The organism is Streptomyces sp. NPDC056144, from assembly GCF_042264145.1.
In the GTDB taxonomy this organism is placed as follows: Bacteria; Actinomycetota; Actinomycetes; order Streptomycetales; family Streptomycetaceae; genus Streptomyces.
Genome location: NZ_JBHJVF010000008.1, coordinates 1 through 57,671, shown reverse-complemented (window position 1 = coordinate 57,671; position 57,671 = coordinate 1). Strand labels below are relative to the sequence as shown.

The window sequence follows — 57,671 nt, the reverse complement described above, 5'->3', positions numbered from 1 at the left end:
GCACATGGGGGCGAGGCCGTAGGCGGTGCGGTCGTAGCAGAGGTTGCACTTCATCTGGAGCTTCGCCTGGAGGTCGATCTTGGGGACGCCGAAGGGGCAGGCGTTGACGCAGTTGGCGCAGCCGATGCAGCGGGTGGTGTCGGCCTGCTGCACGACGCCGTCGGCGGTCACGAGGATCGCGTCGGCGGGGCAGACCTCGGCGCAGGGGGCGACCGGGTCCTCGCAGTGCATGCAGACGGTGGGGAGGGAGGCGACGGAGTGGCCCTCGTCGGGGTAGTCGAGGTGGATCATCGACTTGCCGCGGTGGGAGTCGCATTCGCGGCAGGCGGAGACGCAGGCCTGGCAGCCGATGCAGCGGCCCGGGTCGATGAAGATCGTGCGGCCCATCATGTGCGGGTCAGCTCCTCTCCGCGGTGCCGCGGCCCTGGGGGGAGGTCGGGGGCAGCGGGTCGAGTCGGGAGACCTGGGTCTCGGGGTAGGCCTGCTGTCCGGGGGCGGTGGGCGGGGCGGGGACCTCGTCGACGCGTTCGGCGGCCTCGATGCGGGCGGCGCAGACCTTGTACTCCGGGATCTTGGAGCGGGGGTCGAGGGCGTCGATGGTGAGGGCGTTGGCCGAGGTGGGGACGGGCCAGTGGTAGGGGATGAAGACGGTGTCGGGGCGGATGGCCTCGGTGACGAGGGCGGGGAAGACCTCGCTGCCGCGGCGGGTGACGACCCGGACGGGGTCGCCGTTGCGGAAGCCGTGGGAGGGGTGGACCTCGACCCAGGGACGGGGGGTCTGTTCGACGAGGGCGCCCAGGCGGCGGGTCTGATTGCCGGAGAGGAAGTGGGCGACGGTGCGGCCGGTGGTGAGCGAGAGGGGGTACTCCTCGCTGTACGGGTCCATCGGCGGGTGCCATTCGACGACCTGCATGTGGATCTTGCCGTCGGGGTGGTAGGTCCTGCCGTCCTCGAAGAGGCGGGGGGTGCCGGGGTGTTCGGTGGAGGGGCAGGGCCAGGAGATGCCGCCGGTCTCCTCCAGCCGCTCGTAGGTGATGCCGTAGTAGTCGTTGACCGTGCCGGCGGAGGCGACGCGGAGTTCCTCGAAGACGGCGCGGGAGTCCGCGAAGGCGAACTTGTCGGCGACGCCGAGCCGTTTGGCGAGTTCGCACATGACCCAGGTGTCGGTGCGGACGCCGGCCGGGGGTTCCTGCGCCTTGTTGTGCTTGACGACGCGGGCCTCGGCGTTGGCCATGACGCCCTCGTCCTCGGCCCAGACGGTGACGGGGAAGACGACGTGGGCGTTGGCGGCGGTCTCGGAGAGGAAGAAGTCGAACTGGGCGTGGAATTCGAGGGTGTCGTAGCCGTCCTTGACGGTGGCGTAGTTCGGGAGGGAGACGAAGGGGTTGTTGCAGATGCCGATGAGGCCGCGGATCTCCTGGCGTTGCATCTGCCAGACCATCTCCATCATGGAGGTGCCGGCGAGGGGGAGTTCGGCCTCGTCGATGCCCCAGATCTCGCAGATCTGGCGGCGGTGCTCCGGGTTGGAGATGGCCCGGCCGCCGGGGAGCATGTCGGACTTCTGGCCGTGTTCGCGGCCGCCCTGACCGTTGCCCTGGCCGGTGATGGTGCCGTAGCCGGCGCCGGGCTTGCCGATGTTCCCGGTGGCGACGCAGAGGTTGATGATCGTGAGGCAGTTCTCGACGCCCTGGGAGTGGTGCTCGACTCCTCGGGCGTGCCAGGCCATGGCCTTGCCGGCGCCGGCGAACATGCGGGCGACCTGCACGATCTGTTCCTCGGGGACGCCGCAGATGGCGGCGGAGCGGGACGGCGGGTAGTCGGCGACGGTCCTCTTGACCTCCTCCCAGCCGGTGGTGTGGGCGGCGAGGTAGGCCTCGTCGGTGAGGCCCTCGGCGACGACGACGTGCAGGACGGCGTTGAAGAAGGCGGAGTCGGTGCCGGGCTTGAGGGCGACGTGGACGTCGGCGGTGCGCGCGATGGCGGTCTCGCGGGGGTCGACGACGATGAGGGTGGCGCCCCGGTCGCGGGCTCCCCAGAGGTACTGGGTCATGACGGGGAAGCACTCGCCGACGTTGGATCCGGCGATGAGGAGGCAGTCGGTGAGGAGGATGTCGGAGAAGGGGTTGCCGGCGCGGTCGATGCCGAAGGAGAGCTTGTTGGCTCCGGCGGCGGAGACCATGCAGAGACGGCCGTTGTAGTCGACGTGCTTCGACTTGAGGGCGACGCGGGCGAACTTGCCGACGAGGTAGGTCTTCTCGGAGAAGAGGCTGGCCCCGCCGAGGAGCCCGAAGGCGTCGTTGCCGTTCTCGGCCTGGATGCGGCGGATCTCGGCGACGGTGTGGTCGAGGGCCTCCTCCCAGCTGACCTCGCGGAACTCCTCGTCGCGGTTCCGGCGCATGAGGGGGGCGGTGAGCCGGTCGGGGTGGTTGACCTGCTGGTAGGCGTTGATGCCCTTGGGGCAGAGCCGCATGCGGTTGATGTCGTGGTTGCGGGGCTCGACGCCGAAGACCTTGCCGCCGCGGTCGACGCGGAGGTACATGCCGCACTGGACGCCGCAGAAGCAGCAGTGGGTGGGGACGAGCGTCTCGCCGTTCTGGTCGGCGTGCCAGCGGTCGGCGGGGATGCCGCCGGCGTCGCGGAACTGGCGGGTGCCGGGCGGGGCGAGCGAGGGGTCGAGCGGCAGCGGCCGGCCGGAGGTGGTCGCGGGGTCGGTCGCGGTCACTTGAAGCCCTTCTTCACGTGGTCGAGGTAGGCGTTGCCACGCAGGACGCGCTTGCAGCGGGGGCAGTACTCGGCCCACTCGTCGAAGCCGAGGTCGAGGTCGCGCATGGTGCCCTGGAGGTTCTCGACGTAGGCGGGGGTGTCGATGGGCTCGTGGCAGCGGCGGCAGGCGAGCACCTCGTCCTCCTCGCCCTTGCGGCGGGAGGTGTACTTGAAGAGCTGCATGCCGACGGCGGCGGGCCGCTGGACGATGTGGAAGAACTTCCCGAAGGGGATGTAGATGAGGGTGAAGACCACGGAGACCATGTGCAGGACGGCGAGGAACTCGTATCCGCCGCCGTGCAGGAAGATCGACGAGAAGGTCAGCAGCAGACCCGTCACGGAGATGACGATCAGGCAGATCAGCGGCATCAGGTCGTAGGCGAAGCGCTGGCCGGTGATGGCGCCGCGGTCCTTCATGCGGCGCCACAGGAAGTAGCAGGCGCCGGCGATGACGAGGACGGCGGCGATGTCCAGGCCGTGGAACATGATCCAGCCGAAGACGCTGAGCGAGTCGAAGCCGAGGACCTTGAAGCCCCAGATCCGCATCTCGTAGCCGGGGCCCGAGCCGGTGGAGGAGGTGAAGGTGAACCAGCCCCAGGTGAGGGGGAAGGTGATCGCGGCGGCGAGCAGACAGCCCCAGAAGACGAGCTGGTGGGCGGCCCAGCGGGCGTGCGAGCGGGCGCCGAGGAACTTCTGGAAGCCGAGGTAGGTGGCGATCATCTTCGGCAGGGCGGTGGGGGCCTTGCGGAAGTTCGCGGCGGAGAAGAAGGAGCGCCAGCCCTGCTTGAAGAGGCGCCGGGCGCCGGGGGCGGAGATCCAGACGGTGTAGCGGTAGGCGACGCCGAAGGCGAGGAAGACCGTGGCCACGGCGTACGGGAGGAGGGCCGAGTCGAAGTCGCGGAGCAGGCGGCTTCCGAAGACGATCGCGAGGATCAGGAGGAGGGAGACGAGGGCGCCGACCGCCGTGGCGCGTCGGCGCACGGCGGCGGGGCTCTGCGGCGCGCGGCCGGTGGGTTCTGCTGGTGCCGCGTCTCCCGGGGTGGGGCTCGGCTCGGCTGTCTTCGGTGGCTCGGTCACGCGGCCACGGTAAGGCGGTACACCCTACTTCGTCCCGTTTTGCAGGGCGTCGGGGTGAGCGCGTCGCCGGCGGGGCCGTCAGATCGCGTTCAGGCCGTGGGAGCGGAAGAGCTCACGGGCCTCGGCGACCTGCTCGGGCGTCGGGGAGGGGGTGTCGTGCAGCGTGAACGGCTTGTCGAGGGCCTGCCACTTCGCCTCGCCGAGCTTGTGGAAGGGGAGGATGTCCACGCGGGAGACGTTGCCGAGCCCGGCGGCGAAGGCGGCGACGCCCTCGACGTTGGCGGGGTCGTCGGTGAGGCCGGGGACGAGCACGAAGCGGACGTGGACCTCCTGGCCGAGGTCGGCCAGACGCCGGGCGAAGTCCAGGGTCGGTTGGAGCGGGCGGCCGGTCACCTTCTTGTACGTCTCCGGGTCCCAGGACTTGATGTCGAGGAGGACCAGGTCGGTGTCGCGCAGCAGGGCGTCGGTGGCGCGGGCGCCCAGGAAGCCCGAGGTGTCGAGGGCCGTGTGGAGGCCGAGCTCGTGCTTCATGCGGTGCAGCAGCTCGCCGGTGAAGACGGGCTGGAGGAGGGGCTCGCCGCCGGAGACGGTGGCGCCGCCGCCCGAGGCGGAGATGAACCGGACGTACTTGCGGGCCTCGGCGATGACGTCGTCGGCGGAGGTGCGCTTGCCGTTCCGCATCTTCATCGTGTCGGGGTTGTGGCAGTACAGGCAGGTCAGCGGGCAGCCGGAGAGGAAGGTGACGAAGCGGGTGCCGGGGCCGTCGACGCCGGTCGACAGGTCCCAGGAGTGGACCGAGCCCTCGGAGGGGCGCTGGGTCGCCGCTGCGGCCGGGGTGACGGGCCGGACCGGGATGTCGGGGCCGAGGAGTGTCGTCATGGCGGTGCCTCGTTGGAGGAGGGGGGTGGGGGCTGAAGGGGGTGGGGCTGAAGGGGGTCGCGCGGCCCCGGGGCCCGGTGAGGGTGAAGAGGCAGAGCCCCGGGGTCGCGCGGGTCAGTGGCTCAGAGCGAGCCGTGGAAGGTGCGGTTCAGGACGTCGAGCTGCTGCTCGCGGGTCAGCCGGACGAAGTTCACCGCGTATCCGGAGACCCGGATGGTCAGCTGCGGGTAGTTCTCCGGGTGCTCCATGGCGTCCATCAGCACGTCGCGGTTGAGGACGTTGACGTTCATGTGGAAGCCGTCGCTGGCCATGTAGCCGTCGAGGACGCCCGCCAGGTTCTTGATCCGCTCCTCGGGGGTGCGGCCCAGGCCGTCGGGGGTGACGGTGTTGGTCAGCGAGATGCCGTCCTCCGCGTCCTCGTACGGGAGCTTGGCGACCGACATCGCCGAGGCGACGTAGCCGTGGCTGTCGCGGCCGTTCATCGGGTTGGCGCCCGGGGAGAAGGGCTCGCCGGCGCGGCGGCCGTCGGGGGTGTTGCCGGTCTTCTTGCCGTAGACGACGTTGGAGGTGATCGTCAGGACGGACTGGGTGTGCTCGGCGTTGCGGTACGTGGGGTGCTTGCGGACCTTCCGCATGAACTCCTCGACCAGCCAGACCGCGATCTCGTCGACGCGCTCGTCGTTGTTGCCGTACGCGGGGTACTCGCCGTCGATGAGGTAGTCGGTCGCGAGACCGGTCTCGTCACGGACGGGGCTGACCTTGGCGTACTTGATGGCGGCGAGGGAGTCGGCGGCGACCGAGAGGCCGGCGATGCCGCAGGCCATGGTGCGGCGCACGTCGCGGTCGTGGAGCGCCATCTCGATGCGCTCGTACGCGTACCGGTCGTGCATGTAGTGGATGACGTTCAGCGCGTGGACGTAGACGTCGGCGAGCCACTCCATCTGCTCGTCGAACTTCGCCATGACCTCGTCGTAGTCGAGGACCTCGGCGGTGAGGGCGCCGGTGGACGGGCCGACCTGGGCGCCGGACTTCTCGTCGCGGCCGCCGTTGATCGCGTACAGGAGCGTCTTGGCGAGGTTCACGCGGGCGCCGAAGAACTGCATCTGCTTGCCGACCGGCATCGCGGAGACGCAGCAGGCGATGGCGGTGTCGTCGCCGAAGCGCGGGCGCATCAGCTCGTCCGACTCGTACTGCACGGAGGAGGTGTCGATGGAGACCTTGGCGCAGAACTCCTTGAAGCCCTGGGGCAGCTGCGGCGACCAGAAGACCGTCATGTTCGGCTCGGGGGCCGGGCCGAGGTTGTAGAGGGTCTGGAGGTAGCGGAAGGAGGTCTTGGTGACCAGCGGACGGCCGTCCTCGCCCATGCCGGCGATGGACTCGGTGACCCAGGTCGGGTCGCCGGAGAACAGCTCGTCGTACTCGGGGGTGCGCAGGAAGCGGACGATGCGGAGCTTGATGATGAAGTCGTCGACGAGCTCCTGGGCCTGGGTCTCGTCGAGCAGACCGGCCTCGATGTCGCGCTGGAGGAAGACGTCGATGAAGGTGGACGTCCGGCCGAGGGACATCGCGGCGCCGTTCTGCTCCTTCACGGCGGCCAGGTAGGCGAAGTACAGCCACTGGATGGCCTCGCGGCCGGTGGTGGCCGGGCCGGAGATGTCGTAGCCGTAGGACTGCGCCATCGCCTTGAGCTCGCCGAGCGCGCGGATCTGCTCCGAGAGCTCCTCGCGGAGGCGGATCGTCTCTTCGAGGGAGCGGTTGCCGGCGGGGAGGGAGTTGAGCTCCTCCTTCTCCTCCTTCTTCACCTCGATGAGGCGGTCGACGCCGTAGAGCGCGACGCGGCGGTAGTCGCCGATGATGCGGCCTCGGCCGTAGGCGTCCGGGAGACCGGTGACGATGCCGGCCTTGCGGGCGGCGCGGATCTCGGGGGTGTACGCGTCGAAGACACCGGCGTTGTGGGTCTTGCGGTACTCGGTGAAGACCTTCTCCAGCTCCTCGGAGACCGGGTAGCCGTAGGTCTCCAGGGCGCCGGCGACCATGCGCCAGCCGCCGTACGGCATGATCGCGCGCTTCAGCGGGGCGTCGGTCTGGAGGCCGACGACGAGGTCCTTGTCGCGGTCGATGTAGCCGGGGGCGTGGGCGGTGATCGTCGAGGGGATGTCGTACGAGACGTCGTAGACGCCCTTCGCGCGCTCCTCGGGGAACTTGTCCGTGATGGCCTTCCACACGGCGGTGGTCCGCTCGGTGGGGCCGGCGAGGAACGTGTCGTCGCCCTCGTACGGGGTGTAGTTCTGCTGGATGAAGTCGCGGACGTCGATGGCGTCGCGCCACAGGCCGCCCTTGAAGTTCTTCCAGGCCCGCTCGTTCACGGTGGCCTCAGCCGGGGTAGCAGTCACGTCCCGCACCGCCTTCTTCGAATCATTCGATCGCGTCGTTGCTTATCTCCATTTCACCCCCTTTGATCGATCATCTGGGTCGGCATTGGTCACCGGTCGACGGCCTTTGGTCCCTTTACGGGAACGCCGGAAGACCCCGCCGTGGCGGGGCCTTCCGGGAGCGCGGTGGTACAGGGATCAGCGGGGGATCAGCTGGGCGCCTCGGCGCTCTTGCGGGCGTAGAACCACCAGGTCACGACCATGCAGCTGACGTAGAAGGCGACGAATCCCCACATCGCGCTGGTCACGGCCACCGAGCCGAAGAGGGCCGGGATGAAGAAGAAGCCGTAGGCCGCGATGGCCGAGGTGAAGCCGGTGACGGCACCGGACTCCATTTCCGCCTGCTTCAGCGCCTTGGCGTATTCCGGGGTGCCTTCCTCCAGGCCCTTGAGGTGGGTCCCGCGGAAGATGACCGGGATCTGCCGGAAGGTCGAGCCGTTGCCGATTCCGGAGAAGAAGAACGCGGCGAGGAAGCAGAAGAAGAAGCCGTAGAACGAGCCGCCGTCACCGCCCGAGGGCAGGAAGTTGATCACGCCGATGATGGAGACGGCCATGCCCACGAAGGACAGGATCGTGACCCGGGCGCCGCCCCACTTGTCCGCGATCCAGCCGCCGCCCCAGCGGGCGAGGGCGCCGACGGCCGGGCCCATCCAGGCGTAGGTGGCGACGGAGTAGTCCGGGAACGTGGTCTTGATGAGCATCGGCAGCGCGGCGGCGAAGCCGATGAAGGAGCCGAAGGTGCCGACGTAGAGCCAGGTCATCAGCCAGTTGTGCTTGCGCTTGAAGATGATCTTCTGCTGGCTGAAGGGGGTCGAGGCGACCTTCAGGTCGTTCTGGCCGAACCAGGCGAGGGCCGCGAGGACGAGCAGGACCGGCACCCAGAGGAAGGCCGCGTTCTGCAGGTAGACCGGGGTGCCGTCGGCCTTGTGCTGGGCCGAGCCGATCGCGATGGTCGACCAGGTGATGACGATCGGGGTCAGCAGCTGGACGACCGAGACGCCGAGGTTGCCGAGACCGCCGTTGATGCCGGTCGCGCTGCCCTTCTTCGCCTTCGGGAAGAAGAAGCCGATGTTGGCGAGGGAGGAGGCGAAGTTCGCGCCGCCGATGCCGCAGAGGGCCGCGATGGCGACCATCACGCCGTACGGGGTGGTCGGGTCCTGGATCGCGATGCCGAGCCAGATCAGCGGCACGATCAGGACGACCGTCGACAGCGCGGTGAAGCGGCGCTGGCCGACCATCGGGCCGAGGAAGGTGTAGAAGATCCGGGCCGTGCCGCCGGTCAGACCGGGAATGGCCGTCAGCCAGAACAGCTGCGAGGTGGAGAAGCCGAAGCCGACGTCCTTCAGGTTGGTCGCGGTGACCGACCAGACCTGCCAGACGACGAACGCCACGAGCAGCGCGGGGACCGCGATCCACAGGTTGCGGGTGGCGACCTTCTTGCCGATCGACTTCCAGAAGAGCTCGTTCTCGGGCTCCCAGTCGGTGATCGCCTTTCCGGGGCGGTACTGCTCCGTGTCGTACGACGGAGCCGGCCCGCCCGTCTTTCTGCCGTCCTGGGTAGTGGGGACTACGGAACTCATGGCGCTTCCCTGCCTTTTTCGCAGACTGTTCTTCGCAGACTTTTTCCTGCTCTTCCAGGCTGCGGTGCGGCATAAGGGGTGCGTGAGTGCCGATGGTCGCCGAACGGGCGGGCCAAGGTCGGCCCGCCCGTCGTGACAAAGGTCCTGTCAGCCCCGCGCGGAGGGCACCTCGGGAACCGGCAGCACCGGAAGCGACACCTCCGGGTCGTCCAGGCACGCCCCGGTCCGCAGGTCGAACTCCTGCTTGTGCATCGGCGAGGCCACCACCGGCACCCCGTCCCGGCTGCCCATGATCCCGTTCGCCATCACGTCGGTGCCCGAGAACGGGTCCCGGTTGCCCACCGCGTACACCGTCCCGTCCCCGTCCCGGAACAGCGCCGCCTCGGTCCCGTCCGCGAGGACGGCGGCCCGGCCGCGCCCCGGCTCCAGGAACTCGACCCCGGCCACGTGCGGCTCGAAGCGGGCCAGCGCCTCCGGGTCGTCGAGGACGGCCTGCCACTCGTCGCGGTACGCGGCCACGTGCCGCTCCATCTGCGCCTCCAGCTCGGCGCAGATCCCGAGGGAGTCCTCGACCAGGACCTCCTTCAGGTGGTCGAGGCCGCCGTCGAGCCGCTCCGTCCAGGCCGAGGTGCGCTCCAGGCGCTCGCCCGTCCGGATGTAGTACATGAGGTACCGGTCGATCAGCGCGAACAGCTCGGCGGCCGACAGGTCGGAGGCGAGGAGTTCGGCGTGGCGGGGGTTGGTGCCGCCGTTGCCGCCGACGTACAGGTTCCAGCCGCCGGCGGTCGCGATGACGCCGATGTCCTTCCCGCGGGCCTCCGCGCACTCGCGCAGGCAGCCGGAGACGCCGCCCTTGATCTTGTGCGGGGCGCGCAGGCCCCGGTAGCGGAGCTCCAGGTCGATCGCGAGCTGCACCGAGTCGCCCTGCCCGAAGCGGCAGAACTTCGACCCGACGCAGGACTTCACCGTCCGCAGCGACTTGCCGTACGCCTGCCCGGACTCGAACCCGGCGGCGATCAGCCGCCGCCAGATGACCGGCAGCTCCTCCTTCCGCGCGCCGAAGAGGTCGATCCGCTGACCGCCGGTGATCTTGCTGTAGAGGCCGTGGTCGCGGGCCACCTCGCCGATCACGATGAGCTGCTCGGCGGTGATCTCACCGCCGGGGACGCGCGGGACGACCGAGTAGGTGCCGTCCTTCTGGAGGTTGGCGAGGAAGAGGTCGTTGGAGTCCTGGAGCGCGGCCTGCTCGCCCTCCAGGACGTGCGTCAGGCCGAGTTCGGGGGCGAGGGTGCCGAGGACGTTGGCGACGACGGGCTTGCAGACGGTGCAGCCGGAGCCGCCCGAGCCATGGGCCTCCATCAGCTCGGTGAAGGAACGGATCCGCTCGGTGCGGATCAGCTCGTAGACCTCGGGCCGGGACAGCGTCGGGAAGTGCTCGCACAGGCCCCGCGCCTTCTCCACGCCGGCCGCGTCCAGGACCGCCTGGAGCGTGTTCACGCAGCCGCCGCAGCCCGTGCCCGCCTTGGTGCAGCGCTTGACGCCGCCGATGTCGACCAGGCCGAGCTCGGTGATCGCCGCCGCGACCGCGCCCTTGGTCACGTTGTGGCAGGAGCAGACGACGGCGTCGTCGGGGAGGGTGTCCGCGCCGGGCAGCTCGGCCCCGCCGGCGGGGAGGAGGAAGGCCTCGGGCGGGGCGGGCAGCTTGCTGCCCGTGCCCGCGTGCGGCTTGAGGGAGCCGTACGCGTCGGCGTCGCCGACCAGGATGCCGCCGAGGAGCTGCCCGTCGGGGCCGAGGAGCAGCTTCTTGTAGACGCCCTCGCGGCCGTCCGAGAAGACGATCTCGGTGGCGCGCGGGCCGCCGTCGCGGCCGTCCGCGAACGGGTCGCCGAAGGAGGCCACGTCCGCGCCCATCAGCTTCAGCTTGGTCGAGGTGTCGGCGCCGGTGAAAACGGTCGTCCCCTCGCCCGCGAGCTGGTCCGCGACGGCCTCCGCCATCTGGTAGCCGGGGGCGACGAGCCCGTACACCCGGCCGTCGGCCGTCTGCGCGCACTCGCCGATGGCGTACACGTACGGGTCGGTCGTCCGGCAGCGCTCGTCGACCGCCACTCCCCCGCGGTCGCCGACCCCGAGCCCCGCCTCGCGGGCGAGCCGGTCGCGCGGCCGCACCCCGGCGGAGAAGACGACGACGTCGGCGGGGAGCCGCTCGCCGCTCGACAGCTTGAGCCGGGTCGCCTTCCCCTCGGCGTCCGTCTCGACCTCGGCGGCGCCGACGCCGGTGTGCACGGCCACGCCCATCGACTCGATGGTGGAGCGCAGGGCGGCCGCGCCGCCGTCGTCGACCTGGAGGGGCATGAGGCGGGGCGCGAACTCGACGACGTGCGTGGCGAGTCCGAGGGTACGGAGCGCGCCGGCGGCCTCCAGGCCGAGGAGCCCGCCGCCGATGACGACGCCGGTACGGGCACCCTCGGCGGCGTACGAGGTGAGGGCGTCGACGTCGTACAGCGTGCGGTACGTGAAGCAGCCCGCCGCGTCGGCGCCGGGGATCGGCGGCACGAAGGGGTACGAGCCGGTGGCGAGGACGAGGGCGTCGTAGGCGACGACCGCGCCGGAGGTCGTCGTGACCGTCCTGGCCGTCGTGTCGACGTGCTCGGCAGGGTCGCCGAGCCGCAGGTCGATGCCGTGCCCGGCGAGGAACTCGGGGGTCGACAGGCCCAGTTGGTTGGGCTCGGTGCCGCTGAAGACGGAGGAGAGGTGGACCCGGTCGTACGCCGGGACGTCCTCCTCCGCGAGAACGGTGACCTGCCAGCCGGGACCGTCGGGAACGGCCGGATCGGCGAGCGCGCCGCGCTCGGCCAGTGCCTCCAGGAGCCGGTGGCCGACCATGCCGTGGCCGATGAGGACGAGGGACTGGGTCCGCTGGGCGGCCATGACGGGCTCCGTGGGGGTCGCGGGGGCTGGTGGTGCTGCTGGCGGGGATTCCTTTCCGACCGTAGGCGCCCGGTAGGGGCGTGTCGGGGCGAGAAGGACCCGAGAACCGGGGACTTGTGGCCCTGCCGCCGGGGCCCAACGGCGGTGGTACGGGGGCGGGGGCGGGCCTAGCGTGGGGAGAGCGAGGCCACCGGCGGCGCACGACACCGCCGCCGATGGCCCGCCGTACTTCTGGGGGCAGACGGAGGTAGAGACAGATGGCAGGGATGCTTCAGGCACGAGACCTGGTCCTGGCCGTGCACGGCAGCGCCGTCCCCGAGGCGGGCGCGACCGTCGAGCGGCTCGCCGAGCGGGTCCGCGGGCTGACCGGGGCGCCCGTCGCCGTCGGCCACCTCGACCACCAGACACCCTCCCTCCCGTACGTCCTCGCGGACCGGCCCGGCGCGGTCGTCGTCCCGCTGCTGCTCGGCGACGGCTACCACCGCACGGTCGACATCCCGTCCGTCGCCCGCCACTTCGACTGCGCCGTCACCCGCGGGCTCAGCGGCGAACACGCGGTGGCGCTCGCCCTGTACGACCGGCTGCGGGCCGCCGAACGGGCGGCGGGCGGCCCGGCCGACGCGGTCGTCGTCGCGGGCGCGGGCTCCTCGCGGCCCGGCGGCAACGACGGCACCCTGACGGCGGTCCGGCAGCTCGGCACGCTCCTTCCGGTCCCGGTGACCGCCGCGTACTGCTCGGCGAGCGAGCCGACCCCGGGCGAGGCGGTCGCCCGGCTCCACGCCTGCGGCTTCCGCCGCGTCGCCGTCGCCGCCCACCTCCTGGCCCCGGGCCGCTTCACGCACGCGCTCGCGGAGGTACCGGACGTGTGGGCGGTCGGGGAACCGCTCGCGGACCACCCGAGGATGGCGGGGCTCGTGGCGGGCCGGTACACGCGGGCGGCGGCGGCACCGGTGGTGTGGGACCGAGCGGCGGCCTGAGGCCCCGCGCCCGACCTCGCCCCACCCCCTACCCACCCCTTTCCCGTACAGGCATCCGAACGGGTGGCCCTGGAGGCACTCCGTCCGCCGTTTGCGGAACACCCCACCCCCTCTGATCTCCTGGGGTGATGACGACCCCTCGGATGACGCCACCCCTCCTCCCCCTCACCGCACGCTCCCGCCAGGAGGCGCACCGGACCGCGACCTCCCTGGAGCTCTTCTTCGACCTCTGTTTCGTCGTCGCCGTCGCCCAGGCCGGCGCCGAACTCGTCCACGCGGTCGCGGAGGGCCACGCGGGCGAGGGGGTCGTCAACTACGCGATGGTCTTCTTCGCCATCTGGTGGGCGTGGATGAACTTCACGTGGTTCGCCTCGGCGTACGACAACGACGACGTGCTCTACCGGGTCGTCACCCTCGTGCAGATCGCGGGCGTCCTCGTCCTCGCCGCCGGTGTCTCGCGCGCCTTCGAGGAGCACGACTTCCTGGTCGTCTACATCGGCTACGTCGTCATGCGGATCGCCCTCGCCTCCCAGTGGCTCCGCGCCGCCCACCACGCGACCGACCCGGCCGAACGGACCATGTGCCGGCGGTACGCGTTCGGTGTCCTGACCGTGCAGCTCGGCTGGCTCGCCCTCGTCCTCGCCCCCGAGCCGGCCCGCCCCTGGATCTTCCTCGTGATGGCGCTGGCCGAGATGGCCGTCCCCCTGTACGCGGAGAAGGACGCGCCCAGCACCTGGCACCCGCACCACATCGCCGAGCGGTACGGCCTGTTCACGATCATCGTGCTCGGCGAGACCGTCGCCGCCGCGACCGTCGCCGTGAAGTCCGGGATCATCGAGCACGACGCGCTCGACGAGCTCCTGCCGATCGCCGCCGGCGGCCTCCTGATCGTCTTCGCCGCCTGGTGGATCTACTTCGTCGTCCCCGCCCACGACCGGCTGACGTCGAGCCGCCAGGGCTTCCTGTGGGGCTACGGCCACTACGTCATCTTCACCTCGGCCGCCGCCGTCGGCGCGGGCCTGGAGATCGCCGTCGAACAGGCGGTGGGCGAGGCCCACATCTCCCGCCTCGCCGCCTCGGCCGCCGTGACGATCCCGTCGGCCGTCTTCCTCCTCTCCGTCTGGCTGCTCCACGCCCGCTACTTCAAGGTCGGCATCGCCCAGCAACTCGTCCTCCCCGGCGCCTCCCTCGCGATCCTCCTGTGCACCTTCGCGGGCCGCTGGGCAGTCCTCGCCGCCGGCCTCGCGGCCGCGGCGGCGGTCGCCGTCGGCGTGACCCTGACGACCCGCACGGGCAACCGGGACACCGACGAGTCCCTCGCGTGACCGACCGGGTCTTCGTGGTCGTCTCCGGGCTGCCCGCCAGCGGGAAGACCACGCTGGCGCGCGGGCTCGCGGCGGAGCTCGGGTTTCCGCTGGTCGACAAGGACGTCGTTCTGGAGTCCCTGTACGACTCGCTCGGCGTCGGCGACCAGGCGTGGCGGCATCGGCTGAGCCGGGCGGCGGACGGTGTGCTGTACGCGCTGGCCGCCGACGCGGGGCGGGCGGTGCTCGTGAACTGGTGGCACCGGGACAGTTCGCCCGCGCGGCTCCGGTCGCTCGGCGGGCGGCTCGTCGAGGTGCACTGCGCCTGTGACGTCGAGGTCGTCGCCGAGCGGTTCCGGGCGCGCGAGCGGCACCCCGGGCATCTCGACCGGGAGCTGACGCCCGAGGCGCTGCGGGAGCGGATCGCCGGGTGGGCGGCGCGGCCCGGGCCGTTGGGGGCCGGGGGGCCGGTGGTGGTCGTCGACACCGGCGCGCCCGTGGACGGCCGGGCGGTCGCCGCGGAGGTGGGTGCGCTGCTCCGGCGGGCGTGACGCGGGCACGGGCGGGGTGGGGCGGGGCGTGGTAGGCAGGGGGGATGAGACAGGGTGGACGGGTGAGTGGGGCGGGGGTGGGTGACGGGGTCACCGACGTCGCCGGGATACGGGTGGGGCACGCGCGCGTGGAGCGGGTGGGGGCGCTGACGGGGACCACCGTCGTGCTCGCGCCCGAGGGCGGGATGGTCGCCGCCGTGGACGTGCGGGGCGGCGGGCCGGGGACGCGGGAGACGGACGCGCTCGATCCCCGGAACGTGGTGCAGCGGATCGACGCCGTCGTCCTCACCGGCGGCAGCGCGTACGGGCTCGACTCCGCCGCCGGGGTCATGGCCTGGCTGGAGGAGCGGCGGCGGGGCGTGCGGGTCGGGCCCGATCCGGCGCATGTGGTGCCGGTGGTGCCGGCGGCCTGCGTGTTCGACCTGGGGCGCGGTGGCGACTTCGCCGCCCGGCCGGACGCGGCGACGGGCCGGGCCGCCGTCGAGGCGGCGTACGCGAGCGGGGACCACGCGCGCGTGGCGACGGGCGCGGTCGGCGCGGGCACCGGGGCCGTGGCCGGCGGGCTGCGGGGCGGGGTGGGGACGGCGAGCGCCGTCCTGGGCTCGGGGATCACGGTCGGCGCGCTCGTCGTCCTGAACGCGGCCGGTTCGGCGGTCGACCCGGCGACCGGCGTCCCGTACGGCGCCTGGTACGAGGACGGCCGGTCGGGCGCCCCGGCGGAGGCCGTGCACGCGGCGGCGGTACGGCGGCTCGCGGAGGCCCGCGCGGCGAGCACCCGGCCCCCGCTGAACACGACGCTCGCCGTCGTCGCGACGGACGCCGTGCTGACGCGCGCGCAGGCGCAGAAGGTCGCGGGTACGGCGCACGACGGCATCGCGCGCGCCGTGCGGCCGGTGCACCTGATGAACGACGGCGACACGGTCTTCGCGGTCGCCACCGGCCGCCGCGACCTCCCGGAGGCTCCGGGCCCGCTCGCCCTGAACGAGATCCTCGCCGCCGGGGCGGACCTCGTGACCCGGGCGATCGTCCGGGCCCTGCTCGCGGCACCGGGCGGGCAGCGCGGGCCGGGCGGCGACTTTCCCTCGTACCGGGAGCTCTACGGGGCCGAAGCGGAGCCGTACTCCCGGTAAGGAAAAGGAAGTTGAGGCTTGGTCAGCTTTACCCGGCGGAAACCTTCCGCCCGAAGCCCCCGTTTTCCGGAACGCTGGACGCGATGTCAGACCCAGGCACTACGTTGTGCAAGCACCAAGTGACAAGCGGCGACGGCCTGGCCTGGAGACCCTCTTGAATGATCCGCGGGATTCCCACGATCCGACCGAGACGAGCGAGACGACCGAGACCACGGAGACGACCGAGGCACACCTCGCACTGCTCCTCGGCAGGGCGCTCAACTCCTTCGACCTGCCCGATTCCCTCGTCGAGCGCCTCGGCACGGCGCTCGCCCACTCCACCGCTCTGCACTCCTCCCACCACAGCGCGTCGCTCCGGCGCAGCACCCACCGGCACACGTACCTCCTCGCCGACGGCAGCGCCGTCAGCCTCTGGGAGCTCACGCACAACGCCGGGCGGGACGGCACCGACCAGCACGAGCTGTACCGGGAGGAGTCGGAGGCCCGGCTCGCCGCCTCCCGGCTGCCCGTCGAACCGCTGACCGGCTGGACGATCGAGCGCACCGACGGCCGCCCGCTCGACGAGGACGACGAGGACGACATCGCCCTCCTCAGCACCCTCCTCGCCCGCCCCATACCGGCCCAGCCGCGGATGTACGTGCCGGACAACTCGGCCGACCACGCCCGCCGCGTCCTGCGCCGCGCGGAGAACGCGGACCGGCCGGGCGAGGAGACCGCCCGACGGCTCCGCCTCTCCTTCGCCCACCACATCACCCAGTCCTTCGGGCGCGCCTGCGCGGTCGAGGGCGGCCGGGACGCCGGCTTCACCCTCTACGAGCACCAGTTCCTGCTGCTCGACGGCAGCGAGGTCAGCCTCTGGGAGGTCGAGCACACGGCGACCCCGGACGGCCGCCACATGTGCGAGGTGTACGAGGACGAGGAGACGGCCCGCAGGGCGATGGAGTTCCGCTCCCGGGTCCTCTGACACACCACCCCGGTGGCCCCTCCCGGGCCCGGGCCCGGCCCTCAGGCGAGGGCGCGGGTCCGGGCCGGGGGCCGGAACTCCGCGGGCGGCCGGCCCTCGGAGTGCGCCGCCGAGGAGGACTCCACCAGCCGCCGGATCGCGAACTCCCGGTTGGCCCGGGTCTGCTCCCGGTACGACGCGGGCAGGTCGGGCAGCGCGAGCAGCCGGTCGCAGGCGGCGAGCGAGGCGGCGTGGTCGCCGGTCCAGTACGCGCTGATCGAATACTCGAAGAGCAGCCCCCACCGGTAGACCCACGGCTGGACGAAGAGCAGGTCCGCCTCGGGCCGCGCCCGGTCCAGGACGGCGGAGACGACCGCGTGCGCGGCGCGATAGCGGCCCATCTTCCGGAGCCGGGCCGCCAGTTCGTAGCAGGCCTCCAGGCGCTCCGGCCGGGACTCCCAGGCCCGCGAGAGGGCGTCCATGGCGGCCGGCCAGTCGCCCGACTCGGCCCGCAGGACGCCGGACTGGAGCAGGGCGCAGTAGACCTCCTCGCCCCAGCCGCCCATGGCCGCGCGCCGCTCGTAGAGGGGCACGGCCTCGTCGGGGCGGCCCATGTCGCGCAGGGTCTGCGCGAGGTAGAAGACCGTACGGGGGTTGTCGGGGTCCCGCGCGAGCTCGGCGCCCAGGAGGCGGGCGTCCCGCTCGAACTTGTCGTGGCGCGAGCCGCCGTCGGCGTGGTCCTCGATGACGAGGGCGTCCAGGTTCTCCTGGCGGTGGTCCCGGTCGGCCGTCAGGTACTCGTGGGTGACGCCCTCGTACCGCCACGGCAGATCGCCCCTGACCAGCCGTTTGATGCGGTACTCCACGTGCCCCTCGTGACGCAGCATGTACGCGTCGGCGGCCGGCTCGGCGGGGAGCCGGCCGTCCTGCCGGAGGACGTGGTCGGCGTCGAGCAGGAGGAGGTAGTCGGCCCGGCCGCGGGCGTGGGCGATGTTCAGGCTGCGGTTGTGCCCGAAGTCCACCCACGGCTCCTCCCGCAGCTCGCCCGGGACACCGGCGAGCGCGGTACGGATCAGCTCCTGGGTCCCGTCGGTGGAACCGGTGTCGGAGATGACCCAGGTGTCCACGAGGCCGCGGACGGAGGCGAGGCAGCGCTCGATGACCTTGGCCTCGTTCTTGACGATCATGCACAGGCAGATGGACGGCCGCACGGCAACACCACTTCCGGTGGGGACGGGGAGCTCTCTCGGGGGTGCGGACCCTACGGACGGCCGCGAGAGGCCCGGTGTCGGCGCGCCGACGGGCCGCTCGAAATTCGCCATCGTGTACGCATCCGTTCGGATATCAGTGCTACTCCATGGCGTGGGGAGTGCTCTGGAACCGTCAAGCCTTCGCAGACGCGATCCGATGATCCGACAAAGGACATCACTCGGACCGGTCGTCGCCGGGCGGCGACCGGCGGAGGAAGGAGCTTGTTGCATGCGTCCTGATGCCAGGATCAAGCGGTCACCGCTGGGCCCGCTGCCGCGACGGCGGGGGTGGCGCGGGTTCGGAGCGATCACCTCGGTCGCCCTCGTCCTCACGGGCTTCGCGGCGCCGACGGCCGCGGCGTGGGAGAAGCCGGAGCCGACGACGGCCGGCGCGGCCCGGACGGGCGACGACTGCCCGCCCCCGCCGCACGAGGACGGCCCGCCGCCGCCCCACGAGGACGGCCCCCCGCCGCCCCACGAGGAGGGGCCCCCGCCCTGGGAACAGGACGGCCCGCCGCCGCACCACGAGGACGGCCCGCCGCCGCCGCACGAGGAGGGCCCGCCGCCTCCCCCTCACGAGGAGGGCCCCCCGCCGTGGGAGCAGCAGGGACCGCCGCCGCACGGTGACCGGGCGGGTGACTTCCAGGGCTACGTGGACCAGCAGATCCGCGCCGTGCTCCGGGCCGAGGACGAGGCCCCCCGCGCCCTGAGATCCGCCCTGGGCGGCCACGACGACTGCCCGACGGGCCCACCCGGCCCCACCGGGCCCCCTGGCCCGACCGGCCCGCCCGGCCCCCAGGGCCCGAAGGGCAACACGGGAGCGACGGGGGCGACGGGCGCCACCGGAGCCACGGGCGCGACCGGAGCGACGGGCGCCACCGGCACGACTGGCGCTACGGGTACGACCGGTGCCACGGGGGCTACGGGTGCAACGGGCGCCACCGGAGCCACGGGCGCCACTGGCACGACCGGCGCTACGGGTACGACCGGCGCGACCGGCGCGACCGGCGAAACGGGAGCCACGGGCGCCACTGGGGCCACTGGAGAAACGGGAGCCACCGGCGAGACAGGTGCGACCGGCGCCACCGGAGCCACAGGAGAGACCGGAGCTACCGGTGCCACCGGCGCAACGGGCGCCACCGGCGAGACGGGTGCCACCGGCGCCACAGGAGAGACCGGAGCCACCGGTGCCACCGGCGCAACGGGCGCCACCGGCGAGACGGGTGCCACCGGCGCCACAGGTGCGACCGGAGCCACCGGCGAGACGGGAGCGACCGGGGCCACAGGCGCCACCGGAGCCACCGGCGAAACCGGAGCTACGGGAGCCACCGGTGAGACGGGTGCCACCGGCGCTACAGGTGAAACCGGAGCTACGGGTGCCACCGGCGCAACGGGCGCCACCGGCGAGACGGGTGCCACCGGCGCCACGGGTGCGACCGGAGCCACCGGCGAGACGGGAGCGACCGGGGCCACAGGCGCCACCGGAGCCACCGGCGAGACAGGTGCGACTGGAGCCACGGGCGCGACAGGAGAGACGGGCGCCACCGGAGCCACCGGCGCGACCGGAGCCACCGGCGAAACCGGGCCGACGGGCCCCACCGGAGCAACCGGAGCGACAGGCGCCACCGGTGAAACCGGGCCGACCGGCCCGACGGGCGCCACCGGCGCGACCGGAGCAACCGGAGCAACCGGAGCCACCGGAGCCACCGGAGCCACCGGCGCGACTGGAGCCACAGGAGCAACCGGAGCAACTGGCGCCACCGGCGCCACCGGCCCCTGTTCCGACATCGATCTCTTCGCCCCCAGCAACACCGAGGACCAGCAAGCGGTCCTCACCGGTGGGCGGGTCTACGTCGGGCGGGCGCCCAACGCCGGTGGGACGATCGTGTGGCAGGACCTCAGCAACACGGTCTCGACCGCGACCGACCCCGCCAACCCCAACTTCCCCTCCGACGCCTGCGGCGTCTCCTACGACGACCAGGGCAACACCGCCCTCGTCAAGATCGTGACGAAGGGCGGGCAGGTGTGGCAGACCGTGGGTGACACCAACGGCACCAACTTCATCTGGGACGACCCCTGGGTCCAGCAGACGACCCCCACCCCCGTCCTCCCCCTCCGGGCCTTCGGCTCCAAGGCCGCCCTGCCCCCGGGGACGATCCGCAACCGGCACTGACACGACGCGCCGAAGGGCCCCGCTCCGGGAATCGGAGCGGGGCCCTTCGGTGGCCGCAGACGAGCGGGGTCAGTGCGTGAGCACCGGCTCCTTCTCGACGGGCTCGGAGGCGTTCGGCGCGTCCGGCGCGTCCTCGCCGCCCTCCAGGTGCTGCTTCGGCTTCGCCGGGAGCGCGAACATCACCAGGAAGATGCCGGCGAGCACGACGGCCGCCCAGCCGAGCGAGTTCCGGAACGCGTCGGTGAACGCCTCGCCGACCGCCGACGGGGACTGCGCCCGCTCCAGGTGCCGGTCGTCGATGACGCCGAAGAAGACGACCGAGACGAGGCCGAGGCCGAGCGCGTTGCCCATCTGGCCCGTCGTGTTGATGAGGCCCGAGGCCGAGCCGGCGTGCTCGCGCGGGACCTCGGAGAGCACCGCGTCCGTCAGCGGGGCGACGATGAGGCCCATGCCGAGGCCCATGACCACCAGCGGCGCGATCATCTGCCAGGACTCGATGCCGTTCCCGTACCGCCCGGCCACGAAGAAGTAGAGGAGGATGCCCGCGATCATCGTGAGCGCTCCCGTCTGGAGGACCTTGCGGCCGAAGCGCGGGACGAGCTTCTGGACGGAGAGGCCGGCGGCCACCGAGACCGCGATCGAGAAGGGGACGCCGGTGAGGCCCGCCTTGAGGGCGCTCCAGCCGAGGCCGATCTGCATGTAGAGCGTCCAGACCAGGAAGAAGATGCCGAGCACGATGCCGAAGGTCAGCTGGACCGCGATGCCGGCCGCGAAGCTCTTCACCTTGAACAGCGACAGCTCGACGAGCGGCGAGCCGTCCTTCTTCGTCTTGTACTTCTCGTACGCGATGAGCGCGCCGAAGACGACGAGGCTGCCGGCCATCATCAGGTGGCCCCAGAGCGGCCAGTCGAGCTCACGGCCGCGCGTCAGCGGGTAGATCAGCATGAGCAGCGCCGTCGTCACGAGCAGCATGCCGACGATGTCGAGGCGGAGCGCCTGCGGCGCCTTCGACTCGGTGATGAACTTGCGGCCGAGGATCAGGCCCGCGATGCCGACCGGCAGGTTGATGAGGAAGATCGGGCGCCATTCCAGGCCGGCGATGTTCCACTCGGTGAGGAGCGCGCCGAGCAGCGGGCCGGAGACCGCGCCGAGGCCGATGATCGCGCCGAACATGCCGAACACCTTGCCGCGCTCGTGCGCGGGGAAGGTGACGTGGATGATCGAGAGGACCTGCGGCACCATCATCGCCGCCGCCGCGCCCTGGAGCAGGCGGGAGGCGACCAGCATCTCGGGGTTGGCGGCGAAGCCGCAGAGCGCCGAGGCGAGCGTGAAGCCGGCGGTGCCGAGGAGGAAGAGCCGCTTGCGGCCGTAGATGTCGCCGAGCCGTCCGCCGGTGATGAGACCGGCCGCGAACGCGAGCGCGTATCCGGCGGTGATCCACTGGATGGCGCCGAAGGAGGCGTGGAGGTCGCGCTCGATGCTGGGGATCGCGATGTTGACGATCGTGGCGTCGACCAGGTCCATGAAGGCGGCGGTCATGACGATCGCGAGGGCTATCCACCGCCGCTTGTCGCCGGAGGTCTGCGTGGGGGCCGCGTCCGTGACGGCTTCGTTTGTTGCGCTCATATGGAGAAGATAAAACCTATCTAGGTCAGTCGATGTCCTAGATGGGCCGCATCCTGGAAAACATGACGGACACCCCGGCACGACTCCTGAATCTGCTCTCGCTCCTCCAGACACCGCGCGAGTGGCCCGGAAGCGAGCTCGCCGAACGGCTCTCGGTCTCCCCGCGCACCATCCGCCGCGACATCGACCGGCTCCGTGACCTCGGCTATCCGGTCGAGGCGACGCTCGGCGCCGTCGGCGGCTACCGGCTCGTCGCCGGTACGGCGATGCCGCCGCTGCTCCTCGACGACGAGGAGGCCGTCGCCATCGCGGTCGGCCTGCGTGCCGGGGCGGGCCACGCCATCGAGGGCGTCGAGGAGGCCTCCGTACGGGCCCTGGCCAAGCTGGAACAGGTCCTTCCGGCGCGCCTGCGGCACCGGGTCTCCGTCCTCCAGAACGCGACGATCCCGCTGACCAGGGGCGACGGCGCCACGGTCACGCCCGCGACGCTGACGGCCCTCGCGGGGGCGGTGACCGGGCGGGAGAAGCTGCGCTTCGGCTACCGGGCGGGGGACGGCGCCGAGACGAAGCGGCTGGTCGAGCCGTACCGGCTGGTGTCGACGGGGCACCGCTGGTACCTCGTCGCGTACGACCTCGGGCGCGAGGACTGGCGGACCTTCCGGGTCGACCGGGTGACCGATCCGCTGGCCACGGGGGCGCGCTTCACGCCCCGGGAGCTGCCCTCGGGGGACGCGGCCACGTTCATGGCGCAGCGGATGGCGCGGACGCAGAGCGAGTTCGACCTGGACGTGGAGTTCGCCGCCCCGGTGGAGTCCGTCGCGGGCCGGCTTCCGGGCCATCTCGTGCCGACGGCGGACCCGGCGGACCCGGACCGCTGCCGGCTGCGGGCGCGCGTCACGGACAACGTGGAGTGGCTGGCGCTCCGCCTGACCCTGATGGACGTCGACTTCACGGTCCACGGGCCCGAGCCCCTGGTGACGTACATGCGGGGGCTGTCGGAGCGGCTGGCGCGGGCGGTGCCGGAAGGGAGGGCGGTGCCGGAAGGGAACGGCTGATCCCGTGGGCCCGGCCGGTGGCCGGGCCCCTCTCGGATCGTGCGCGGGAGGCTTACGCCACCGCGTCGAAGCCCGTGTCGTGGGCCATCTTCTTCAGTTCGAGCAGCGCGTGCTTCTCGATCTGGCGGATCCGCTCGCGGGTCAGCCCGTGCTCCTTGCCGACCTCGGTCAGGGTCCGCTCCCGGCCGTCCTCGATGCCGTACCGCATCCGGATGATGGAGGCGGTGCGGTGGTCGAGCTTGGCGATGAGGTCGTCGAGCTCCTCGCTGCGCAGCAGCGTGAGCACCGACTGCTCGGGCGAGATCGCCGAGGTGTCCTCCAGGAGGTCGCCGAACTGGGTCTCGCCCTCGTCGTCCACCGACATGTTGAGCGAGACCGGGTCGCGCGCCCAGTCGAGCACGTCGGTGACGCGCTCGGGCGTCGAGCCGAGCTCGGCCGCGACCTCGGCGGGCTCGGGCTCCCGGCCGTTCTCCCGGTTGAACTCGCGCTGCACGCGCCGGATGCGGCCCAGCTCCTCCACGAGGTGGACGGGGAGCCGGATCGTCCGGGACTGGTCGGCGATCGACCGGGTGATGGCCTGGCGGATCCACCAGGTCGCGTACGTGGAGAACTTGAAGCCCTTCGCGTAGTCGAACTTCTCGACCGCGCGGACCAGGCCCGCGTTCCCCTCCTGGATCAGGTCGAGCAGCGGCAGCCCGCTGCGCGGGTAGCGCCGGGCGACGGCGACGACGAGCCGGAGGTTGGACTTGATGAAGAGGTCCTTCGCCCGCTCGCCCTCGGCGGCCAGCGCCTCCAGTTCCTCGCGGGTCGCTCCGCCCGCCTCGGTCTCTATGTCTCCGTCGAGGATCTGCTGGGCGTAGACGCCCGCCTCGATCGTCTGGGAGAGCTCGACCTCCTTGGCGGCGTCGAGCAGGGGTGTGCGCGCGATCTCGTCGAGGTACATGCCGACCAGGTCGCGGTCGGCGATGTCCCCGCCCACGGCGCGAACGCTGCTTGCCCGGCTCGCCCCGCTCTTGGCGGAGGTCTGACGACGGGCGACGGCACGGGTTGCCATGCGTGCTCCCTTGCTGAGTAGGTCGCGACACCCTTCCGGGTGCCCTGCATCCGACGGAAACAACGACCGGAATCGGGACAGAATTCCCAAGAGACGCAGGATTTTCGCGATCATGCAGTATCCTGCGCCGCCATCGCCCCCGGGTCTTCCCTCCCGTAACCCACGGAGGTGCAGGTCAGACCGGGAACGAGGGGTCGTGGAGCGCCGCTCGCGGGGTCTCCGACCACCCTGTCGGTGAGACCGCGATCACACGCGCCGCTACCTCCTCAGACGTCACACCGGCCCCTCGGGTTGCCCGGCCCGGCGAGGTTCCGGCGAGATTCCGGCGACCTTCTCGGGCCCGAGGCCTAGGTCCCGGGCCCGTTACGGCCGGCCCCTCCCCCGCCCTACCGTCACGGGATGTACGACAGCGACGCCTCCGGCACCCTCGACGAAGCCCTCGAACGCCTCCACGCCACCGGCCCCGAGCGCAACGGCTGGCTCACCAACCACGCCCCCATGGCCGTCGAGGCGCTGGTCCGCCACGGCCAGGCCCCGGCCGTCCACCGCTGGCTCGACGCCTACGCGCCGAAGCTGGAGGAGGTCCCCGCCCCGCACACCCCGGTCACCGGGGCGACCTGGCGCGAGGCGCTCGGCGACCCGGCCCGGATCACCGACTGGACCCGTTTCTTCTCCCGCGCGCTGGACGAGCAGCCCTGGCGGGAGGTGCTGGCCGCCTGGTGGCCCCGGCTGCTGCCCGGCATCGCGGGCAGTGCCACACATCCGGTGATCCGCACCGGGCACGCCGTACGGACCCTGCTGACGACCGAGGAGACGGCGCCCCGGCGCGCGGAGCTGGCCCACGCCCTCGGTTACTGGGCTGCCCGTCACCAGCCGCTGCCCCCGCTCACGCCCCTCCCGCTCACCTCCCTCGCGGGGCCTCCGGGCGCGGCGGCCGCGCTGGAGGCCGTACCGCCGGTTCCGGAACAGGAGGGCGGGATCCGGGCGCGGCTCGCGCAGCTGACCGAGATCCCGGAGTGGGGCGCGGCGCCCGGTCCGGACGCGGCGAAGGCGCTGCTCACGGAGCTGGTGGCGGCGGCGACGCACCGGTACGCGACCCACGGCCACGGCGAACCGATCATGCTCGTGCACGCGGCGACGGCGCCGAACGCGGTCCTGCGGACCCTGCCCGCGCTCCCCCGTGACCTGTGGGTGCCGAGCCTGGGCGCGGCCTGGGCGGCGTCGGCCGCGGTGACCGCGGCCTACACCCCGCGGGACCCGGCCCCGGCGCCGTACGAGCACGTGTCCACGACCCCCGAGGAGGTCTTCGCACGGGCGGCGGCGCACGGGGACGACCACACGATCAAGTTCACGGACACAGCCCTCGACGTCGGCGGCCCGCTCGCGCTGGCCGCCGCCGTCCGTTCGATCACGCTGAATCCACCGGCGCTCTAGGGTCTGTCCGGCGGATCAGGGTCGGATAGGGCGCGGGGTCTGGTGCGGTGCATCGCAAGGCGCCGGGACGTCTCGATAGCGGAGCTATCGGGGCGTTTCGGCAACGCGGCGAGGTGCCGTGCCAGACCCCGCGACCCCGGCCATGATCCGCCGGACAGGCCCTAGCGCGGCGGCGTACCCATGGTGCTCGGCCGATCAGCCGAACTGGACGGACCGCTTCGCGAGGCCCATCCAGAAGCCGTCGATCACCGACCGCTCGGAGTCGAGGTCGCCGGCCGCGTCCGCGGCGCCGAGGGTGACGAAGAGCGGTGCGAAGTGTTCCGTACGGGGGTGGGCGAGGCGGCCGGCCGGGGACTTGTGCTCGAAGTCGAGGAGCGCGTCCACGTCCTGGGCCTCCAGGGCGCGGTGTCCCCAGTCGTCGAACTCGGCCGACCAGCCGGGGACGCCGGGGCCGGTGTGCCGGAGCGCGGCCAGGTTGTGGGTGAAGAACCCGCTGCCGACGATCAGCACGCCCTCGTCGCGCAGCGGGGCGAGCTTGCGGCCGATGTCCATGAGGCGGCGCGGGTCGAGGGTGGGGAGGGAGATCTGGAGTACGGGGACGTCGGCGTCCGGGAACATCTCGACGAGCGGCACGTAGGCGCCGTGGTCGAGGCCACGGTCGGGGATGTCCTGGACGGGGATGCCGGGCGCGCGGAGCAGCTTCCGCACGGATTCGGCGAGCTGCGGGGCGCCGGGGGCCGCGTACTGGACGCGGTAGTAGTGCTCGGGGAAGCCCCAGAAGTCGTAGACCAGCGGCAGGGTCTCGGTGGCGCCGAGGGCGAGCGGGGCCTCCTCCCAGTGGGCGGAGACCATCAGGATCGCCTTGGGGCGGGGCAGCTCGGCGGACCAGGCGGCGAGCTGGCCGGGCCAGACCGGGTCGTCGGCGAGCGGCGGGGCGCCGTGGGAGAGGTAGAGGGCGGGCATCCGCTCAAGCGTGGCGTCCATGATCCGACCGGCCTTCCTGCTGCTTCTCGAACTGTGTCTCGAACTACGTCTCGAACTACGTCTCGGACACTTGAAACTTCAAGCTCTCACTCGCACTGTAGAACGATGTAGTTCAACTTTCAAGGATGAGTCGTACGATGAACGTCATGGGAGAACAGACCGAGCCGCACTGGCTCACCGACGACGAGCAGCGCGTCTGGCGTGCGTACCTGCACGCCACCACGCTCCTGGAGGACCACCTCGACCGCCAGTTGCAGCGCGACGCCGCGATGCCGCACGTCTACTACGGCCTGCTCGTCCAGCTCTCCCAGGCCCCTGACCTGCGCCTGCGCATGACGGAGCTCGCGAGGAACGCCAAGATCACCCGCTCCCGGCTCTCCCACGCCGTCGCCCGCCTGGAGAAGAACGGCTGGGTGCGCCGCGAGGACTGCCCCACCGACCGGCGCGGCCAGTACGCCCAGCTGACGGACGAGGGCGTGGAGGTCATGCGGCGGACCGCCCCGGGCCATGTCTCCGCCGTCCGCCAGGCGCTCTTCGACCGGCTCTCGCCCGAGCAGGTGACGCAGCTCGGCGCGATCATGCGCACGGTGGCCGAGGGCCTGGAGCCGACGGGCCCGGACGCGGACCTGCCCTGGCTCCGCTGAGCGGAACCAGGGCAGGCCGTGTGTCGTGCGGTGATCAGTTGTCGTGCGGTGATCAGTGCGCGATGACCGGCACCACCACGTCGTCGTCCGCCTTCGCGCCGGACCCGGCGACGACCCCGCCGCCCGGCTTCCCGGTGGTGATGAGGACGAAGGCGATCGCGGCCGAGAGGGCCAGGATGCCGACGGCCCACCAGATGGCCGCCGTGTAGCCCTCGACCATGCCCTGGAGCTGGACCAGCTTCTGGGCGGCCGGGGTGGTCGCGCCGGCGGCGTGGTCGACGAGGTACGCCGTCGTCGCCGAGGCGGCGATCGTGTTCAGCAGGGCCGTGCCGATGGCGCCGCCGACCTGCTGCGAGGTGTTGACCATGGCGGAGGCCACACCGGCGTCGCGCGGGTCCACGCCGAGCGTCGCGAGCGACATCGCCGGCATGAACGCCGTACCCATGCCGAGGCCGAGCAGCAGCTGCGCGGGCATGATCAGGCCGGCGTACGAGCTGCCGATCTCCAGCTGGGTCAGGAGCAGCATGCCGAGGCCGGCGGTGAGGAAGCCCGGCGCCATGAGCAGGCGCGGCGGGACGCGGGTCATCAGGCGCGTACCGATCTGGGTCGAGCCGACGATCATGCCCACGATCATGGGCATGAAGGCGAAGCCCGTCTGGACCGGCGAGTACCCCTTCACGACCTGGAGGTAGTACGTGAGGAAGAGGAAGAGGCCGAACATCGCGATGACGGCGAGGCCGAGCGAGAGGTAGACGCCGCCGCGGTTGCGGTCGGTCACCACGCGCAGCGGCAGCAGCGGGTGCTTGACCTTCGCCTCGACGAGCACGAACGCGAGGAGCAGGACGGCGGAGGAGACGAACATGGCGATCGTGCCGGCGTCGCTCCAGCCCTCGGACTCGGCGCGGGTGAAGCCGTAGACCAGCGCGACGAGACCGGTGGTCGACAGGATCACGCCGGGGATGTCGAGCGGGGAGCGGTTGCGGCCGCCGGCGGGCTCGCGGATGACGAGGTACGCGCCGATGGCGGCGACGATCGCGAACGGGATGTTGACGAAGAAGGTCCAGCGCCAGTTCAGGTACTCGGTGAGGAAGCCGCCGAGGATCAGACCGACGGCACCGCCACCACCGGCGATGGCGCCGTAGATGCCGAAGGCCTTGGCGCGCTCCTTGGCGTCGGTGAAGGTGACGGCGAGCAGCGAGAGCGCGGCGGGCGCGAGGAGCGCGCCGAAGGCGCCCTGGAGCGCGCGGGCGCCGAGCATCATCGCCTCGCCGTTGGCGGCACCGCCGAGGGCGGAGGCGGCGGCGAAGCCGATGAGGCCGACGACGAAGGTGCGCTTACGGCCCCACAGGTCGGCGATGCGGCCGCCGAAGAGGAGGAGTCCGCCGAAGGCGAGGGCGTAGGCGGTGATGACCCACTGCCGGTTGCCGTCCGAGATGCCGAGGTCCTGCTGGGCGGAGGGCAGGGCGATGTTCACGATCGTCGCGTCGAGCACGACCATCAGCTGGGCGAGCGCGATGAAGACGAGGGCTTTCCAGCGGCCCGGGTCGGGCTCGGTCGCGGAGCCGGCGCCGGCGCCCGCTCCGTTCTGGACGGCAGGAGTTTTCGACATGGGGGTAGCCACCTCTTGGTGCGTACAGGAGAAAAAGGGACGTAAGTAAGGGGAGTTGCGGAGCTATGGGGCCGCCGTCTGCGTCACGGCCGCTCGCACACGGAATCGCGTCTCAGGTCCTCCAGGGTCGCGGCGGTCCCTGGCAGTTCGGAGCGGGCGGGCGCCTCCAGGCCGTCGAGGAACAGCTGGAGGTGACGGTGGACGAACTGGTCGAAGTCGAGACAGGCGGTGCCCGGGAGCGGGCGGGTCAGCTGGGAGACGGCGATCATCAGGTCGCCGACGCCGACGTCCGCGCGGAGCCGGCCGGCCGCCTGCGCGCGCCCGACGAGACCCTGGACGGTCTCTTCGAGGCGGTCGCGCTCGGCGACCAGGTCGGGGTGGTCCTTGTCGAAGGCGCCGTCGAGCATCGGGCACAGGGCGCCGATGCGCGCGTCGGCGGCGGCGTGGGTGAAGCGACGGAGGGCGGCGAAGGTGTCGGCCTCCTCCTCGGCGGCGCGCTCGGCGAGCTCGGTGATGCCGGCCATGAGGGAGAGGACGACCTCGCGGACGAGGTCGGGGCGCTCGGGGAAGTTCCGGTACAGGGTGGCGTTCCCGACGCCGGCGCGGCGCGCGACCTCGTCGTACGGCACCTGGGGGCCGAACTCGACGAACATCTCGCGGGCGGCCGTGACGATCCGCTCGCGGTTGCGCAGGGCGTCGGCGCGCGGCCGGGGTACGCGACGGACGGGCGCGGTGTCCGAGCTGCTGCTCACGCCACTACCTCCACTGACTGGGTCGAACCATCCGGGGAACAACTCCCCACTTCGGCGAACACAGGTTCAAACGGGGAGTACGGCCCCACTTATTTCCCGTTCGTCATGTGACGTAGGTCACATGCGACACGCCGCGCGGAATACCGGCCCGCCCACACGATCGGTCCCTCCCGGCGCGCGCCCCCGCCCCGCGCGCTCCAGGCTGATCGCACGGCGCCGATCTTCGTACCGGTCCTGCCGCCCCGCCCTGCCCCCCACCGGAGAGGCGCCCGGATGCAGCACCCCCGCCGACGGATACGCAGACCCGTCGCCCTGGCGACGACCGCGGCCTTCTCCCTCGCGCTGCTCGCCTCCGCGAGCACGACACTGCCCGACCCCGTCCCCGCCTCGGCCGGCCCCGTGGCCGCCGCGCCGAGCGGCGCGCAGCTCGGGCCGTGCCGGATCGCCACCACGATGGGTGTGCAGATGTCGGAGGGGCTGCCGACGGCCCCCGGGTACGTCCGCTCCACGGGCCGGATCAGGGCCCTGAACCTGATGGTCGACTTCCCGGACGCCGCCGGGCAGGGCACGGCGACGAGCCGCTTCCGCGAGTTCTTCCCGCAGACCGCCGACTGGTTCCGCATCAGCTCGTACGGCCGCCTGAAGTACCAGGCCGAGGTCCCGGTGACGGACTGGCTGCGGATGCCGCGGCCGTTCTCCTCGTACGGGATCGAGCGCGGCTCACCGTACGAGCCGGGCTACCGCGCCTTCGTCGAGGACATCGTGAAGGCGGCCGACGCCCGCGTGGACTTCAGCGCGTACGACCTCCTGAACGTCCTCGTGACCCCGAACGCGGGCCCCTCCGCCCTCGACACGGTCCTGTCGGTGACCTTCTCCGGCAACGACGACGCCCCGTACGCCGACGGCGTGCCGCTCGCCAACACGTCCTTCGTCTACAGCCGCCAGGACGACGGCTCGGGCAGCTTCGCGGAGACCGGCTACCGCGTCCTGCCGCACGAGAACGGCCACGTCTTCGGCCTGCCCGACCTCTACACCGCGGACGGCGGCGGCACCGTCGGGCACTGGGACATCATGTCCGAGGACTGGGGGGCCAACAACGACCTGCTCGGCTGGCACAAGTGGAAGCTGGGCTGGCTCGACAACGACCAGATCGGCTGCGCGTCCCGGACCGGCACGACCGACTACACCCTGACCCCGCTGGCCGTCCCCGGCGGTCCCAAGCTGGCGTTCATCCCGCTGTCGGGCACCTCCGGGTACGCGGTGGAGGTGCGCAGCAAGGAGGGCAACGACGAGGCGGTCTGCGAGCAGGGCGTACTCGTCTACCGGGTCGAGTCGGACGTCGACACCGGCCACGGACCGGTGACCGTCTCGGACAGCGACCACGCGAGCGGCGGCTGCACGCGACGGCCGAACGTCCACGCGGAGCTGTCGGACGCGCCCTACCGCCCGGGCGAGACGTTCACGGACCGGGCGAACGGCATCCGGATCAGCGTCCTGTCGGAGGAGCCGACGGGGGCGTACCGGATCCGCGTCACGCGCCGCTGACGGTCACGCGCGGCTGAGGGTCAGGCGCGGCTGAGGGTCAGGCGCCGCTGAGGGTCAGGCGCCGCTGAAGGTCAGGCGCCGCTGAAGGTCAGGCGCCGCTGAAGGTCAGGCGCCGCTGAAGACGGCCCGCAGCTCCCGCTTCAGCACCTTCCCGGTGGCGTTGCGCGGCAGCTCGTCCTCCCTCACGACCACCCGGGACGGCACCTTGAAGGCGGCGAGCCGCGCGCCGACGTGCGCGCGCAGCGCCTCGACGTCCGCGCCCGCCGCGTCACGGACCCGTACGACGGCGACGACCTCCTCGCCGAGCAGCTCGTGCGGCACACCGAGCACGGCGGCGTCGAGCACGTCCGGGTGGTCGTGCAGCGCGGCCTCGACCTCGACGCAGTACACGTTCTCGCCACCTCGGATCACCATGTCGGTGAGCCGGTCGACGACGGTGACGCGCCCGCTGCCGTCGACGCGGGCGAGGTCCCCGGTGCGGAACCACCCGCCCTCGGCGAAGGCCGCCCGGGTCGCGTCCTCGTTCCCCCAGTACCCGCGGATCAGCGACTGTCCGCGCAGCCACAGCTCCCCCACGCCGTCGGCGTCGGGCCGGTCGATCCGCACCTCGGTCACGGGCGAGGCCCGCCCGACGCTGCCGGGGTGGGCGCGGTACTCGGCGCCGACGTTGGACAGCACGCCCCCGCAGGTCTCGGTGAGCCCGTAGCCGTTGCGGGGCTCGACGCGCTCGCCGTACGCGGCGGTCAGCCCGGCGACGATGCCGGGCGGGGCGGCGGCGCCGCCGGTGGAGAGCAGCACGAGACTCTCCAGCGGGTCACCGGCCTCCCGGGCGGCGGCGAGCAGCTGGAGGGCGGTGGTGGGAACGCCCGCGTAGTGCGTGACGGCGTGCTTCCGGATCATCTCCAGCGCGACCCCGGCGTCCCACTTCCGCATCATGACGAGCGTCCCGCCGGCGGCCATCACGGCGTAGAAGGAGGTGAAGGCGGCGACGTGGAAGAAGGGGAAGGTGGTGAGGGAGACGGGCGTGGGCCCGGTCCCGGGGACGGCGCCGCGCGCGAGGGCCGCGGCGGCGGCGAAGTACACGGGGTTCATGGCGGCCCCGACCTGCGCCCGGTGGGTGGCGACGGCGCCCTTGGGGCGGCCGGTGGTGCCGGAGGTGTAGATGATCGTGGAGTCGTGCTCGGGGAGGACGTCGACGGGCGGGGGCCCGAGGTAGGGGTCGCGATCGGGGACGTACGCCCGGAACCCCTCCTCCTCGCGACCCTGGAAGACGATCCCCGGCACACGGTGGGCGACGGCCCACTCCCGCACCCGCCCGACCCGCTCCCCGTCGACCAGCAGCACGCCGGGGGAACAGTCGTCGAGGGCGTACGTGAACTCGGCCTCGGTCCACCAGGCGTTGAGGGGTACGGCGACGAGGCCGGCGAGCTGGGCGGCCCAGAAGGCGACGTGCCACTCGGGCAGGTTCCGCATGGCGACGACGGCACGGTCGCCGGGGCGGAGCCCGTACTCCTGGACGAGCTGCCGGGCGAGCCCGCAGGCGGCGTCGAAGAACTCCCGGTAGGTGAGGCTGGTCTCTTCGGAGACGAGGAAGACCCGGTCGCCGTACCCCCACACGACCTCGACGAACTCGCGCAGGGTCCCCGGACCGGAGACGTACGCCCCGTCGGCGACGGCGAAGGGCGCCCCGTCGGCGGTCAGCCGCTCCACTCCGGCTCGGACTCCAGATCCGGCTCCGACTCCGACTCCCACTCCCACGAGACCCCCAAGCGCTCACCGGCCCTGCCCACGGCGGCAGGCACGGCGACGCTATGCGCCGCCCGGACACGGGTCAACCGGCGCTGATGTCGTCCCGGAACCCGATCGCCGCGTGCGAACCGTCGCACAGCGGCTTGTTCCGCGAGGCCCCGCAACGGCACAGCGCGACACGGTTGCGCACCTCGTACGGGTGCCCGTCGGCACCGGTGATCCGCACGGAGCCCCACACCCGGTACCCCCCGGAAACCCCCTGGGCGGGATCCTCGACGACGGCGATGGACGGCGCGGCCTCCGGCTCCAGCGGCCTCGCCGCCTCGCCCTCCGCCTTCCAGGCGACGAGCCGCCCGCCGACGCACTTCCCCGCCTCCGCCTCGACCCGCTCCGCGTTGCCCGGCTTCTGGACCTGGGCCCAGATCGACCCGTCGACGTCGCAGAACCGGGCGAAGGCACACAGCTTCTCGGCGTCGGTGAGCATCACCTCGGGCCCGTCCAGCTCCCCCGCCTGCCGGAGGTACGGCACCCGGGCGGCCTCGCTCTCCCGCCCGTCGAACCCGACGCGCTCATGACTGTCGTCGCAGAACGGCTTGGCCGCCGACTGCCCGCACCGGCAGAGCCGGTACTCGCTCCCGGTCCCGTACTCCTCCTCCTGCCGCCAGTCCCTGGACCCTCCCTCGGCATCGGCGACGATGGAGTGCCGGGTCAGGGGCACGCCCCCGGTGACGACGTAGGGGCCGTTCTCGGTGACCTGGACGTGGGGGGTTTCGGACATGGGGACTCCGTACGGGACGAGGGCGCCTGGGGACAGCAGGGAAACCTTCGGCCCCCGCCCACCCCGCCCTCCCCGGGACACGCACACCCCGCCCGAGAACCGTCCGTACGGCCTCGGAAGCGGACGTCAGGCGGACGTCAGGCGGACGTCAGGCGGACGTCGAGCGGCATCAACACGCTTCCGCGACCGGTGAGTCGCCGTTCGGCTCGTCCAGGAAACCGCTGCGCGCGATCCGGTAGGCGAGCTGGGCACGGCTGCGGCTGCCGAACAGGTCGGAGGCCCAGCGCATGTGATTGGTGACGCTCCGCAGGCTCATGCCGAGGCGGGAGGCGATGACCGCGTCCGTGTGGCCCTCGATCATGAGCTGGAGCACCGCGCGACGGATGTCGTTGGTCACCGACGGGGTCACGTGGCTCATCACCTCGGAGCGGATCGGCGAGGCGCGCTGCCAGGTGTGGTGGAAGACGCCCACCAGGTACCGGACGACCCCTGGATGCTCGATGGCGAGGGCGAGGTCGCTGCGGACCGCTTCGGGATCCGGGACGAACGCGATCTCGCGGTCGCAGATGATCAGGCGGTCGAAGACCTCGTCCACCGTGCGGATCTCGCCGCCCGCCTCGCAGATCCGTTCCGCGTAGGCCAGCGTCGGCGAGTGGGACCGGATGGTGTGCTGGTAGAGGGTCTTCTGCCGGATTCCGCGGCCCAGGGCGCTGAGGTCGTCGGCGAGGGCCGTCTCCAGGAGCTCCTGCGGGCGTCCGCCACCGGGCTGGGCGGTGAGCAGCTCCCGCCGGCAGGAACGGACGGCCGCCGAGAGCGTCGTACTGATGGCCTCGGCGCCGCGGATCTCACGGATGAGTCGTGCCTTCCCCCAGACCTGACTGTCCAAATACACACGCTCCGCTTCGAACACCGAGGCCCTCATGGCCTCCAGAGCGCGCTGCTTCTCCTGGATCGCCTCCTCCAGGCGGCCCATCCGGGCCGAGGCCGCCATCCGGGGGGCCAAGGGCGTGTACTCGTCGTTCGACAGCCTTCTGACCAGGTCGAACTCCAGCAAACAGCGCGGCGGTTCCCCCTTCGGAGGCGTGTCACCGAGCAGATCGGAGTAGTACCGCAGACCCGTCTCGCAGAGGTCTCCGGATGGATCTCCATGGTCTGTGCACATATGTCCCCCCTACGTGTTTGCGCATTGCCTGTTCATGCTGCCAAATGCAGCTCACTGGCTTGAAACCGCACCTCATGATGGTTGAAGTCCCGCCGGGGGATCCGCTGACAACACGCGGACCGGGGACGACGAAAGCAGAGGTTGACATGTCCAAGCTGTGGCTTCGCCTTGCCCTGAGCGCCCAGGCCGCGCTCGTCATCGCCGGTCTCGTCGGTGCGGGCACCGGCTCCCTGTCGGTGGCCCTCCCGAGCGACTCCCAGTGGGGCAGCCCCGCTCCGGAGGACTCCCAGTGGGGAAGCGCCGTCCTGCGGGACTCGCAGTGGGGAAGCGCCGTTCCGGAGGACTCCCAGTGGGGTGCGTGATCGAGCACGGCGGTTCGACGGAGCTCTGAAGTCCGTCATGTCGCATGCCATGGCCGACGTCATGGCCACGGAAAAGGATGGGGGAACAGGCAGTGTGGCGGAGACTCTACGCAGAGGCCGTAGAGCCCGAGGCGCTCTTCGAGGTGTCGCAGGTGCGGGCGCTCATGGAGCAGGTCGCCGGGCCGGAGCGCGAACAGCGGGACACCGGCACCTCTGACCGGATCCTGGGCGAGGTCGAGCGCCAGCGCGAGGACGTGCGGCACGCCGACCAGCTGCGGAGGGCGGCCCACGAGAGCCCCGAGGCCCTCGACCTGGTGATCCGCAGTCTCCTGGTGGAGGCGCTCCCGATGGCGTCCGTCCTCGGCGTCTGCCTTCAGGGGCTGAGCGCGCCGGGCGTCTTCGAGGACGACCTCCAGCTCCAGGCCCTGACGCTGCTCGCCGACGACATCGGTGTCGGCAGGCCGCGGGCCTGCCGGTACGACGAGTACCGGCTGCTCCTGGAGCGCGAGCTGCTCCACGAGCACTCGCTGCCCGCCGAGGAACTGGCGAGCGTGGCGGACATCGACGACGCGCTCTTCGCCCTCCCCGCCGTCCTGCTCGCGATGAGCCGGCGCAGTGACGCGTTCTTCTTCGAACTCGTCGGCGCGGACCTCGCCTGGCGCTCGCTGGGCCTGCTTCCGGCCTTCGCCGCCCTGCGCCCGTACCGCGAGTCGGCCATCGACTGGTCCCGGCTCGACCCCGGCACCGCCTCCGGGCAGACCGGCCTCGAAGACCCGAGGGCGCTGTCCGCGCGCCTCGCCGACCTGTGTGCCGACGAGGTGCCGGGGGCCGGGGAGCGCGTCGCCCGGGGCGCGGCGTGGATGGCGGGCGCGCTGGACCGCTGGAGCTCCGCGCTGCTCGACCGCTGCGCCGCCGCCCTGGAGCCCGAGCGCGCCGTGGCCGAGCTGATCCGGCGGCGCGCCCGCGAGGCGGCCGTGTACCACCATGACTTCACGCTCGGCGACCGGCCGCTGGCCCAGTGGTTCCGCGAGGCCCAGACGGAACCGCTGCCGCTGGTCAGGGCTCTGGCCGGCAGCAAGCTGGTGAGGCCGGGCGACCACACGCGCAGCCCCCTGGTCCGCGGGCTGATCGGACCGCGCGGCCGGATGTTCCGCATCTTCACCCCCGAGGACGTCCACGTCATCAACCGGTGGATCGACAGCCTGCCCGCCGTGCCGGACGACGGCTCGGACGACGGCACGGCCGACGCCCCGGTCCCCGGCTACCCCGCGCCGGCCCCCCGTCCGGCCTCCGCGCCGTCCCCCGGGGCGGCCGAGGCGGCGATGGAACTGCGCGAGGCGTACTACCAGCTCCAGGGCCGGGCGCTGTCCCCGTGGAGCCGGGCCTACGCCGTGGACTACGTACAGGGCTGGCTGCGTGCCAGCCGCGAGAACGTCGACCGCGACGGCCGGGCGCTGCCGGCCGCGTGGCCCCGGGAGGGCCTGCGGGCCTGGCTGCTGGACCAGCACGACCAGCACGACCTGGCCTTCACGGAGTCGGACCCGGGGGCGCTGCCCTCGCGCGAGGACATCGTGGACTCCACCGTGCAGCTCGCTCCGCTCACGCTGATCGACGGTGCCTGGCTGCAGGGGTTCACCGACGTCCACCTGGCGTCCTCACGGGTCGGCTTCCCCCTCTTCGAGATCTACTGGGACGAGCTCGGCAACGGAGAGATGCCGCTCAACCACCCGAAGATCTACCGGGACGGGCTGCGGCAGATGGGCGTCGATCTGCCGCCCACCGGCAGCCGGGAGTTCGCCTACGACGAGCGCATCCGCGAGGAGTCGCTGCGTCTGCCGGTGTACTGGCTGTCCATCGGCAAACTGCCCCGGACGTTCCTCCCGGAGATCCTCGGCCTGAACCTGGCCATGGAGCTCTCCGGGGTGGGGGGCAGCTACCGCAGCGCCCGCCGCTTCCTGAAGCACTACGGCTTCAGCACGCACTTCGTCGACCTCCACAACACCATCGACAACGTGTCGACCGGGCACTCCGCATGGGCCGCCGAGGCCATCGACACCCATCTGCGCCGGATCACGACCGCCGAGCCCGAACGGCTCCGGGCCGAGTGGGAGCGGGTACGCGTCGGCTACGCCTCCCTCGCCACCGTGCCCCCCGAGGACGACGGCCCGATGGCCGTGCTGCGGAGCTCCCTCCGACGGCTCCTCCCCACCGGTGCCGCCTCCCGGACCGGACAGGGCGTCCCCGCGTCCCGGCCCTCGATGCACCACCCCGCAGTGAAAGTGATCGGATAGATGACCTCGTACATCCTCGGAATCTCGGCTTACTACCACGACAGTGCCGCCGCGCTCGTCAAGGACGGGGTCGTCGTCGCCGCCGCGCAGGAGGAACGTTTCACCCGGGTGCGGCACGACTCCGCCTTCCCCCGGGAGGCGATCCGGTACTGCCTCGACCACGCCGGAATCGACCTGAGCGACCTCGCCCAGGTCGCGTACTACGAAGACCCCGAGCTCAAGTACGAGCGGGTGCGCTCCTCCTTCCGCAGCTCCGGCCCGGGCGGCTTCCGCGCCTTCAACGCCGTGTACCCGCAGTGGCTGCGCTGGAAGCGGAACGCGCTCGACGAGGTCGAGCGGGAGCTGCTGGCCCTGGGCCGCGGCACCCCGCCCACGCCGCGGGCGTCCCGGCACCACCGCTCCCACGCCGCCTCCGCGTACTTCCCCTCGCCCTTCGAGAGCGCCGCGGTCCTGACCGTCGACGGCGTCGGCGAGTGGCAGACCACCACCCTCTGGCACGGCCGGGGCGACTCCCTCGAACTGGTCAACTCGATCTCGTACCCGCACTCCCTCGGCATGCTGTACTCCGCGTTCACCTACTACTGCGGCTTCAAGGTGGACTCCGGCGAGTACAAGTTGATGGGTCTGGCCCCGTACGGCGAACCCCGCTACGCCGACCTGATCCGACGCGAACTGATCAACCTGCGCCCGGACGGCTCCTTCACGCTGAACCTGAAGTACTTCGAGTACCTCAAGGGCCGGCGCATGGTCGGCGCCGCCTTCGAGGAGCTCTTCGGCGGACCGATCCGCGAGCCCGAGGGCCCGCTGACCCAGCGCGAGTGCGACCTGGCCGCCTCCGTGCAGGTCGTCACCGAGGAGGCCGTCCTCGGCCTCGCCCGGCGGGCGGCGGAGCTCACCGGCGAACGGCGGCTGTGCCTGGCCGGCGGCGTCGCGCTCAACTGCGTGTCCAACGGCAAGCTCAGCGAGTCCGGCCTGTTCGACGAGATCTGGGTGCAGCCCGCCGCCGGTGACGCCGGCTGCGCGCTCGGCGCGGCGCTCAGCGCGGCCGTTCCCGTCTCGGGCCGTCCGCACCTGGGCGTCCTCCGCGACGGGATGAGCGGATCGCTGCTCGGGCCGGGTTACGAGGACGAGGAGATCCGCGACTTCCTCACCCGGAACGGCTACCCGTTCACCGAGCTCACCGACGACCCCGACTCGGCCGCGAGCGTGTACGCCGCCACCGCCGGACACCTCTCCGAGGGCGCCGTGGTCGGCTGGTTCCAGGACCGCATGGAGTACGGGCCCCGGGCCCTCGGCGCCCGGTCCATCATCGGCGACCCGCGGAACGCCGAGATGCAGAAGACCATGAACCTCAAGATCAAGTTCCGTGAGTCCTTCCGGCCCTTCGCGCCGGCGGTGCTCAGCGAGGACGTGGAGAAGTACTTCGACCTCCGGATGGAGAGTCCGTACATGCTCATGGTCTCCCGGGTCTCGGACCACATCGCCGTGCACCGGGGCGACGACGCGGCCCGCCCCGGCCTCGGCAGCATCAACGAGGTCCGCTCCGACCTGCCGGCCATCACCCACGTCGACCTCTCGGCCCGGGTGCAGAGCGTGGACGAGGACCGCAACCCCGAGTTCACCAGGCTCCTGCGCGCCTTCAAGAAGGAGACCGGGTGCTCCGTCCTGGTCAACACCTCGTTCAACGTGCGCGGTGAACCGATCGTCCGGACGCCGCAGGAGGCGTACCAGTGCTTCATGCGCACGGGCATCGACGTCCTCGTCCTCGGCCGCTTCCTGCTCGTGAAGGCGGACCAGCCGGAGTTCGTCGAGGCCGTCGACTGGCGCGAACTGGTCCCGCTCGACTGATCCGGTCCCGCGCCACCGCCGGCTCCCGTCCTCGGCCGGCCCCCACCGTTCGCGATCCAGGAAGAGATCCGAGATGTTCCTGCGCCTCTACGCAGCCCTCGTGTTCGTCACCGTCTGCCTGCCCGCCGCGCTCCTGCGCAAGGTGACCGGCACCTCCCGATTCAGCCCCCGCGCGCACCGCGCCCCGACCGCTTGGGAAATGTAGTGTCCAGCGTCCTGTACAAGAACATCGGCAAGCAGCCCGTCTGGGCCGACAGCGGTCACGGCGTCTGGCTGGAGGACCGCGAGGGCCGACGCTACCTCGACACCTGCGGCGGCGTGGCCGTCTCCAGCCTCGGCCACCGCCACCCCCGCATCGCCGAGGCCCTGGAGCGGCACTCCCGGGACCTGTCCTGGGTCCACGCCGGCAGCTTCACCACCTCACCGGCGGAGGAGCTCGCCGAGCTGCTCGTCGGCCAGTCCGGGGGGCTGTCCCACGCGCAGTTCCTCTCCGGCGGCTCCGAGGCGATGGAACTCGCCATGAAGATCGCCTACCAGTACCACTGCGAGCGCGGCGAGAGCGACCGGCAGGTCTTCATCGCCCGCCGCCAGAGCTTCCACGGCAGCTCGCTGAGCACCCTCGCGATCTCCGGCAACAGCCAGCGCCGCTCGGTCTTCGAACCCCTCCTCGGCCCGGCCGAGTTCGTCTCGCCCTGCTACGCCTACCGCGACCAGGCGGAGGGGGAGACCGAGGCGGACTACGCCCAGCGGCTCGCCGACGAACTCGACGCGCGGATCCGGCAGACCGGCCCGGGCCGGGTGGCCGCCTTCGTCATGGAGACGGTGGTCGGCTCCACCAACGGCGCCGTGCCGCCCGTCACGGGCTACCTCGCCAGGATCGCCGAGGTGTGCCGCCGCCACGGCGTGCTGCTGATCCTCGACGAGGTCATGGCGGGCATGGGCCGGACCGGACACCACTACGCCTACCTGGAGGACGGCGTGGTGCCCGACATCGTCGCCGTCGGCAAGGGACTGGCCGCCGGGTACCAGCCGATCTCCGCGGTCCTCCTCTCCGCCTCCGTGCACGACACGCTGGGCAACGGCTCGGGCGTGCTCCAGAACGGCCAGACGCACGTCAACCACCCGCTGGCCTGCGCCATCGCCCTCGAAGTGCAGCGCACCATCGTCGACGAGGACCTGCTGCCCCAGGTACGGGCCCGCGGCGAGCAGCTCCGCAAGGGGCTCCGGGAGCGGTTCGCCGACCACCCGCACGTCGGTGACGTCCGCGGCCGCGGCCTCTTCACCGGGGTGGAGTTCGTCCAGGACCGGGAGAGCCGCGCACCGCTGCTCGGCGGGGCGGGACTCGTCGGACGGATGAAGAAGGAGGGCCTCGACCGCGGCCTCCTCCTGTACCCGGGACACGGCACGGTGGACGGCTCGGCCGGCAACCACGTGCTGTTCGCCCCGCCGTTCGTGGTGACCGAGTCCGACATCGACGCGATGGTCGAGCGCTTCGGCGAGGTCGTCGAGGCGTGCCTGTGAACGCCGTCGCGCACACCCCCGCCGCCCTGTTCACGGGACTCAGCGCCTTCCCGCTGACCCCCCTCGGGGACGGAGGCCTGGACGAGAAGGCGTACGCCGGTCTGGTGTCCCGGCTGGCCGCCGCGGGCGTGGACTCCGTGGGCGCGCTCGGTTCCACCGGAAGCTACGCCTACCTCGACCGCGCCGAACGCGCCCGCGCCGCGAGGATCGCCGTGGACGCCGCGGCCGGCACACCGGTCATGGTCGGCATCGGGGCCCTGCGCACCTCCGACGTCCTGGCCCTCGCCGAGGACGCGCAGAACGCCGGTGCGAGCGCGGTGCTGCTGGCCCCGATGACGTACCAGGCCCTCTCCGACGACGAGGTCTTCGGCCTGTACGAGGACGTCACGCGGGAGCTGTCGGTACCGCTGTGCGTGTACGACAACCCCGGCACCACCCACGTGGACTTCTCCCTGGAGCTGTACGGCCGGATCTCCCGCCTGCCGAACGTCGGCTCCCTCAAGATCCCCGGCGTGCCCCATGGCCCGGACCGGGCCAGGGAGCACGTCGCCGCCATCCGCGAGGCGATCCCCGACACCGTCACCATCGGCGTGAGCGGCGACTGGGAGGCCGCCGCCGGCCTGAACGCCGGCTGCGACGGCTGGTACTCGGTCGTCGGCGGGCTCCTGCCCGAGGCGGCCCTGGCCGTCACCCGTGCCGCGGCCGCCGGCGACGCCGAACGCGCCACCCGGCTCTCCGACGGACTGGAGCCTCTCTGGGCCCTGTTCCGCGAGCACGGCAGCCTGCGCGTGATGTCGGCCGCCGCCGAGCAGTTCGGGCTGGTTTCCGAGGGGAACCTGCCCCGCCCGGTCCAGGGGCTCGCCCCCGCGGTACGGCGGGAGGTGGCCGCCGCGCTCGACGCCCTCGGCCTCGCCCGCCCCGCCGCGGGCACCCCCTGAACCCCACCGAGACACCCTGAACAACCCAAGGATGATGACCGCCATGTCCGCGCGAGCCCGACTCACGCCACAGATGCAGGACTACGAGGCCAAGTTCACCGACGGCGGGGACGTCCGCTGGCTTCCGTACCTCATGTACTTCCACCCCGCCGGCCACCGCTCCACGACCGTGAACACCGACTCCGTCGGCTTCCGCTACGCGACCACCGCCGACGGCCGGCCCGTCTCCGTGGCCGACCACGAGGGCATCGACTCCGTCCGCCTCCTCGCGGGCAGCTCCACCGTCTTCGGCATCGGAGCCGCCGGCGACGACTGGACCCTGCCGTCCCGTCTGACCGCCCACGACCCCCGCCCCGAGCCCTGGCTGAACTTCGGCGGCCGCAGCTTCAACTCCACCCAGGAGCTGCTGCTGCTCACCCTCTACCGGCACCTGCTGCCCAAGGTCGAGGAGATCGTCCTCTTCTCGGGGTTCAACAACCTCGGTCTGGCGCGCCAGCCGCAGTCGCGGCGCGGCGACCACGGGGCCTTCTTCAACGCCGGCCAGTTCTTCGACGCGCTGCCCGCCGAGGCCGCCGACTCCCCCTCGGTGTTCCAGCGGCTGCGCGGCATCGGCGCCTCCCGCCCGGAGCGGGACGAGGCCGTCCCGTCGATGGAGGAACAGCTCGACTACGCCACCGACCTGACCCTGCGCCACCTCCGGCAGTGGCAGACGGTCGCGAAGGACCTGGGCGCCAAGCTCACCTACGTCCTCCAGCCGCTCGCGGGCTGGGTCCGCCCGACGGGCTCCCCCGAGGAGGAGGAGATCTTCGCCGAGCTCGACGCCATCGGCGGCTTCACCGCGACCTACGGCGACATCCTGCGGACCGAGGTCAACCTCGACTACGCCGCCCGCATCGAGACCGGTGCGAAGGAGATGGGCGTCGGCTTCGTCAACCTCAGCCCCGTGCTCGCCGACGCGATCACCGACGACCAGTGGCTGTTCGTCGACCGGATCCACTTCAACGACGAGGGTCACGACTTCGTCGCCAGGAAGCTGCTCCAGCTCCTCTAGGCGGCCGGGCCCCCGCGCCCTCTCTCCGCCCGCACGGCCCGCAGGGCCAACACGGCCCGCACGGCACCCACGGAACTCACGGAACCCACGGAGTCACACCCCATGACATCCCTCCTGTCCTTCTTCCGGCGGATCTTCGGCTCGTCCAAGAAGACCAAGCCGGATTCCTCGATCTACCCCATGTTCTAGGAGGCACCCCGACATGGCCCACGTAGTTTTCGTCGACAGCACCGGCCCCACCCTCCCCGCCCTCGAATCAGCCAAGGACATGGGCCACTTCGTGACCTTCGTCCAGCCCGGGGACGCCTCCGCCCTCAAGCTCGGCAAGACGCCGGAGGAGCGTCTGCGGGCGGCACTCGCCCACGCCGACCAGGTCGTCACCATCGACCACCTGGAGGCGGACCTCCTCGACGCCCTGAAGAAGATCCACGCCGACCGGCGGATCGACGCCGTCCTCACCACCTCCGAGCCGGCCGTCGTCCCCACCGTCAAGGCCGCCGAGGCCCTCGGCATCCGGACGACGTCCGTACGGTCCATGGAGACGGCCGTCACCAAGGACCGCTGCCGGGACGCCCTGAAGGCCGCCGGCATCCGCTCGGCCCGCCACTTCCGCGTGGAGACCCGCGAGGAGGCCCTCGCCGCCGCCCGCGACCTGGGCCTGCCGGTCGTCATCAAGCCGAGCCGCAGCGCCGGCAAGGAGGGCGTGGCCATCGCCCGTACCGAGGACGAGGTCACCGCGTACTTCGAGGAGCTGCCGGCCTCGCGGGAGGCGCTGAGCCGCACGCTCTCGACCCTGGTCAGCACCGAGCTGCTCATGGAGGAGTACGTCCAGGGCGTCCTGCACTCGGCGGAGATCGTCGCCAACGGCGGCGAGATCGAGATCTTCATGATCGCCCGCCGCGAGCAGGCCACGCACAACGCCCTGTACGAGGTCGCGGCGGTCCTGCCGGCCGGTCTGGACAGCGCGGAACAGGCCGACGTCAAGGACTACATGCAGGCGGTGTTCACCGAACTCGGCCTGACCGTCGGCCTCTACCACGTCGAGTTCATCATGACCGCGGACGGCCCGGTCCTCGTCGAGGTCAACGGCCGGATCATGGGCGGCATGGCGCCGTTCGTCTACCGGCACATCACGGGGGACGACCCGTTCCGCCTGCTGGTCCAGGAGCACCTGGGCGAGGAATTCGCCGTCCAGCAGCCGCCGTTCGGCTCCGCCGGCATCTCCATCGCCCTCGGCAGCGTGACCGGCGGCGTGCTCCCCGAGGGCGTGGAGGAGCGGATCGAGCGGATCAAGGAGAAGCACGGGCCGATCGCGTACTCCCTGAACCTCAGCAGCGGGCAGCACATCCCCAAGCAGATGGGCAACTTCACGGTCTTCGGCTTCTGCTGCCTCCCGGCGGAGACCACCGAGCAGGCCAGAGCCCGCGGTCTGGAACTGATCGCGGATCTGGAGGAAGCCCTCGGGTTCGAGATCGCGAAGTACGCGCTGTAGCGCCATCGGCGAGGACACAGGAGAGATTGTGGAAGCAACAGGCATGCCCGGAGGAAGCACCTCGGGTGATCAGTGGGAGCGCTTTCCCGCGGCGGTACGCGAGGCGCTGACCCAGCACGCGGCGGCCCGGGTCGCGGACGTGCACGACGGGATCTCGGGATCCAAGGGCCCGTGGCGGCCCCTTCGGCCGGTCTTCCTCGACCGGGACCACTACGCCGAGCTCGGCGTGGTGTCGCAGCGCCTGATGCGGCTGGTCCTGGAGGCGTGCCGGCGCCGGGCGGGCACCGTCCGGGAGCTGCTGGAGGTCCTCCGGGTGCCGGCGGAGGACACTCCTCTGCTGCGCCAGGACGACCTCCTCGGCGACGACCTGCTCGTCTCCGCCCGGCCGGACATCGTCTACTCCGCCGGCGTGCCGCTGTTCGTCGAGTTCAACATCGACGGCGCCATCGGCGGCACGCTCCACGCCGATCTCCTGGCCCGCCGTTTCCACCAGGTCTGCCAGGACCTGGACGGCGAGGGGACGCCCGTCTTCAGCGCCCCCGACTCCGCGGTCGACGCCCGGTCCGCGGTCATCCGCTCGTCCCTCGGTCTCCCCGAGGGAGCCCGTGTCGTCATCCCCGCCTTCAGCAAGGGGACGCCGCCCGGTCTGGAGAACGCCGAGGCGTTCATCGCGTGGATGGCCCCGATGTGCGAGAGCGGCCGTCGTCACGGCCTGGACACGGTCGCCTGCGCCATGGACGACCTGACCACCGACGAGACCGGCCGGCTGACGTTCGACGGCAGGCCCGTGGACGCCGTGTTCCGGCTCTTCCAGGGGGACCAGCCGCCCAGCCCCGGCCTGGACGCCCTGATCCGCGCCGTACGCGACGACCGGGTCGGGATGCACACCGACGAGGCGGCCTGGCTGCTGAGCGACAAGACCACGCTGGCCTGGCTCTGGGCCGACGCGGAGCTCCTCGACGCCGCCGACCGGCGGCTCGTCGAGACCTACGTGCCGTGGACGGCGCTGCTGTCCACGCCGGGCGTCATGGACGAGGAGCTGCTCGCGTACGCCCGTGAACACCGGGCCGAGCTGGTGCTCAAGCCCACGAGCGGGTACGGGGGTTCCGGCGTCCTGCTCGGTCCGACGGTCTCGGACGCCGAGTGGGAGGCGGGTCTCGCCGCGGCGGCGCGGGCGAGCCACCCGTACATCATCCAGCGCTTCGCCGAACCCGACCTCATCACCATGGACTTCTCGCACGCCGAGACGGGCGCCGTCGAACGCGCCGAAGTCCCCTTCGTGCTCGGCCCGTTCCTCTTCGGCGGGCGCGCCACCGGCGTCCTCGTCCGGCACGGCGTCCCGGCCGGCGGGCAGGTCCTCAACGCCAACCACGGAGCCCGGATGAGCTCGGTCGTCCTCGTGGACCGGCCGTGCTGACCCTCCTCCGGCCCAGCGCCGCGCACACCGACAGGAAGCCGCTGGGCAAGCCGTTCCGCATCTACCAGTCCGCCGTGGTCAGCTCCGACCTCGCCGACGGCATCTACCGCATCGCGACGCCCCTGCTCGCGCTCGGCATCACCCGCTCGGCGTTCGCCGTCGCGATGGTCGGCCTCGCGGTCCGGCTGCCGTGGCTGGTCGCGACCCTGCCCGCGGGCGTCGTCGCCGACCGCTACGAACCCCGCACGGTCATGCGCTGGGCCTCGGGGCTCCGGCTGGTCCTGATGACGGTGATGTGCCTGCTGGCCGTGTTCGACCGGCTGCCGCTGTGGCTGCTCGCCGTCACCGCCTTCGCGATCGGCTGCGCGGGCACCTTCGTCGACGTCGCCGCGCAGTCGGCGCTGCCCCGGCTGGTCGACAAGGACCAGCTGCCCCGCGCCAACTCCTCGGTGCAGTCGACCCAGATGTTCCTCGCCCAGCTCCTCGGCCCGGCCCTCGGCGGCTTCGTCGTCGCGCTCGGCTCCGGGCAGGGCCTGGCCACCGTGGCCGCGCTGTACGCCGTGACCGTCTGGGCCCTGGGACGCCTCCCCGGCGGAACCGTGCCGGACCCGGTGACGGCCCCGGCGCAGCCCCCCGCCGGCGCCACGAGCCCCGCCACGGCCCCCGCCAAGGGCAAGGTGTCCTTCAAGGCGCTCGTCTCCGAACTGGGCGAAGGGCTCCGCTACTTCCGCGGCCGTCCCGACCTCGGCAGGCTGGCCGTCGCCGCCGCCGCGAACAACCTCTCGTACTCCATGTGCCTGACTCTCCTGCCCCTGTGGGCGGTGGCCCCCGGCCGGCTCGGGCTCTCGGAGACGACGTACGGCCTGCTGCTCTCCTGCCTCGCCGTCGGCAGCGTCCTCGCGGGTCCGCTGACGGGCCGGCTGGTGCGGCGCTTCGGGCAGCAGCCGCTGATGCGGTACGGCGGCCCGGTCCTCGGCCTGTGCTTCCTGGCCCTCGCGGTGCCGAGCGTGCCGGTCGTCGCGGCGGGACTGTTCTGCTACGGCCTGGTGGTCATCGTGTGGAACGTGTCGATCGTCTCGTACCGCCAGACGACCATCCCGGCGGCCCTGTTCGGCCGCGTCAACGCCGCCTACCGGTGGATCACCTGGGGCGTCTTCCCGCTCGGTTCGCTGATCGCGGGAACCCTCGCCGCGACCGTCGGCCTCTCCTGGGTCTTCCTCGCGGCCGGAGCGGTGCCGCTCCTCGCGGCGGCGGCATTCCCCGCCAACGCCACGTACGTCGAGAAGGAGACATCGTGAAGATCCTGGTCATCAACCGGTGGAAGCTGGCCACCACCACGTATCTGAAGTGGCTGGGGCCCGGCCACGAGGTGGTGCTGCTCTCCTCGGCCGACGGGGTGAGCGCGGACCCCGACAAGGCCCGGGCCGAACTCGCCGGCTACACCGACGCGGTCGTGCTGCCCGACTTCCACGGCAACCCGCTCGTCGAGCAGACGGCGCTGGAGCTGCACGCCGCGCACGGGTTCGAGGCGGTCGTCGCGACCTCCGAGTTCGACCTCCTGCGGGCCGCGCGGCTGCGGGCCGCCATGGGGGTGGCCGGGCAGACCGTCGAGAGCGCCGAGGCCTTCCGCGACAAGCTGCGGATGAAGCAGACGCTCGCCGCGGCCGGGGTGCCCGTGGCGCCGTTCGCCGCCGTCCCGGACGCCACCGCGCTCCACTCGTTCGCCGCCGAACAGGGCTACCCGATCGTGGTCAAGCCCCGGCGCGGCGGCGGGTCCATGGGCGTGGAGGTCCTGCGCGACCCCGCGGAGCTCGCCGACTACGCGGCCCGCCACCCCGAACTGGGAGGGGACGACGGGGCTCCGCTGCTCGCCGAGCGGTACATCGAGCACGAGCTGTTCCACGTCGACGGGCTCGTCGCGCACGGGAAGCTGGTCTTCACCTCGGTGTCCGCGTGCGGATCCTGCCTGTCCTACCGGGACGGCGTGGGCGTCACCAGCGCGATGCTGGACGCCGACGACCCGCTGACGGAGCCCCTGCGCGAGCTGACCCTGCGGACCGTCGAGGCGCTGCCCACCCCGGAGTCCTTCGTCTTCCACGCCGAGGCGTTCCTGACCCCGCAGGGCGACCTGCTGCTGAACGAGATCGCCTCCCGCGTCGGCGGAGGAAAGATCTACGAGGCGTGCAAGCTCGCCTACGGCGTGGACACGGTCGCCGCGTGCGTGTACGCCGAGGGAGGCGGGTTCCCGCCGCCCGAGGCCGTCGAGTCGCCGGACCGCCTGGCCGGGTTCGTCATCTTCCCCGGCCGGGCCGGCACGCTCGACGAGGCACCCACCTCGTGCCCCGTCGACGGAGTCGACCAGTACCGCCTGACCGCGGAGATCGGCAGCGACCTGGGCGACGCGGCGCACAGCAGCGCGCACATCGCCTCCGCCGTCGTCCACGGTGCCTCGCACAAGGACGTACGGCGGGCCCTGGACGACGTCGTGCGGTGGTTCGACGAGTCCACGGTGATCACCCCCCACCCGGAGCAGCTGTGAGCGGGCGCATCCTCGTCGTCGGCTGGAAGCCCGTCGTCGAGGACGCCCTGGAGCGCGCCGGCATCCCCCACGTCACGCTCGTCGAGACGGCGAAGTACCCCGGCGTCCGCTTCCGGGCCAATGCCGACCGCGTCCTCCTTCCCTGCGGCGACATCACCTGCGTCGAGGCGCTGCTCGGGGCCCTGGACCGGTCGGACACCCCGGTCTCCGACCTCGTGGCCGTCTGGACCGCGGACGAGTTCGCCCTCGTCGCGGGAGCCGCCCTGGCGCAGCTCCTCGGCCTGAGGTCCTGCACCGACGTCACCACCGCCCTGCGGTTCCGCGACAAGTACGTGCAGAAGCGGACCGTCGCGCGGGCCGGAATCCCCGTCGCCGACACCGCCCTCCTGGCGTCCCTCGACGACCTCGGCGATCCGCGCGTCGCCCTCGTCGGGCTGCCCGCGGTGATCAAACCCGTCGCGGGGGCCGGTACGTCGCACACCTATCGCGTGGACACGCCCGAAGACCTCAGGGAGCGGCTCGGCACGCTCCTGGAATCCGACCCCGGCGCCGGACCGTTCCTGCTGGAATCGTTCGTCGCCGGCCGGGAAATGCACCTCGACGGCTGCCTGTTCGAGGGGCGTCTCACCGCTTTCGCCGCCTCCCGCTATCTCACCAACAACCTCGACATCCAGGCGGGCGGCATCAACGGCTCGTACATGCTCGACCCGCGAAGGGACGAGGACGTGTACGCGACCGCGGAGAAGTTCGCGCTGTCGTGCCTGGAGGCCCTCGGTCTCACCGACGGCGTCTTCCACATGGAGGTCTTCGCCGGTGACGACGGACTCTGGTTCTCGGAGTGCGCGGCACGGGCGGGCGGCGGCGGAATCATCGAGGTGTTCCAGGCCAAGTTCGGCCTGAACCTGGTCGAGGAACACGCCAAGGCCGCGGCGGGCCTTCCCCCCGGGATCCCCGTCGTCTCCTCCGACGCGTTCGGCTGCACCCTCCTGCGCGCCCCCCAGGGGACCGCGGTCAGCGTGCCGACCGTCGACGAGCTCCTGGCCAGACCCGGCGTCCTCCAGGGGACGGTCGACCAGGTCGTGGGAGCACCCACCCCCGACATGACCAAGAACACGGTCCGCAGAGCCGGGTCCGCGATCGTCCGCGCGGCCACCGAGGGGGATGCGGTCGACCGCATCCGCTCCCTCCGCTCGTGGTTCGCCGAAGCGGTCGTGACCGAAACGGCATGATGTAAACGAATACGGAGAACGACCATCATGATGTCCAAGAAGACCGTAGGGTCCCTTTCCTTCGAACCGGGATTCCCCTCGGTCGTCCAGTTGGTCGACGAGGAACCGACGCCGGCCGCGATCCTCGCGAAGATCGACTCCGAGCAGCGCGAGACGGTGGAACGTCTCATGGCGGAGACCGGCGCGGTGCTCTTCCGCGGATTCGACGTCCTCTCGATCGACGAGTTCGAGGACGTCGCCCGGAGCCTCCTCGGCGACCTCGCCGCGTACAAGGGCGGAGACGCCCCGCGCCACGCGGAAAGGGGGCTCGTCTACAACGCCTCCGGGCCGGACAGGACCCGTGCGGTCCGGGCCCACAACGAGCTCTCCTACGCGCCCTGGCACCCCGAGCGGCTCGTCTTCGGCTGCAGCGTCGTGGCGGCGGAGGGCGGGGCCACCACCATCGTGGACGGCCACCGCGTGTACGCGGCCCTTCCCGCCGAGGTCCGCGAGGCCTTCCGGGACCGCGGCGTCACCTACATCCAGCACCTGCCGAACGCCGCCGGGGACCCCAGCGGCATCAAGTCCTGGCCGGAGACGTTCGAGACCGACGCGCGGGACGACGTCATCGCGCACTGCCGGTCGAGCTACACGACCGCCGAGTGGACCCCCCTCGGCCTGCTCACCACCAACCGGACGCCCGGCACCGTCGAGGTCGGCGCGGACCGGCGCCAGTCCTGGTTCAACCAGACCCACATCTGGCGGAAGGACCCCAGCACCGTTCCGGACGTGACGGACATGGAGCGCTGGAAGACCTGGATCGGCTACGGGGCGACCTTCGGCGACGGCACGGAGATCCCCACCGCGTACATGGAGCTGGTCCGCACCACCCTCGAAGAGTGCGAGGTGGCGGTGGAGTGGGAGGCCGGTGACGTCCTCCTGGTCGACAACCGGGCGGCCATGCACGGCCGCCGGCCCTACAGCGGCGACCGCCAGGTCTTCGTCGCCTTCGCCTGATCCCTTCGCCTGATCCCTTCCCCCCACCCTCACACCCCCCACTCCCCCCACCCCCGCTTGGCCCCTGCCCGGTGCCGGGATCCCCGTCGGTTCGCCGTCGGCCACCCGGCACCGGTGCCGGCCATGCCCGGAAGACCTCACCGGAAGACCTCAAAGGAGTACCCCCATGCGCACCCTGCCCGTCGTCGAGCTCACGCCCGACGATCAGCGGCGTCTCGCCGAACTCGTCGAGACGGTGCTGGAGAACTGCCCGGGACAGACCGAGTTCCGCTATCTGTCCTACGTACGGCAGCAGTTGGACATCCGTACCGAGCTTCCCTACATCATCGAGGCCTTCGCCCACTCCGACGGGGACGCCGTCCACGTGCGGAACCTCCCGCAGTTCGACGACGTCGAGCGGAGCAAGATCCTCTGCCTGCTGCTGGGCGAGGCGATCGGCGCCTGCGTCGCGTACGCCGAGTACAACCACTCGTACATCACCGACATCCGGCCCACCACGCTCTCCTCGGAGAAGAGCTCCGGCGTCGAGCTGCTGAGCATGCACAACGACCTGGCCTGGGCGAGCGACAACTGCCGCCCCCGGACGCTGGTGCTCGTCCCGCACATCGCGTCCGGCGAGGTGCCGAAGACCCTCCTGGCCCCGGCCCGCGACGTGCTGGCCCTGCTCGACGAGGAGACCAAGGACGTCCTGCGGACCCGGCAGTTCGAGGCCCGCTCGGGCTCGGCGCTGTCCTGGGGACACGAGCGGGTACGCCGCATGGAGCTGCTCGTCGAGGAAGAGGGCAAGCCGCCGGTCGTCCGGCTCAACTTCGGCACCTACACCCCGGCCGCCGGTCTCTCCCCGGCCGAGGCGGAGCGGGCGTCGCAGGCCCTGACCGACCTGAGCCGGGCCGCCCTGGAGGTCGGCCGTCGCCTCGGCATCTCGATCCGCAAGGGCGAGTCGGTGCTCATCCCGAACGACCACTGCGTGCACGGCCGGGACACCATCCAGCCCGACAAGTGCGAGCGACTGCTCCTCCGCTCCTACGTCCTGCCGGACGCGGTGGCGGCGCGCCACGGCAACACCATGGTCCACCTCAGCAGCTAGACAAGGCGGTTCACGCGATGTCCGACATCGTCATCATCGGAGCGGGACACGTCGGCCTCACCCTGCTGGCGGACCTGGAGCTCACGAAGTCCCACCACGGACTCACGGCGCACCTCCTCTCCCTCGGAGACCCCGCCTCGATGCGGGAGCGCAGCAAGGACTGGACCCGGCTGGTCATGGAGAACCTCATGACCGGTGCGGAGGAGACCTGCGCACTGTCCGAGAACCAGTTCGCCTCGCTCTGGAGCGAGGAGGGCCGCCGCGTCCTGGAGAACGCCGGCACCGTCGTCGTGACGGTTCCCGACATACCCAAGCTCAGACTGGAGCTGCTGGAGCACTTCGAGCGCACGGTCGACCTCGCCGGCAAGGTGATCGTCTTCGTGCGCGGCGGCCAGGGCGGACAGCCCGTCCTCGCGCAGTGGATCAGGGACTCGCCCGGTCTGCGGGACACGTCGATCATCCTCGTCGAGGACTCGTTCTACGGAACGCGCGTCATCGGTTCGAGGATCCAGTACAAGCGCAAGATCTCCGTGAACGTGTCGGTGTACTCGCTCGACCCGGACACGGCGCTCGACCGGCTGCGCCGGATGTTCCCGCTCGGCGAGCGGATCGGCCGGCCGTCCTGGCCGGACATGCGCGTCTGCGACGGCATCGACCTGCTGTTCAACCCGCTCGGCTACATCATCCACGTGGGCGTGGCGCTCGATCCCCCGAACCTGGAGAAGACGCGCGCGGGGATCCGCTACACGCACTACATCGACGGCATCTCGCCCGAGCTCGCCGCCCGGCTCGACCTGCTGGACAGGGAGCGCGTGCTGCTGGCACGGACGCTCGGCGCCGAGGCCCAGACGTTCCCGGAGATCATCCAGCGGCAGTACGGGCTCCCCGCCCAGGACACGTTCTACGACATGATGCAGTCCTGCCGCGGCATGTACCGGTCGCTGTCGAGCGGCAGCATCCCCGAGCTGCGGGCCTCGCGCGTCGTCCTGGAGGACGTACCCGCCTTCCACACGATCCGCTGGCTCGCCGGGACGGCCGGGCTGGAGATGCCCCACACCGAGTCGTACTTCGACGACGTCCAGGCGGGGCTGCGGGAGATCGGGGCGGACCCGGGCTCCTGCACGACGTACCTCCCGTACCTCGACCGGATCGACGGCGGGGTCGAGGACGTCCGGCAGCTGCTGAACCAACCGCATCGCGCCCCCGCGCTGAGCATGTCCTGAGGCTCCGCGGCCCACGCGTGTCAATCGAAAGTTGAATTCCGTCATGTCTCAGCGCGTCCGCGACGTCCTGGTTGTGAACCGTCGCCGGCAAGAGCTAGTCACCCGCATCCTGCAGGATCCGAGCCTGCGCCTTTCCCTCGTCACGGAGCCCGGCTGTCTGCCGGACTATCCGGACACGGCCGGCATGGAGTCGGTCACCCTCGTCGAGAACGTCCAGAACCTGGACGAGGTCAGGCACGCCACCCTCGGCCTGATGAACCGCTACACGTTCGACGCCGTCGTCGCGCCGGCCGAGAGCTCGATCCCCACGGCGGGCTACCTCCGTAGCTACCTCGGAATGCCCGGCATTCCCTTCGACGTGGCCCACGCCTTCTGCAACAAGAACGCGATGAAGGCACGGCTCCGCCGGGCGGGACTGCCCGTCGCGCGCTGCACGCTGGCCCCGTCGGCCGAGAGCGTGGGGCCGTTCCTGCGCGGGCACGGGCTGCCGGCGGTGATCAAGCCCGCCTGGGGGGACGGGGCGGCCAACGTGCACGTGGTGCGCGACGAGTCCGACATCGCCGCCATCAGCCGGCCCGACGGCCCGCTCCTCAGCAACGACGAAGCGCCCTTCCTGATCGAGGACTTCGTCGAGTTCGAGGACGAGTACCACTGCGACGGGCTCGTCCACGACGGCGAGGTGCGGTTCGTCTCCGTGTCGAAGTACACCCGCCCGCCCCTTCGCGGGAAGGGCTCCGTGTTCGGGTCCCACACCCTGCCGGCGGACGGCGACGAGGCGAGGGAACTCGCCGAGCTGCACGGCGAGGTCGTCCGGGCCATGGGGCTCTCCGACTCGGTCACCCACCTGGAGGTCTTCCGGACCCGGGACGGCCTCGTCGTCGGGGAGATCGCCTGCCGTCCGGGAGGCGGGGGAATCCCGCAGACCCTCCGGCGCGCCTACGGCTTCGACGTCTGGGAGCACTTCCTGGCCACGGAGCTCAACAGGCCGCTGGAGTGGACTCCGGAGCCGGCGGAGGGCATCTTCGCCTTCCTGATGTTCCCGGTCCGCCCGGGCGTCGTGAGCCGCGTACCGGGCCCGGACGTGTTCGCGGACTTCCCCGAGGTCGAGAAGGTCGACATCAAGATCGCGCCGGGCGCCCGCATCTCCGGGATGCTCTACTCCACGAGCATGGCGGGCATGGCGCACTGCCGGGTCGACTCGGTCGACCGGATCCCCGGCCTGGTCAGCGCGCTGGAGAAGCGGTTCGTCGTCGAGTACGAGGACGAGGGCGACGAGCCGGGACCGCGGGCGGAGCCGAGGCCGTGACCAGCGAGGTGGCCTCCGCCGACGTCGCGCGGGAGGACGGCGCCGAGGAGAACCGCCCGCGCGGTTCGATGCGGCACTTCTGGATCTTCACCGGCGCCTCGGCCGTCTCGAAGCTCGGCAACACGTTCCTGAACTTCGCCATGCCGTGGATCCTGCTCTCGGTCACCGGCTCCGGAGTCATCGCGGCGCTGGCCTTCGGCGTCCAGCTGGCGCCGTACGCGCTCTCGCCCGTTCTCGGTGTCGTCGTCGACCGGTTCAACCGGCGGCGGGTGTTCATCTGGTGCGAGGTGGCGCAGTGCGTCATGGTGGGCCTGCTGCCGCTCATGATCTCGGACGACACCGTCCTGCCGGTGCTCGCGCTGCTCTTCCTGATCGGATGCGGCGGCCTGACCTCCGAGTTGACGAGCGACTTCGGGCTGATTCCCGCCCTCGCCCCGGCCGACGGCCTGGCGAAGGCGTACAGCAGGTACACGACCACCATCTCGCTGGTCCGCTTCGTGGGGCCGGCCGTGGTCGGTGTCGTCATCGGTTCACTGGGCCCCTCGGGCGCGCTCTGGATCGACGCCACCACGTTCCTGGTCACGGCCGCCGCCGCGATGTCGCTGCCCGCGCACACCGCCGCGAAGGGCGAGACGGGCGACTTCCGCGAGATGCTGGCGCAGGGCCTCAGCTCCTTCTGGCACCTCAGGAAGGTGCGGCGGCTCACCGCGGCCATGGCGGTCTACAACCTCGGCGCCGGAGCCGTACCGACGGTGCTCGTCGTCATCGCGCAGACGCGCTGGCACTGGAGTCCCGAGACCACGGGCGTCGTGCTCGGTCTCGGTGCGCTGGGCGCCGCCGCCGGCGCGTGGGTCGCTCCGCGCATCGCGAGCGAGCGCGGACTTCAGCAGCGCATCGGCATCTGGTTCGGGGTCTGCGCCCTGGGGGGCGTGCTGCTGCTCTTCGGACAGCCGATCGCGCTGGTGACGGGGTTCTTCCTGTCGTCGATGGGCGCGGGCGGCATGAACGTCACCACGAACGAGTACCGGTTCAACGCGATCCCCAACGAGCTGCTCGGCCGGGTCAACGCGGTGATCCGTGCCGCCGTCATCAGCGGCGCGGCGCTGTCCTCCGTGATCCTCGGCTACACCGTGTCCCTGGACGACCCCTTCGTCTGGATGGCCCCGGTCGCCGTCGGCGCGCTGATCGCCACGGCCATGTGGTCCGCGCAGAGGGCCCAGGACCCTCCGCGCCCAGAACTCCGAACTTCGAACTCCGAAATCTGAACTCTTCACTACCCCAAGGGAGTTTTCCTTGATCACCACCGCGCTGGACAACGCGTACCGCCGGTACGCCGCGAAGCGTCCGATCAGCGAGCAGCGGCACGCCCGGGCCAGGACGTACCTGCCGTCGGGAACCACGCGATCCGTGCTGGACTTCGACCCGTACCCGTTCACCGTCGCCTCCGCGGCCGGCTGCCGGCTCACGGACGTCGACGGCCTCGAGTACCTCGACTACCTGGGCGACTACAGCGTCGGCCTCGCGGGCCACAACCCCGCGGCCGTACGGGAGGCCCTCGCGGCCGTCCTGGAGAAGGGGTGGTCGTTCGGGGCGGTCGCCGCGGAGGAGGCCGAGGTCGCGCGGATGCTGTGCGAGCGGTTCGAGTCGATGGATCTCGTACGCTTCACCAGCTCCGGCACCGAGGCCAACCTGGTGGCGATCTCCCTCGCCCTGAAGGCGGCCGACCGGAACAAGGTCCTGGTGTTCGACGGCGGGTACCACGGCGGCTTCCTCAGCTTCAGCCGCGGCCGCCCGTCGCTGAACGTCCCCTTCGACGCCGTCATCTGCGACTACAACGACCTGGACTCCGTGCGGGAGGCGTTCGCGCAGTGGCCCGAGCAGATCGGGTGCGTGCTGCTGGAGCCGATGCTCGGGTCCGGGGGCCGGATCCAGGCGGACGCGGACTTCCTGGAGGGGATCAGGACGCTCTGCGACGAGAACGGCTCCGTGCTCGTCTTCGACGAGGTCCAGACCTCCCGCATGTCGTACGGCGGCGGCCAGGCCCTGCTCGGCGTCCGTCCGGACCTGACGACGCTGGGCAAGTACATCGGCGGCGGTCTCGGATTCGGCGTCGTCGGCGGCGCCGAGAAGCTGATGCTCCAGATCGCGCGCGGCGGGGAGCGGTCCTACGACCACTCGGGCACCTTCAACAACAACCGGTTCTCCATGGCGGCCAGCTCGGCCATGCTGGGCACCGTCCTGACGCGGTCGAGCCTCGACGCGCTGTTCGAGCGCGGCGAGGACCTGCGCAAGCGCGCCGACCACATCCTGCGGGAGCACGGCTTCCAGGCCACCGGCTGGGGGTCCCTCATGGGCTTCCACCCCACGGACATCCCCATCCGCCGCGCGTCCGACCTGGCCGGCCTGGACAAGCGACCGGTGGAGCTCCTGTTCCACGAGATGCTGGAGCGGGGCGTCTACACCGGCAAGAGCGGCTTCGCCACGCTGTCGCTGCCGCAGACCCCGGAGACCGACGACCACTTCCTGACGGCTCTGGAGGAGTCCGTCCGCGTGGTCGCGAAGGTCGGATTCTGAGATTCCCCGGGTCCGCCGTCCCGGTCCTCCCGCCCGGCTCACGGACCGGACGGGAGGACCGGCGGGCGAACGTGCCCCCTACCGTGAGGACATGAGGATGAACAGGAACGCTGACGTCAGCGTGGAAGCGATGCTTGAGGACCTGCGGACGCTCGTCGAGGTCGAGTCCCCGTCGCGTGATCTCGACGCCCTGAGCAAGTCGGCCATGACGGTCGCGGCGGTCATCGAGAGCAGGCTGGGCGGGCAGGCGGTCCTGGTGGAGAGCGGGGCGGGACCGCACGTCCACTGGTCCGGCGGTGGCGAACCCCGGGTGCTGATCCTCGGTCACCACGACACCGTGTTCCCGCTGGGCACGCTGGCGCGGCGCCCCTTCCAGGTGGTGGACGGGCACGCGACGGGCCCCGGGGTCTTCGACATGCTCGGCGGTCTGGTCCAGGCCGTGCACGGGCTGGCGGCGCTGGACGACCTGTCGGGCGTGGAGATCCTGGTGACCGCCGACGAGGAGGTCGGTTCCGGTTCCTCGCGGGCCCTGATCGAGGAGCGGGCCCTCGCGTGCGGCGCCGTGCTGGTCTTCGAGGGTGCCGCCGACGGCGGCGGCCTGAAGACGGGCCGCAAGGGGTGCGGCACGTTCGACGTGACCGTCAAGGGGCGGGCGTCGCACGCGGGTCTCGAACCGGCGGCCGGGGTGAACGCCCTGGTCGAGGCGGCCCACCAGGTCCTGGACATCACGGCGCTGAGCCGGCCGGAGATCGGGACGACGGTGACGCCGACCGTGGCGTCCGCGGGGACCCTGGACAACGTGGTCCCCGCGGAGGCGACGGTGGTCGTCGACGTCCGCGTCGAGTCGGCCGAGGAGAAGGAGCGGATCGAGTCGGCGTTCGCGGCGCTCGCTCCCCACCTGGCCGAGGCGGAGATCACCGTACGGGGGGCCGTGGGACGGCCTCCGATGCCGGAATCGGCGTCGGCGGAGCTGTTCGCGGTGGCGCGGCGCCTGCTGCCGGGCATCGAGGGCAAGGCGGTCGGCGGCGGCAGCGACGGCAACTTCACGGCCGCCCTCGGGGTGCCCACGCTCGACGGCCTGGGCGCGGTCGGCGGCGGCGCCCACGCCGACCACGAGTACCTGGTGGTCGACGCGATGGCGGAGCGGGCGCACCTCGTCACCGGACTGGTGAACGCGATCCGGGACTCCCGCGGGGCGTGAGCCCCCAGGCCTCGTCGGGGGCCGACTTCCACCAACAGACGACGTGTTCGCGGCACCGGCCGCTCAAGGAGTTACGCAATGGGTGTCATGACCGTCCTTCCGCATCGCGGCAGGGACGAACCGCGAGGAGCGCACGTGGGCCTTGTCGTGCAGAAGTACGGCGGCTCCTCCGTTGCCGATGCCGAGGGCATCAAGCGCGTCGCCAAGCGGATCGTCG

Annotated in this window: 45 protein-coding genes (1 of these 45 running past the window's edge); 29 read left to right on the top strand and 16 right to left on the bottom strand. The window is 71.8% G+C overall.

Annotated features, from left to right (window positions below):
- The 7 genes from ACFC0Z_RS23915 to nirB all read right to left on the bottom strand — a co-directional run.
- Positions 1–390: the 5' portion of a 4Fe-4S dicluster domain-containing protein gene (locus ACFC0Z_RS23915; protein ID WP_125751250.1), read on the bottom strand. 210 nt of this gene lie to the left of the window's left edge; only the first 390 of its 600 coding nucleotides appear in the window; its start codon is at positions 388–390; the stop codon falls past the left edge of the window.
- Positions 391–397: 7 nt separating this feature from the next.
- Positions 398–2,722, bottom strand: a complete 2,325-nt coding sequence (locus tag ACFC0Z_RS23910; RefSeq protein ID WP_376441445.1) for a molybdopterin oxidoreductase family protein — start codon at positions 2,720–2,722, stop codon at positions 398–400.
- Positions 2,719–3,840, bottom strand: coding sequence for an MFS transporter (locus tag ACFC0Z_RS23905; RefSeq protein WP_376441442.1), 1,122 nt, complete (start codon positions 3,838–3,840; stop codon positions 2,719–2,721). The genes ACFC0Z_RS23910 and ACFC0Z_RS23905 overlap by 4 nt, the downstream gene beginning before the upstream one ends.
- A gap of 78 nt (positions 3,841–3,918) precedes the next feature.
- Positions 3,919–4,719, bottom strand: a complete 801-nt coding sequence (gene pflA, locus ACFC0Z_RS23900; protein WP_376441439.1) for a pyruvate formate-lyase-activating protein — start codon at positions 4,717–4,719, stop codon at positions 3,919–3,921.
- A 122-nt stretch (positions 4,720–4,841) separates the two neighbouring features.
- On the bottom strand, positions 4,842–7,112 hold the full coding sequence (gene pflB / locus ACFC0Z_RS23895; protein ID WP_376441437.1) for a formate C-acetyltransferase: 2,271 nt from the start codon (positions 7,110–7,112) through the stop codon (positions 4,842–4,844).
- Between the two features lie 188 nt (positions 7,113–7,300).
- Positions 7,301–8,731, bottom strand: coding sequence for an MFS transporter (locus ACFC0Z_RS23890; protein WP_376441434.1), 1,431 nt, complete (start codon positions 8,729–8,731; stop codon positions 7,301–7,303).
- Positions 8,732–8,878: 147 nt separating this feature from the next.
- Positions 8,879–11,659 carry a nitrite reductase large subunit NirB gene (gene nirB / locus ACFC0Z_RS23885; protein ID WP_376441431.1) on the bottom strand — a complete coding sequence of 927 codons (2,781 nt, stop codon included), beginning with the start codon at positions 11,657–11,659 and terminating at the stop codon, positions 8,879–8,881.
- A gap of 257 nt (positions 11,660–11,916) precedes the next feature.
- Here nirB and ACFC0Z_RS23880 point away from each other — a divergent pair, with 257 nt between their 5' ends.
- From ACFC0Z_RS23880 to ACFC0Z_RS23860, 5 genes are all read left to right on the top strand, one after another.
- Entirely contained in the window at positions 11,917–12,636 is a 720-nt protein-coding gene (locus ACFC0Z_RS23880) for a sirohydrochlorin chelatase (RefSeq protein ID WP_376441429.1), read from the top strand.
- Positions 12,637–12,779: 143 nt separating this feature from the next.
- Positions 12,780–13,961 (top strand): low temperature requirement protein A, encoded by a 1,182-nt coding sequence (locus ACFC0Z_RS23875; protein ID WP_376441426.1) that lies wholly within the window; start codon positions 12,780–12,782, stop codon positions 13,959–13,961.
- On the top strand, positions 13,958–14,491 hold the full coding sequence (locus ACFC0Z_RS23870; RefSeq protein WP_376441423.1) for an AAA family ATPase: 534 nt from the start codon (positions 13,958–13,960) through the stop codon (positions 14,489–14,491). Before ACFC0Z_RS23875 ends, ACFC0Z_RS23870 begins: the two co-directional genes overlap by 4 nt.
- Before the next feature lie 44 nt (positions 14,492–14,535).
- Positions 14,536–15,621 carry a P1 family peptidase gene (locus ACFC0Z_RS23865; protein WP_376441420.1) on the top strand — a complete coding sequence of 362 codons (1,086 nt, stop codon included), beginning with the start codon at positions 14,536–14,538 and terminating at the stop codon, positions 15,619–15,621.
- Between the two features lie 154 nt (positions 15,622–15,775).
- Complete coding sequence (locus ACFC0Z_RS23860) at positions 15,776–16,585, top strand: DUF6227 family protein (protein WP_376441418.1); 810 nt, start codon at positions 15,776–15,778, stop codon at positions 16,583–16,585.
- 41 nt (positions 16,586–16,626) lie between these two features.
- On the opposite strand, the gene ACFC0Z_RS23855 is transcribed toward ACFC0Z_RS23860, so the two are convergent.
- A complete protein-coding gene (locus ACFC0Z_RS23855) occupies positions 16,627–17,751 on the bottom strand; it encodes a glycosyltransferase (RefSeq protein ID WP_376441415.1) in 1,125 nt (374 codons plus the stop codon).
- 292 nt (positions 17,752–18,043) lie between these two features.
- Here ACFC0Z_RS23855 and ACFC0Z_RS23850 point away from each other — a divergent pair, with 292 nt between their 5' ends.
- Positions 18,044–19,987 (top strand): hypothetical protein, encoded by a 1,944-nt coding sequence (locus ACFC0Z_RS23850; RefSeq protein ID WP_376441412.1) that lies wholly within the window; start codon positions 18,044–18,046, stop codon positions 19,985–19,987.
- 69 nt (positions 19,988–20,056) lie between these two features.
- Here ACFC0Z_RS23850 and ACFC0Z_RS23845 read toward each other — a convergent pair whose 3' ends face one another.
- Positions 20,057–21,613: an MFS transporter gene (locus ACFC0Z_RS23845; RefSeq protein WP_376441409.1), complete on the bottom strand. Its 1,557-nt coding sequence runs from the start codon at positions 21,611–21,613 to the stop codon at positions 20,057–20,059.
- 62 nt (positions 21,614–21,675) lie between these two features.
- Here ACFC0Z_RS23845 and ACFC0Z_RS23840 point away from each other — a divergent pair, with 62 nt between their 5' ends.
- Positions 21,676–22,668, top strand: coding sequence for a helix-turn-helix transcriptional regulator (locus ACFC0Z_RS23840; RefSeq protein WP_376441406.1), 993 nt, complete (start codon positions 21,676–21,678; stop codon positions 22,666–22,668).
- Positions 22,669–22,720: 52 nt separating this feature from the next.
- Here the strand turns inward: ACFC0Z_RS23840 and ACFC0Z_RS23835 are convergent, their stop codons facing one another.
- Entirely contained in the window at positions 22,721–23,722 is a 1,002-nt protein-coding gene (locus ACFC0Z_RS23835; RefSeq protein WP_376441405.1) for an RNA polymerase sigma factor RpoD/SigA, read from the bottom strand.
- A 399-nt stretch (positions 23,723–24,121) separates the two neighbouring features.
- Here ACFC0Z_RS23835 and ACFC0Z_RS23830 point away from each other — a divergent pair, with 399 nt between their 5' ends.
- Entirely contained in the window at positions 24,122–25,156 is a 1,035-nt protein-coding gene (locus ACFC0Z_RS23830; protein WP_376441402.1) for a questin oxidase family protein, read from the top strand.
- Positions 25,157–25,351: 195 nt separating this feature from the next.
- Here ACFC0Z_RS23830 and ACFC0Z_RS23825 read toward each other — a convergent pair whose 3' ends face one another.
- On the bottom strand, positions 25,352–26,140 hold the full coding sequence (locus tag ACFC0Z_RS23825; protein ID WP_376441400.1) for a dioxygenase: 789 nt from the start codon (positions 26,138–26,140) through the stop codon (positions 25,352–25,354).
- Between the two features lie 137 nt (positions 26,141–26,277).
- On the opposite strand from ACFC0Z_RS23825, the gene ACFC0Z_RS23820 reads away from it, so the two are divergent.
- Positions 26,278–26,784, top strand: coding sequence for a MarR family winged helix-turn-helix transcriptional regulator (locus tag ACFC0Z_RS23820; RefSeq protein WP_376441397.1), 507 nt, complete (start codon positions 26,278–26,280; stop codon positions 26,782–26,784).
- A gap of 52 nt (positions 26,785–26,836) precedes the next feature.
- Here the strand turns inward: ACFC0Z_RS23820 and ACFC0Z_RS23815 are convergent, their stop codons facing one another.
- Together ACFC0Z_RS23815 and ACFC0Z_RS23810 are read right to left on the bottom strand one after the other, a co-directional pair.
- A complete protein-coding gene (locus ACFC0Z_RS23815) occupies positions 26,837–28,393 on the bottom strand; it encodes an MFS transporter (protein WP_376441395.1) in 1,557 nt (518 codons plus the stop codon).
- Positions 28,394–28,476: 83 nt separating this feature from the next.
- Positions 28,477–29,145: a TetR/AcrR family transcriptional regulator gene (locus ACFC0Z_RS23810; RefSeq protein WP_376441392.1), complete on the bottom strand. Its 669-nt coding sequence runs from the start codon at positions 29,143–29,145 to the stop codon at positions 28,477–28,479.
- A gap of 273 nt (positions 29,146–29,418) precedes the next feature.
- On the opposite strand from ACFC0Z_RS23810, the gene ACFC0Z_RS23805 reads away from it, so the two are divergent.
- Complete coding sequence (locus ACFC0Z_RS23805) at positions 29,419–30,690, top strand: M6 family metalloprotease domain-containing protein (protein WP_376441389.1); 1,272 nt, start codon at positions 29,419–29,421, stop codon at positions 30,688–30,690.
- Between the two features lie 105 nt (positions 30,691–30,795).
- Here ACFC0Z_RS23805 and ACFC0Z_RS23800 read toward each other — a convergent pair whose 3' ends face one another.
- The 3 genes from ACFC0Z_RS23800 to ACFC0Z_RS23790 all read right to left on the bottom strand — a co-directional run bounded on the left by ACFC0Z_RS23800 (position 30,796) and on the right by ACFC0Z_RS23790 (position 34,271).
- The gene (locus ACFC0Z_RS23800) at positions 30,796–32,400 is read right to left on the bottom strand and encodes a class I adenylate-forming enzyme family protein (protein WP_376441386.1); all 1,605 of its coding nucleotides are present in this window, start codon (positions 32,398–32,400) and stop codon (positions 30,796–30,798) included.
- A gap of 121 nt (positions 32,401–32,521) precedes the next feature.
- Entirely contained in the window at positions 32,522–33,217 is a 696-nt protein-coding gene (locus ACFC0Z_RS23795) for a CDGSH iron-sulfur domain-containing protein (RefSeq protein ID WP_376441384.1), read from the bottom strand.
- 169 nt (positions 33,218–33,386) lie between these two features.
- Positions 33,387–34,271 (bottom strand): LuxR family transcriptional regulator, encoded by an 885-nt coding sequence (locus ACFC0Z_RS23790; RefSeq protein ID WP_376441381.1) that lies wholly within the window; start codon positions 34,269–34,271, stop codon positions 33,387–33,389.
- A 254-nt stretch (positions 34,272–34,525) separates the two neighbouring features.
- Between ACFC0Z_RS23790 and ACFC0Z_RS23785 the strand changes: the two genes are divergently transcribed.
- From ACFC0Z_RS23785 to ACFC0Z_RS23695, 19 genes are all read left to right on the top strand, one after another.
- On the top strand, positions 34,526–34,741 hold the full coding sequence (locus ACFC0Z_RS23785) for a hypothetical protein (RefSeq protein WP_376441379.1): 216 nt from the start codon (positions 34,526–34,528) through the stop codon (positions 34,739–34,741).
- 92 nt (positions 34,742–34,833) lie between these two features.
- Complete coding sequence (locus ACFC0Z_RS23780) at positions 34,834–37,032, top strand: iron-containing redox enzyme family protein (protein WP_376441376.1); 2,199 nt, start codon at positions 34,834–34,836, stop codon at positions 37,030–37,032.
- The gene (locus ACFC0Z_RS23775; RefSeq protein WP_376441373.1) at positions 37,033–38,880 is read left to right on the top strand and encodes a carbamoyltransferase; all 1,848 of its coding nucleotides are present in this window, start codon (positions 37,033–37,035) and stop codon (positions 38,878–38,880) included.
- Between the two features lie 73 nt (positions 38,881–38,953).
- The gene (locus ACFC0Z_RS23770) at positions 38,954–39,085 is read left to right on the top strand and encodes a hypothetical protein (protein WP_260146133.1); all 132 of its coding nucleotides are present in this window, start codon (positions 38,954–38,956) and stop codon (positions 39,083–39,085) included.
- Positions 39,085–40,401 (top strand): aspartate aminotransferase family protein, encoded by a 1,317-nt coding sequence (locus ACFC0Z_RS23765; RefSeq protein WP_376441371.1) that lies wholly within the window; start codon positions 39,085–39,087, stop codon positions 40,399–40,401. Before ACFC0Z_RS23770 ends, ACFC0Z_RS23765 begins: the two co-directional genes overlap by 1 nt.
- Positions 40,392–41,339, top strand: coding sequence for a dihydrodipicolinate synthase family protein (locus tag ACFC0Z_RS23760; protein WP_376441368.1), 948 nt, complete (start codon positions 40,392–40,394; stop codon positions 41,337–41,339). The genes ACFC0Z_RS23765 and ACFC0Z_RS23760 overlap by 10 nt, the downstream gene beginning before the upstream one ends.
- Positions 41,340–41,382: 43 nt before the next feature.
- Complete coding sequence (locus ACFC0Z_RS23755) at positions 41,383–42,390, top strand: SGNH/GDSL hydrolase family protein (RefSeq protein WP_376441365.1); 1,008 nt, start codon at positions 41,383–41,385, stop codon at positions 42,388–42,390.
- A 202-nt stretch (positions 42,391–42,592) separates the two neighbouring features.
- Positions 42,593–43,882, top strand: coding sequence for an ATP-grasp domain-containing protein (locus ACFC0Z_RS23750; protein ID WP_376441363.1), 1,290 nt, complete (start codon positions 42,593–42,595; stop codon positions 43,880–43,882).
- 43 nt (positions 43,883–43,925) lie between these two features.
- Positions 43,926–45,299, top strand: a complete 1,374-nt coding sequence (locus tag ACFC0Z_RS23745) for a hypothetical protein (protein WP_376441360.1) — start codon at positions 43,926–43,928, stop codon at positions 45,297–45,299.
- Positions 45,293–46,597 (top strand): MFS transporter, encoded by a 1,305-nt coding sequence (locus ACFC0Z_RS23740; protein WP_376441357.1) that lies wholly within the window; start codon positions 45,293–45,295, stop codon positions 46,595–46,597. The genes ACFC0Z_RS23745 and ACFC0Z_RS23740 overlap by 7 nt, the downstream gene beginning before the upstream one ends.
- Positions 46,594–47,838, top strand: a complete 1,245-nt coding sequence (locus ACFC0Z_RS23735) for an acetyl-CoA carboxylase biotin carboxylase subunit family protein (RefSeq protein WP_376441354.1) — start codon at positions 46,594–46,596, stop codon at positions 47,836–47,838. Before ACFC0Z_RS23740 ends, ACFC0Z_RS23735 begins: the two co-directional genes overlap by 4 nt.
- Positions 47,835–49,067, top strand: a complete 1,233-nt coding sequence (locus tag ACFC0Z_RS23730) for an acetyl-CoA carboxylase biotin carboxylase subunit family protein (protein WP_376441351.1) — start codon at positions 47,835–47,837, stop codon at positions 49,065–49,067. The genes ACFC0Z_RS23735 and ACFC0Z_RS23730 overlap by 4 nt, the downstream gene beginning before the upstream one ends.
- A gap of 27 nt (positions 49,068–49,094) precedes the next feature.
- A complete protein-coding gene (locus tag ACFC0Z_RS23725; RefSeq protein WP_376441349.1) occupies positions 49,095–50,063 on the top strand; it encodes a TauD/TfdA family dioxygenase in 969 nt (322 codons plus the stop codon).
- Between the two features lie 166 nt (positions 50,064–50,229).
- A complete protein-coding gene (locus ACFC0Z_RS23720; RefSeq protein ID WP_376441345.1) occupies positions 50,230–51,150 on the top strand; it encodes a TauD/TfdA family dioxygenase in 921 nt (306 codons plus the stop codon).
- A 17-nt stretch (positions 51,151–51,167) separates the two neighbouring features.
- Positions 51,168–52,373, top strand: a complete 1,206-nt coding sequence (locus ACFC0Z_RS23715; protein WP_376441341.1) for an NAD/NADP octopine/nopaline dehydrogenase family protein — start codon at positions 51,168–51,170, stop codon at positions 52,371–52,373.
- Between the two features lie 184 nt (positions 52,374–52,557).
- The gene (locus tag ACFC0Z_RS23710) at positions 52,558–53,679 is read left to right on the top strand and encodes an acetyl-CoA carboxylase biotin carboxylase subunit family protein (protein ID WP_376441339.1); all 1,122 of its coding nucleotides are present in this window, start codon (positions 52,558–52,560) and stop codon (positions 53,677–53,679) included.
- The gene (locus ACFC0Z_RS23705; RefSeq protein WP_376441337.1) at positions 53,676–54,944 is read left to right on the top strand and encodes an MFS transporter; all 1,269 of its coding nucleotides are present in this window, start codon (positions 53,676–53,678) and stop codon (positions 54,942–54,944) included. The genes ACFC0Z_RS23710 and ACFC0Z_RS23705 overlap by 4 nt, the downstream gene beginning before the upstream one ends.
- 28 nt (positions 54,945–54,972) lie before the next feature.
- On the top strand, positions 54,973–56,253 hold the full coding sequence (locus ACFC0Z_RS23700) for an aspartate aminotransferase family protein (protein WP_376441335.1): 1,281 nt from the start codon (positions 54,973–54,975) through the stop codon (positions 56,251–56,253).
- 91 nt (positions 56,254–56,344) lie between these two features.
- Entirely contained in the window at positions 56,345–57,454 is a 1,110-nt protein-coding gene (locus ACFC0Z_RS23695; protein WP_376441332.1) for a M20 family metallopeptidase, read from the top strand.
- The last annotated feature ends 217 nt before the right edge of the window (positions 57,455–57,671 follow it).

Excerpts from the sequence above, each read along its gene's own strand:
- pflA (WP_376441439.1), bottom strand. The coding sequence starts at position 4,719 with ATGACGACACTCCTCGGCCCCGACATCCCGGTCCGGCCCGTCACCCCG.
- ACFC0Z_RS23890 (WP_376441434.1), bottom strand. The coding sequence starts at position 8,731 with ATGAGTTCCGTAGTCCCCACTACCCAGGACGGCAGAAAGACGGGCGGG.
- nirB (WP_376441431.1), bottom strand. The coding sequence starts at position 11,659 with ATGGCCGCCCAGCGGACCCAGTCCCTCGTCCTCATCGGCCACGGCATG.
- ACFC0Z_RS23880 (WP_376441429.1), top strand. The coding sequence starts at position 11,917 with ATGGCAGGGATGCTTCAGGCACGAGACCTGGTCCTGGCCGTGCACGGC.
- ACFC0Z_RS23875 (WP_376441426.1), top strand. The coding sequence starts at position 12,780 with ATGACGCCACCCCTCCTCCCCCTCACCGCACGCTCCCGCCAGGAGGCG.
- ACFC0Z_RS23865 (WP_376441420.1), top strand. The coding sequence starts at position 14,536 with ATGAGACAGGGTGGACGGGTGAGTGGGGCGGGGGTGGGTGACGGGGTC.
- ACFC0Z_RS23855 (WP_376441415.1), bottom strand. The coding sequence starts at position 17,751 with ATGATCGTCAAGAACGAGGCCAAGGTCATCGAGCGCTGCCTCGCCTCC.
- ACFC0Z_RS23850 (WP_376441412.1), top strand. The coding sequence starts at position 18,044 with ATGCGTCCTGATGCCAGGATCAAGCGGTCACCGCTGGGCCCGCTGCCG.
- ACFC0Z_RS23845 (WP_376441409.1), bottom strand. The coding sequence starts at position 21,613 with ATGAGCGCAACAAACGAAGCCGTCACGGACGCGGCCCCCACGCAGACC.
- ACFC0Z_RS23840 (WP_376441406.1), top strand. The coding sequence starts at position 21,676 with ATGACGGACACCCCGGCACGACTCCTGAATCTGCTCTCGCTCCTCCAG.
- ACFC0Z_RS23835 (WP_376441405.1), bottom strand. The coding sequence starts at position 23,722 with ATGGCAACCCGTGCCGTCGCCCGTCGTCAGACCTCCGCCAAGAGCGGG.
- ACFC0Z_RS23830 (WP_376441402.1), top strand. The coding sequence starts at position 24,122 with ATGTACGACAGCGACGCCTCCGGCACCCTCGACGAAGCCCTCGAACGC.
- ACFC0Z_RS23825 (WP_376441400.1), bottom strand. The coding sequence starts at position 26,140 with ATGGACGCCACGCTTGAGCGGATGCCCGCCCTCTACCTCTCCCACGGC.
- ACFC0Z_RS23820 (WP_376441397.1), top strand. The coding sequence starts at position 26,278 with ATGAACGTCATGGGAGAACAGACCGAGCCGCACTGGCTCACCGACGAC.
- ACFC0Z_RS23815 (WP_376441395.1), bottom strand. The coding sequence starts at position 28,393 with ATGTCGAAAACTCCTGCCGTCCAGAACGGAGCGGGCGCCGGCGCCGGC.
- ACFC0Z_RS23805 (WP_376441389.1), top strand. The coding sequence starts at position 29,419 with ATGCAGCACCCCCGCCGACGGATACGCAGACCCGTCGCCCTGGCGACG.
- ACFC0Z_RS23795 (WP_376441384.1), bottom strand. The coding sequence starts at position 33,217 with ATGTCCGAAACCCCCCACGTCCAGGTCACCGAGAACGGCCCCTACGTC.
- ACFC0Z_RS23785 (WP_376441379.1), top strand. The coding sequence starts at position 34,526 with ATGTCCAAGCTGTGGCTTCGCCTTGCCCTGAGCGCCCAGGCCGCGCTC.
- ACFC0Z_RS23775 (WP_376441373.1), top strand. The coding sequence starts at position 37,033 with ATGACCTCGTACATCCTCGGAATCTCGGCTTACTACCACGACAGTGCC.
- ACFC0Z_RS23770 (WP_260146133.1), top strand. The coding sequence starts at position 38,954 with ATGTTCCTGCGCCTCTACGCAGCCCTCGTGTTCGTCACCGTCTGCCTG.
- ACFC0Z_RS23755 (WP_376441365.1), top strand. The coding sequence starts at position 41,383 with ATGTCCGCGCGAGCCCGACTCACGCCACAGATGCAGGACTACGAGGCC.
- ACFC0Z_RS23750 (WP_376441363.1), top strand. The coding sequence starts at position 42,593 with ATGGCCCACGTAGTTTTCGTCGACAGCACCGGCCCCACCCTCCCCGCC.
- ACFC0Z_RS23745 (WP_376441360.1), top strand. The coding sequence starts at position 43,926 with ATGCCCGGAGGAAGCACCTCGGGTGATCAGTGGGAGCGCTTTCCCGCG.
- ACFC0Z_RS23725 (WP_376441349.1), top strand. The coding sequence starts at position 49,095 with ATGATGTCCAAGAAGACCGTAGGGTCCCTTTCCTTCGAACCGGGATTC.
- ACFC0Z_RS23720 (WP_376441345.1), top strand. The coding sequence starts at position 50,230 with ATGCGCACCCTGCCCGTCGTCGAGCTCACGCCCGACGATCAGCGGCGT.
- ACFC0Z_RS23715 (WP_376441341.1), top strand. The coding sequence starts at position 51,168 with ATGTCCGACATCGTCATCATCGGAGCGGGACACGTCGGCCTCACCCTG.
- ACFC0Z_RS23710 (WP_376441339.1), top strand. The coding sequence starts at position 52,558 with ATGGAGTCGGTCACCCTCGTCGAGAACGTCCAGAACCTGGACGAGGTC.
- ACFC0Z_RS23695 (WP_376441332.1), top strand. The coding sequence starts at position 56,345 with ATGAGGATGAACAGGAACGCTGACGTCAGCGTGGAAGCGATGCTTGAG.